We start from the raw sequence: 57671 nt of genomic DNA on the forward strand, positions 1-57671 counted from the left end.
CTGGCCCAGCAGTACTTTCACCGGCTGGTCCGACTGCATCACATCTTCGTCGGGCAGCAGCAGCAGGTATTCGGTTTCTAGGTGCAGGGCTTGGCTCTGGCCGGAAGCGGGGCGATCGATTTGCACTTTCTTGTGCAGATGCACCTTGCTGTTATCGTCTTCGATGATTGCGCTTTCGGCGCGCATCGTCATCGGTGCGCGTGCCTGGCCCGGGTTGATGATGACCGGTTGCACGATTTGGTAAGAGTCATGCAGTGGCTCGTGGGTGAGCCTGTCGCCGGACATCTTGTAGTGCAGCTGTCCGTTTTTGGCGAGTTGAATGAATTTAAAATTATCGACATAGAAATCGGGTTCGCTGCGGGCAATATCCGGTGCGTTATCGATACCGCTTTTGCGCATCACTTCCAGCACCCAGAAACTGCCCAGCGTCATGACTACACCCAACGCAATGATCACGATCAGGCGCAGGCGATAGGTCGCGCCGGCGGTTTTCATGTCAGGTACGGCGCCAGCGCCGCCTCGTAATTGCCTTGCGCGCGCAGGATGAAGTCGCAAATCTCGCGCGCCGCGCCACGCCCGCCGCCGGCTTGCGTCACGTAATGGACCCGACACTGCACTTCGGGGTGTGCGTTCGGCACACTGGCGGCAAAACCTACCCGCGTCAGGATCGGCAGATCGATCACATCGTCGCCGATAAAGCCGCAGGATTGCATCGGGATTCCGGTCTGCGCCAGCAATTGCTCGAAGGCGTGCCGCTTGTCGTGCATCCCCTGCTGCACATGCACAATGCCCAGATCGGTTGCGCGCCGGGCCACGATGGCCGACTGGCGCGCGCTGATGATGGCGGTGGCTACACCCGATTGCTGCAACAGCTTGATGCCGTGGCCGTCGAGCACGTTGAAGCTCTTGATGACTTCGCCTTCCGGGCCGAAGTGCAGGCTGCCGTCGGTCAGGACGCCGTCGACGTCGAAAATCATCAACTTGACCTGGGTTGCGCGCTGCCGGGCACGTTCGATACGGTCATTGTCCTGCGTCATCAGATGACCTTGGCGCGGGTCAGGTCGTGGATATGCAGCGCCCCGATCAGAACCCCATCAGTGTCGGCCACCAGCAACTGGTTGATGCGGAATTGTTCCATGATTTCAACCGCTTCCACCGCCAACTGGTCGGGGCCGATGGTGCGCGGGTTGGCGTGCATCACGTCGGCGATCAGCAGTTTGCTGAAATCCTGGACATGCTCAATCAGGCGCCGCAAATCGCCGTCGGTAAACACGCCGACGGCGTGAAACCCATCGTCCACCACGGCGGTCATGCCGATGCTTTTGCGGGAAACTTCCAGCAGGGCGGCGCTCAGCGTGGCGTCGACCGCTATGGCCGGAACCGCGTCGCCGCTGCGCATCACGTCGCGCACACGGGTCAGCAGGCGGCGGCCGAGTGCGCCGCCGGGGTGCGAGCGGGCAAAATCTTCGGCCTGGAAGCCGCGCGCATCCAGCAGCGCCACCGCCACCGCATCGCCCAGCGCCAGAGCGGCGGTGGTGCTGGCAGTCGGCGCCAGATTCAGCGGACAGGCTTCGCGGTCGACCCGGACGTTGAGGTGCACATCGGACAGCAGCGCCAGGCTGGAAGCATCATTGCCTGTCATGGCGATGTGTTTGGCGCCCATGCGCTTGATGATCGGCACGATAGCCACCAGTTCCGCCGCTTCGCCTGAGTTGGAAATCGAAATAAAAACATCCTGCGCGGTCACCATGCCGAGATCGCCGTGCGCCGCTTCCCCCGGATGCAGGAACAAAGCCGGGGTGCCGGTTGAGGCCAGGGTCGAGGCGATTTTGCGGCCGATGTGGCCGGATTTGCCCATCCCGGACACCACTACACGACCGCGGCAAGCGAACAAGATGGCAACTGCCCGGCCAATGCGGTTGTCATCGGCGCACAGCCGCCCCTTTAGCGCCAGTATCGCGTCAGCTTCGATTTGCAGCGTTTCACGCGCCAAATCGAGCGCACGCAGCGCTTGGGGTGCGCCGAACGTCGTTGGCAAGTTTTTTGCAATGGATTGATTCATACTGAAAGTATAATCGAATTAGCAAAGCAAAAAACCTGCCAGTGGTAACAAAACTGTCTGCCCTGCGCCAACTTATTAAAAATCATGTTCTCAGCACTGGAAATTACCCTCATTTTGTTAAGCGCCGCGGTGTTGGGCGTGGTCGCTTTTCGCATGCTGCAAATGCCGCCGATGCTGGGGTATCTGGTGGTAGGCATGCTGATCGGACCGCACGCACTCGGTTTGGTGGAAGATAGTAAAAATACCCACCAGCTGGCGGAATTCGGCGTGGTTTTCCTGATGTTTTCGATTGGCTTGGAATTCTCGCTGCCGAAGCTTTTTGCCATGCGCAAAACCGTGTTTGGGCTGGGCATGGCGCAAGTGCTGTTTACGATTGCCGCCGCCATGGCATTTGGCTTGATGATGGCGACTTTGTTGCCGCAGCTGATGTCGATCAGCTGGCAGGCCTCGTTTGCATTGGGCGGCGCGCTGGCGATGTCGTCGACCGCGATTGTGTCGAAGATGCTGACCGAACGCATGGAGCTGGAAAGCGAACACGGGCGGCGCATTATCGCCATCCTGCTATTCCAGGATCTGGCGCTGGTGCCGTTGCTCATTATGGTGCCGGCGCTGGCCGGGGATCAGGGACATTTGCTTGAAACGCTGGCCTGGGCCGGCTTCAAGGCGGTGATTGTGCTGGTCTTGCTATTGTTCATCGGCCAGAAACTGATGCGCTGGTGGTTCCAGGTGGTGGTCAAGCGGCGTTCGCAAGAGCTGTTCATGCTCAATCTGTTGCTGATCGTGCTGGGCGCGGCCTGGATTACCGAAATGGCCGGCTTGTCGCTGGCGCTGGGCTCGTTCATCGTCGGCATGCTGATTTCCGAGACCGAATACAAGCATCAGGTGGAAGAAGACATCAAGCCGTTTCGCGATGTCTTGCTCGGCCTGTTCTTCATTACCATCGGCATGCTGCTCAACGTTACGCTGGTGTTGCAGAACTGGTGGCTGGTGCTGTTATTGCTGCTGGTGCCGGTGCTGTTCAAATTCGTGCTGATAGCCGGCCTGGCCAAAGCCTTTGGCGCTTCCGCCGGAATTGCCTTGCGCACCGGATTGGGGTTGGCGCAGGCGGGTGAATTCGGTTTCGTTTTGCTGAATCAGGCCGGCGCCCTGCAGCTGGTCGATCCGTTCATCATTCAGCTGATTTTGGCCGCGATGGTGTTGTCGATGCTGTTGACGCCGTTCATCCTGGCCCAATCGGACGCCATCGTGCTGAAATTGTCGGCTAACGAATGGATGGTCCAGTCACTGGCGCTGACCCAGATTGCCTCGCGCACGATGTCGAACCAAAAGCACGTGATCATTGCCGGCTTCGGCCGTGGCGGACAGAGTCTGGCCAAGCTGCTCGAAGAAGAGGGCCGGGCCTATCACGCGCTGGACCTGGACCCGGAACTGGTGCGCGACGCACAGGCGTCAGGCTCGCATGTCTCGTATGGCGATGCGGCGCGCCGGGAAAGTCTGGTCGCGGCCGGCATCAATCGCGCCGCCGTGCTGGTGGTGACCTATGCCAGCACGCCGTCGGCGCTCAAGCTATTGCATTGCGTGCATGAGCTGGCGCCGAATCTGCCGGTCATCGTGCGCAGTTACGACGATGCCGATCTTGAAAAATTGCGCGCAGCGGGCGCCACGGAAGTGGTGCCGGAAGCGATAGAAGGCAGCATGATGCTGGCTTCGCATGCGCTGGTGCTGCTGGGCGTGCCCTTACGTCGCGTGGTACATCGGATCAAGGCCGCGCGGGGCGAGCGCTATGCATCGTTTCGCGGCTATTTTCACGGTATGGCGGTGGACGCCAATGATACTGATTACTTGCAGATACGCTTGCGTACCGTGACGTTAAGCGATAAAGCCAGGGCAATAGGTAAGTCGCTAGAGGCGCTGGAACTCGACACCATCGAGGTCGACATCATGACCGTGCGCCGCGGTCCGCGCAATCTTGAGTTGTCCGCCAACCTGATTCTGGCGTTGGGCGACATCGTCGTGCTGCGCGGCACCATCAGGGCAATAGCGCTGGCAGAAGCGCGTCTATTGAAGTGAAAATGGTGGGTGGGTACGGCTTCATCGCACCCGTGCGTGCCAGACGAACCGCCACCCAAGCAACGTGGATTTTCCAATATCGTTGTGCATGTCCGCGTGGGCACAAAAGCGTGCCCATCCACCGAAAATAAATAGCATCAGGAAATCAGATGGAAGTATTTGAACGCATCCTCGGCATTATCTTGCCGGTCTTTTTCATCATCGCAATTGGCTTTGCGTTTGCCCGGTTTCGGGGTTCGGCGGCCAAGTCCGATATGGCTGCGGTGAATCGGGTCAGCATGGATGTGCTGTGCCCTTTGCTGGTATTTACCGCGCTGGCGGCGAAAGATTTCAACCTGGCCCAAAACGCCACCCTGATTCTGGCCGGCGTGCTGATTTCGCTCGGCTCCGGATTGCTGGCATGGCCGGTGGCGCGCTTGTCTGGCTTTGACGCGCGCAGCTTCGTGCCGCCGATGATGTACAACAACTGCGGCAATATGGGGCTGCCGCTGGCGGTGCTGGCGTTTGGCGAGGCCGGCCTGTCGGCAGCGGTGGCGCTGTTCATGGCATGCAACCTGATTTACTTTACCGTTGGCGTCAAGGTGCTTGAATCCGGCCGTGCCAACAGCGGCGCATCCCACTGGGCTTTCCTGAAAGGCCCGATGATGCTGTCGATGATCATCGGCGTGATTTTCTCGGTGGCGAAAATCCCGATCCCGGCACCGTTGTTCCAGGGCATGAAAATGCTGGGAGAGGCGTGCATCCCGATCATGCTGTTCGCGCTCGGCGTGCGCATGCTCGACATTACCTTCAAGAGCTGGCATATCGGCCTGGTCGGCGCCATCGTCTGCCCGCTTGCCGGGCTGATCGTCGCATTCGGACTGGATCAAGTCCTGAGCATGGACCCGGCGCAGCGCGGTCAGATGTACCTGTTTGCAGCGCTGCCGCCTGCCGTGTTCTGTTTCATGATGGCGGAAAAATACCAGCAAGAGCCGGACAAGGTGGCCTCGATTGTGCTGCTAGGAAACCTGGCCGCGCTCGCTTTCGTGCCGCTCGGTTTATGGATGGGTTTGCGTTGAACAGGCTACGGGAAACTTGTTGTAAATATTATTACTGCATTCGAGTATGGCAAAAAACACGGTATTTCACGCACGTTTACATTTGTGTTTTAAAAATACCCCTATAAAACAGTAGGTAGGATGGGTGAAGCCCATCGCATTGGGCGGTCGATCATGATGGGTTTCACCCATCCTACGAAACTTCCGACAAGAAACTTCCGACAACCAAGGCGTTATGTCGGAAGGCGCTGCGCTTTTCCGACCTACTTATTCGGCAAGATGTGAAATTCGCCATCCGCGATTAACTCATCATCGACTTCAGTCACCGCCACGCATCGCACCTGCGCACCGGCCGGCCCGTGCTCGGCCCAGGCGATGATGTGCTTGAGTGCTTGCGTTTCGCCGGCAACGCTGGCTTCGACTGAGCCGTCGAGGCGGTTGCGGACCCAGCCGGAGAGCTTGAGCGTGCGGGCTTGCGTCGTGAAAGCGGCGCGATAGCCGACGCCTTGCACCAGACCGACGATGCGCATATTTTTTGCCATGGTTTGTTCTCCTGTCGGACTATTTCTTTTGCAATAACGGCGCTAAATATTGCCCGGTGACGCTGGCCGGATTGGCCGCCACTTGTTCCGGGGTGCCGGTTGCAATAATCTGGCCGCCGCCGGCGCCGCCTTCCGGGCCCAGATCGATCAGCCAATCGGCGGTTTTGATGACGTCCAGGTTGTGCTCGATGACGACGATGGTATTGCCCTGGTCGCGCAGGCGGTGGATCACTTTCAGCAGCAAGTCGATGTCGTGGAAGTGCAGGCCGGTGGTCGGCTCGTCCAGGATATACAGCGTGCGGCCGGTGTCGCGTTTCGACAGTTCCAGCGACAGTTTGACCCGTTGCGCTTCGCCGCCGGACAGCGTGGTCGCGCTCTGGCCGAGCCGGATGTAGCCGAGGCCGACATCGAGCAGCGTGTGCAGCTTGCGGGCGATGACCGGCACCGGCTTGAAGAATTCGTGCGCGGTTTCCACCGTCATGTCCAGCACTTCGGTGATGTTCTTGCCCTTGTATTGCACTTCCAGCGTTTCGCGGTTGTAGCGCTTGCCGTGGCAGACGTCGCACGGCACGTAGACGTCGGGTAAAAAGTGCATCTCGACTTTGATCACGCCGTCGCCCTGGCATGCTTCGCAGCGCCCGCCCTTGACGTTGAACGAAAACCGTCCGGCCGAATAGCCGCGTTCCTTGGCCATATTCACGGTCGAGAACAGGTCGCGGATCGGCGTAAACAGGCCGGTGTAAGTGGCCGGATTGGAGCGCGGCGTGCGTCCGATCGGGGCTTGATCGACCGAGATTACCTTGTCGAAATGTTCCAGCCCCGCAATTGATTCGTGCGCGGCCGGTTCCGCGTGCGCGCCGTACAAATGCCGTGCAGCAGCCAGATACAGCGTGTCGTTGACCAGTGTCGATTTGCCCGAGCCGGAGACGCCGGTAACGCAGGTCAGCAGGCCCACCGGCAAATTTAGTGTGACGTTTTTCAGGTTGTTGCCGGCCGCGCCCGAGATGATGAATTGCTTGTCCAGGTTGACGGCGGTGCGCTTGGCTGGGGTGGCGATTTCCAGCGTGCCGTTCAGATATTTTGCGGTCAGCGATGTTTCGCTTTTCAGAATGTCGGCCAGCGTGCCTTGGGCAATCACTTCGCCGCCGTGTACGCCGGCGCCGATGCCCATGTCGACCACCCAATCGGCGGTCCGAATCGCGTCTTCGTCGTGCTCGACCACCAGCACGCTGTTGCCGATGTCGCGCAGGTGGCGCAGGGTGTCGATCAGGCGGTCGTTGTCGCGCTGGTGCAAGCCAATCGACGGTTCATCCAGCACGTACATCACGCCGGTCAGGCCGGAGCCGATTTGCGAAGCCAACCGGATGCGCTGCGCTTCGCCGCCGGATAAAGTATCGGCGCTGCGGTCGAGCGACAGGTAATCGAGCCCGACGTTATTCAGGAAAGTCAGGCGTGAGATGATTTCCTTGACTACCCGGTCGGCGATTTCCTTTTTTGCGCCGTGCAATTCGAGTTGCTCGAAAAATGCCAGCGTGGTGCGCAATGGCATGCCGGCAACCTCATAGATCGCCCGTTCCTGCGCGCCGCTACCGACTTTGACGAAGCGCGCTTCGACCCGCAACCGCGCGCCGTGGCAAGACGGGCATTGCTTCTCATTGATGAATTTGGCTAACTCTTCCTTGACCGCCATCGAATCGGTTTCGCGGTAGCGCCGTTGCAAATTGGTGACCACGCCTTCGAAAGTGTGATCGCGGATCACAGTCTTGCCGCGTTCGTTCAGATAGGCGAACGGAATCTTGTCCTTGCCGGAGCCGTACAGCACCATCTGCTGCGCTTCGTGGGTCAATTGCTCGAACGGCGTATCGAGGTCGAAGCCGTAATAATCGGCCAAGCTGGTCAGCATCTGGAAGTAGAACTGATTGCGCCGGTCCCAGCCTTTGACCGCGCCGGAGGCCAGCGACAGATTCGGGAAGGCGACGATGCGTTTGGGATCGAAAAACTCGATATGGCCGAGGCCGTCGCACTCCGGGCAAGCGCCCATCGGATTGTTGAACGAAAACAGGCGCGGTTCCAGTTCTTGCAGCGAATAGCCGCAGTGCTGGCAGGCGAATTTGCTGGAAAATACTTGTTCGGCAGCGCTGTCCATTTCCATCGCGATGGCGCGGCCGTTGGCCAGTCGCAGCGAAGTCTCGAACGATTCCGCCAGCCGCTGCTTGATGTCTTCCTTGACCTTGACGCGGTCAACCACCACGTCGATCGTATGTTTTTCAGTTTTTTTCAGCTTCGGCAAATCGTCGATTTCATAGATTTTGGCCTCGCCGGTGCCGCTTTGGACCCGGAAACGCACAAAACCCTGGGCCTGCATTTGCTCGAACAAATCGAGATGCTCGCCCTTGCGGTTGGCCACCACCGGCGCCAGGATCATCAACTTGGTGTCTTCCGGCATCGCCAGCACCGCATCGACCATTTGCGACACCGATTGCGCGGCCAGCGCAGTTTCCGGATGATCCGGGCAGTAGGGCGTGCCGACGCGGGCGTACAACAGGCGCAGATAATCGTGGATTTCGGTGACGGTGCCGACCGTTGAGCGCGGGTTGTGCGACGTTGCTTTCTGCTCGATGGAAATTGCCGGCGACAAACCTTCGATCAAATCCACATCCGGCTTTTCCATCAATTGCAGGAACTGGCGCGCGTAGGACGACAGCGATTCGACATAACGGCGTTGTCCTTCCGCATACAGCGTGTCGAACGCCAGCGACGATTTGCCGGAGCCGGACAGGCCGGTAATGACGACCAATTTGTTGCGCGGCAAGTCCAGATTGATGTTTTTGAGGTTGTGCGTGCGCGCACCCCGAATGCGGATTTGGTCCATGTACAACTTTCTGCGGTGGTTTTTTGGTTCTTGGGCTTATGGTGAAGAATAAAACGAGGCGGATTCAAGCGCGAAGTGTAACCGGCGTCAGTTCTCGCAGGGTCATCTGCGGCTGAACTTGTATTGGGTACTGGATATCATGCGCTGCTGGCGCAACACACGCATTGTCCACGAAAGATACGAACCAGACTCACAATCCGACAATTTTCGTGAAAATAAGGAGTATCGTCATTTTTATGGCATTCTCCGCATAGTTTATATGCGTTAGTTAAATATACTACTAGCTAGTAGTAAAGTGGATGAAACCCACACAGTTTGATCGTACGAAAAGCGCGGGGTTCACCGCCCTGTCTTACTTTTCGTGCCTTTCGTGTTTTTCGTGGACATTGTTCTTCACCATGATGAAGATGCGTAACATCCGTTGGTATTTTTAAAGCGGCAAATTCGGCCTTCGCAAGCAGGCCGGACAATCAACCTGATACTATAGCTTCTTTTAAAATCCGCTGTAAAACCCGCTTCTTCTCCCATATCGTCACTACTGCACATGTCTGCAAATACCAGTCACACCTTGCCAGCCGCCATGACGCGCGCTGAAATCAAGTCCACTACTTCGCTGGCATCTATTTTCGCTTTGCGCATGTTGGGCCTGTTCCTGATTTTGCCGGTTTTTGCGATTCATGCCAAAACCTTGCCCGGCGGCGACAGCGCTTTCCTGATCGGTCTGGCGATGGGGATTTACGGCCTGACCCAGTCGTTCGGGCAAATTCCGTTCGGCGCTGCCTCCGACAAATACGGCCGCAAGCCCGTCATCATCATCGGCCTGATCCTGTTTGCGATCGGCTCCTTCATCGCCGCTGCCGCCGACAACATGCTATGGATGATTATTGGCCGGGCGATCCAGGGCGCCGGCGCGATTTCAGCCGCCGTGACTGCTTTCATCGCCGACTCGACCCGCGAAGAACACCGCACCAAGGCCATGGCGATGGTGGGCGGCTCGATCGGCCTGACCTTTGCCTTTTCGCTGGTGGCTGCGCCGCTGTTGTACAAGGTTGTCGGCATGGGCGGAATTTTTGCGTTGACCGGCATCTTGTCGGTGCTGGGAATTCTGGTGGTCTTGTATCTGGTGCCCGCCGCGCCAGCGCTGCCTGCTGCGCGCGTGCCGTTTTCGGCCGTGTTGCGCAACAGTGAACTGATGCGCCTCAATTACGGCGTGTTTGCATTGCATCTGATGCAGATGGCGATGTTCGTCGTGGTGCCGCCGGCGCTGGTGAAGTATGCCAACTTGCCGGTAGCCGAACACTGGAAAATCTATTTGCCGGTGGTGCTGGCCTCCTTCATCGTGATGCTGCCGCCGATCTTCATCGGTGAAAAACAGGGCAAGATGAAGCAAGTGTTTGTCGGCGCGATTGCGCTGCTGCTGTGCGTGCAACTCGGGATGTGGCAATTTCTGACCCAGCCGATGGCATTGATCGCGCTGTTATTCGCCTTCTTTGTCGCCTTTAACATCATGGAAGCCAGCCTGCCGTCGCTGGTGTCGCGCATTGCGCCGCCGGCTGCCAAAGGCGCGGCGCTGGGTGTGTACAACACCTTGCAGGCGCTCGGGCTGTTTTGCGGCGGGGCATTGGGCGGCTGGCTGAAACAGTATGCCGGGCCGAATTCGGTCTTCATCCTCGGTGCAGTGTTGACGGTAGGCTGGCTTATAATCGCATTCAATATGCAGAATTTACCGCGCCGCAGTAAACCTCAGGTTGCGGCCGTCTAGTACCAAACGTCCAGTACCAAACACCACAGAAAATCAGGAGAATCACATGGCCTCAGTCAATAAAGTCATCATCGTCGGCAATTTGGGCCGCGATCCGGAAATGCGCTACATGCCCAGCGGTGACGCCATCGCTACCATTGCCGTGGCCACCACCGACAGCTGGAAAGATAAAGCCACTGGTGAAAAGAAAGAAGCCACCGAATGGCATCGGATCACCGCTTTCGGCAAGTTGGCTGAAATCATGGGGCAATACCTGAAAAAGGGTTCGCAAGTGTATATAGAAGGCAGCCTGAAAACGCGAAAATATACCGACAAGGATGGCATTGAAAAATACGCGACCGACATCCGTGCCGACACCATGCAAATGCTGGGCAGCCGTCAGGGCAGTGGCAGCGCCGGCATGGATGACGGCGGCTACAACAGCGCACCGGCCCCGCAGCAACGTCAAAATAGCCCGCAACAACAGCAGTCGCGGCCACAGGCTCCAGCCGCGCGGCCGGCATCGAACTTCTCCGACATGGATGACGATATTCCGTTCTGAAAATACTTATTTTGGTTTGTAAAAAAATTCGACGCAGCCCCTGAAAAGGCTGCGTTTTTAATATCTGAATGGGTAGAGACCTGCGCTATTTCTGCCTGGAACAGAGCGCACTTTCGCTTAAAATGGTGCGCTGCGCTAAAGTAGCGTGTTGGGATCAAGGAGCATTACATGATATTAGTCACTGGTGGCGCCGGCTTCATCGGCGCAAATTTCGTACTCGACTGGCTGGCGCAAAGCGATGAGCCGGTCATCAATCTCGACAAGCTGACCTACGCCGGCAACCTGAACAACCTTGCCAGCCTGCGCGATGATCCGCGCCATGTGTTTGTCAAAGGCGACATCGGCGATACGGCGCTGGTGTCCAGCCTGCTTGCCACGCACCGGCCGCGCGCGGTGCTGCACTTTGCGGCGGAAAGCCATGTCGACCGCTCGATCCTCGGCCCGGCTGCCTTTATCGAAACCAACGTCAACGGTACTTTTAGCCTGCTAGAAGCGGTGCGCGCTTACTGGGGCGGCTTGCCGGAGGCGGACAAATCCGCGTTCCGCTTCCTGCACGTGTCCACCGACGAGGTGTACGGCACGCTCGGCCCGGACGATGCGCCATTTACCGAAACCACCGCTTACGCGCCCAACAGCCCGTATTCTGCTTCCAAAGCCGCATCCGACCATCTGGTGCGCGCTTATCACCATACTTACGGCTTGCCGACGCTGACCACCAATTGCTCCAACAACTACGGCCCGTATCATTTCCCGGAAAAACTGATCCCGCTGATCATCACCAATGCCAGAGCCGGCAAAGCGCTGCCGATTTATGGCGACGGCCAGCAAGTGCGCGACTGGCTCTATGTGAGCGACCACTGCGCCGCGATCCGCCGCGTGCTGGCAGCAGGCCGGCTGGGCGAAACCTATAATATCGGCGGCTGGAATGAAATGGCCAATCTCGATGTAGTGCACACTTTGTGCGACATCCTCGATGTGCTTGATCCGAAAGCCGATCGCAAGGATGGATCGAATACTTATCGCGACCAGATCACCACCGTCACGGATCGTCCCGGCCACGACCGCCGCTACGCCATCGACGCGGGCAAGATCGAGCGCGAACTGGGATGGAAACCGGCCGAAACCTTCGAGACCGGCATCCGCAAAACCGTACAGTGGTATCTGGACCATCAGGAATGGGTGCGCGACGTGCAATCCGGCGATTACCTGAAATGGGTGGAAAAACAATACGGCTGATGTAACTTGTCGGATGGGTGAAACCCATCATGATCGACCGCACAATGCGATGGGTTTCACCCATCCACCGTAGATAGTTCCCGCATATAAACAGTAGTAATTTTTAACATACTCATTAATATGAAACTTAAACGCAAAGGCATCATCCTGGCCGGCGGCTCCGGCACCCGTTTATATCCGGTCACGATGTCGGTTTCCAAGCAATTGCTGCCGGTGTACGACAAGCCGATGATTTATTACCCGCTGACCACACTGATGCTGGCAGGCATGCGCGAGATTCTGATCATCTCCACCCCGCAAGACACGCCGCGTTTTCAGGAGTTGCTGGGCGATGGCAGTCAGTGGGGCATCAACCTGAGTTACGCGGTGCAACCGACGCCGGACGGGCTGGCGCAAGCATTCATCATCGGGCGCGAATTCGTCGGCGACGGTCCTTCGGCGCTGATTCTGGGTGACAACATTTATTACGGCCATGAGCTTGATGCAAAGCTGTGCGCGGCTTCCGAGCAAACGGCTGGCGCAACCGTCTTTGCCTACCATGTGCAGGACCCGGAGCGTTATGGCGTGGTTGAATTCGATGCGCAACGCCGCGCCGTCAGCATTGAAGAAAAGCCGATCACGCCGAAGTCCAATTACGCGGTGACCGGTTTGTATTTCTACGACAGCCAGGTGTGCGACATCGCCGCCAACATCCAGCCATCGGCCCGGGGCGAACTGGAAATCACCGACGTCAACCGCGTCTATCTGGAGCGCAATCAGCTCAATGTCGAATTGATGGGGCGCGGCATGGCCTGGCTCGATACCGGCACCCATGAATCCTTGCTGGAAGCAGGCCAATTCATCGCCACCATCGAAAATCGCCAGGGACTGAAAGTCGCCTGCCCGGAAGAAATCGCTTACCGCAAAGGTTATATCGACGCCGCGCAACTCGAAAGTCTGGCGCAACCGCTCAAAAAGAACGGCTACGGTCAGTACCTGCTGCGCCTGTTGAACGACAAGATATTTTGAGTATGCAGATGTTGTGTATAAGTGGGGGAGTATCATATTAAAATGGCACTTTCCCGCACATAAATAAAGCGACATAAAAAATACATATTGCTGTATCTAAACTATATACAGAAACGCAGCTTGCTCACAAAAACACCCACCGAATAAACACCATGCAAATTCAGACCACCGCCATCCCGGACCTGCTCATCATCGAACCCAAAGTTTTTGGCGACGACCGCGGCTTTTTTTATGAAAGCTTCAATGAACGTCGCTTTACTGAATTGACTGGCGTCAAGACCAATTTCGTGCAGGACAACCACTCCAAATCCGCCAAAAATGTGCTGCGCGGGCTGCATTACCAGATCCAGCAGCCGCAAGGCAAACTGGTGCGCGTAATTGCCGGTGCAGTGTTCGATGTCGCTGTAGATATCCGCAAAAGCTCGCCCACCTTCGGCCAATGGGTCGGCGTCACGCTCACCGCCGACAACCAGCGCCAGTTATGGATACCGGAAGGCTTCGCCCACGGCTTCGTCGTCACCAGCGCATCGGCAGAATTCCTGTACAAAACCACCGATTACTGGGCCCCGGAATTCGAACGCAGCATCCTCTGGGCTGACCCAGCCATCGGCATTCAATGGCCGATAGATGCGGAACCGTTGCTGTCCGGCAAAGACAAAGTAGGTAAATTGCTTGCCGAGGCCGATGTCTTCGCATGAGAAGCCCGCGCACCGCCTAAATCCCCACGCGCCCGGTAGGAGCGCACCCGGGCGCGAAAGCAGTCGCCAGACTGCAGCCATTGGACGCGCCCAAGCACGCTCCAAAAAATGTGCCATTTCGACAGTATTGGCACAAATCGCTTAGTTCAGGCAGGTATAATCACCTCCCTCGTATGCCTCGCCACACAACTAAAATACACTTTATGACCCGCATCCTATTAACAGGTAAAACCGGCCAAGTCGGCTACGAACTGGAGCGCAGCCTGCAAGGTCTAGGCGAAATCATCGCGCTCGACCGCAGCCAGATGGACCTCGCCAACCTGGCCCAGGTGCGCGACGTCATCCGCCAAATCAAGCCCAACCTGATCATCAACCCCGCCGCCTACACCGCAGTGGACAAGGCCGAAAGCGAGCCCGACTTAGCGATGCGCATCAACGGCGAAGCGCCCGGGGTGATGGCAGAAGAAGCCAAAAAGCTCGGCGCAGCGATAATTCACTACAGCACCGACTACGTCTTCGACGGCACCAAAACCACGCCTTACACTGAAGATGATCCAACCTGTCCAATCAACGTCTATGGCGCCACCAAACTGGCAGGCGAGCAAGCGATCCAGGCCGCAGGCATCCCGCACCTGATCCTGCGCACCAGTTGGGTATACGGCATGCGCGGCAACAACTTCCTGCGCACCATTCTGCGACTAGCCCAAGAGCGCGAAGAACTGCGCATCGTCGCCGACCAGCACGGCGCACCCACATGGTGCCGCACCATCGCCGACACTACTGCCCACATCGTAGCCCTTGCCAAAAGTGCGCAAGATGCTCGGGAATGGTGGCAACAACGCTCAGGCATTTATAATCTGACCGCGCAAGGGCAAACGACTTGGTACGGATTCACACAGGCCATACTGGAAAATGCAGCAATTGCCAAGAAACCGCTTCTTACGCCGATTGCGACCCAGGAATATCCATTGCCGGCTAGACGGCCGACATATTCAAGCCTGTCATGCGAACGGCTGATGAATACGTTCTGTGGATTGCCAGCTTGGGAAAATGCTTTAAGGCTATGCCAGAACTGAAATGATAAAAATGGGGCCAAACGCAAAGCATCAATGAACGTATAAATTGTAGGTGTGTCCGATAAGCACGAACAGTTCCCAGGACGCTATCGCGAACCGTTCTTCTTCTTCTTCTTCTTCTTCTTCTACAAAATAAACTGTGACGGCTTGTGTTATTCAGAATACTGGCAGGATGTATTTATTTCAGAGCCAATAAAATTGTGTGGAAAATATTATGTTTTTGGCTATACTAAGGCCTAGCAGACAGCTTAATCTGTTATGTCGATTAATAGATTGATTAGCACATTTTGCGCTTTGCCGGCCTGGCAAAGTGCATTGATGTTATTCCAAGATAAAATGCCGTAATTAGCTGTCATTAATACACATTATGTTTGGAGTTAAGCGTGACGCTAAACGCGAAAAATATTATATACATCCATTAAAAATACATAAATTAATGCGGTCCTATGATATTTTTTCATGGGAATAGCTCTTAACCAATAAAATAAATGTAAATGAATTATTTTATACGATACTTCTAAAAAACGAAAATAGGATGTGAATACATAATATGTATTATGAAAAAATTTCGGCAAATAGAATTCAATTAGTTGAATACGATGCGAATTTTTTAGACTACTCATGGCATTGGTTGTGTGATGAGGAATTAAAAGAATTAACGATGACACCGGATTTTGACAAAAAGACTCAACATGAGTGGTTCGCATCACTTTCGAAGAAAAAAGATTATTTGATTTGGGGGATTAATGTCGATGGTAGGCCAATAGGTGTATGTGGTCTGAAAAATATTACATTGGACGGTGGTGAATATTGGGGTTATATTGGAGAGAAATTATTTTGGGGAAGAGGGATTGGCAGTGAGATACTACAGCGTTTAATTAATATTGCAAAAGAGCGAGACTTGAAGTGGCTATCATTGCAAGTTTGGATAGGGAATTCCAGAGCAATTTCATTATATAAGAAATTTGGTTTTTTGGAGCGCCAAGAAGCTACGAATACTGTTCATATGATATTGGAACTTTAGTCAGATTATGCAAATAATTACGTACAGCACATTAGATGAAAAACGGTGGGATGATGTCTGTGAAAAATCATTAACCGGGACATTTCTACACACTAGAAAATTTTTGTCCTATCACGGAACTCGCTTTCAAGATGTCTCGTTGATACTCCTTGATGAAAAAGGAGATGTGCTTGGACTATTTCCCGCTGCAGTTGATCCTGCAAATAATCGACGCGTAATTAGCCATCCCGGCATAACTTATGGCGGACTTTTATACCGTGGTAGAAAAGGAGTTGCACAGGTGGCTGAAATGCTATGTGCAATTGCTAAGTGGTATCGAGAGCAGGGTTTTACTGAGTTGATATATAAGACAACACCTACACATTTTCATAATGATCTTTCATGTATTGATCAATACGTGTTGTGGAGGTTAAAGGCTGTACTATGTCGGCGTGATCTTTGGAATGTTATTGCGCTAACTGGCAAAAGATCTTTAAGCAAGGGGCGCAAGTGGTCTGTTAATAAAGCAGCTAAGAGTGAGGGTATAGTTAAGCTTGAAACTAGCGAAGAAGCGTATCTTCTTTTCCATTCTATGCTGGCACAAAATTTAAAAGAGCGATACGGGACAGACCCTGTTCATTCTTATGATGAAATGATTAAACTTAGTCAAATGTTCCACGATCACATATCACTCTGGTTGGTATATGACAGAGAAGGAATGATTTGCGCCGGAACATGGATATTTGATTATGATAAACGAGGTCTTCATACTCAATATATTGCTTCAACAAAACATGGGCGTGATATCTTCGCTGTAGATATGTTATTGGAGTATTTGTTGAGGAAAGCTGAAGTTGAAGGAAGAAGATATTTTTCGTTTGGTGCTAGTACGGAAAATAATGGCTTAGTGGCGAATGAGGGATTGTTTGATTTTAAAGCTGGATTTGGGTTAGGTGCAATCATTCATGACTACTATCAGGTGAATCTTGCGGAAATGGAAGGATGATATATTGTGAGTATAAATGATTGCAAAATTATTGATTTGCCGAAATACACTGACCCGCGAGGAAACCTATCGGTGATTGAAGGCGGTATACACATTCCATTCGACATCAAGCGTGTTTATTATCTATATGACGTGCCGGGTGGTTCATCGCGAGCTGGTCATGGTCATAAGGAGCTTCAGCAAGTCATTATCGCAATGTCGGGCAGCTTCGATGTGATCATTGATGACGGATTTGAGAGAAAAAAAATTCATTTAAACCGCTCTTATCATGGCTTATATATTCCAAAAATGATGTGGCGTGAAGTGGAGAACTTTTCGTCTGGCGGTGTATGCCTTGTCTTGGCTTCAACTGTATATGATCAAGCAGACTACTATCATGATTATGATGAATTTGTAGCCATTGCTCATGCCAAAAATAGCAGAACTTATTAAATTAATTTATATGCATATTCCATTTCTTGATTTAAAAGCGTCTAATTTAGAACAAGCCGCCGAACTTGAAAATGCATTTCATCGCGTTTTAAACTCTGGCTGGTATGTTTTAGGAAAAGAGGTAGAAGCATTCGAGCAGGAATTTTCGAGTTATTGCGAAGCTGAACATACTATCGGTGTTGCGAATGGCCTCGACGCTATTTTCCTGATTCTGAAGGCATACGGTATCGGACCAGACGATGAAGTAATAGTACCTAGCAATACTTATATCGCGACGTGGCTTGCTGCCTCGCATTGTGGCGCCGTTCCTGTTCCGGTTGAGCCAGATGAGCGGACCTACAATATCGATCCGTTGAAGATCGAAGCAGCTATTACGCCCAGAACCAAGGCGATTATCGCGGTGCACCTTTATGGTCAACCGGCTGATATGGACACGATCAATGAAGTCGCGCACCGCCATGGTTTGAAAGTGATTGAAGATGCGGCTCAAGCACACGGTGCGCTCTACAAGGGGCGACGCGTGGGCAGTCTGGGAGATGCAGCAGCGTTCAGCTTTTATCCTGGCAAGAATCTCGGTGCTGTAGGTGATGGAGGGGCCGTTACCACGAGCGATGCTAAGTTGGCCAATGCGATTCGCGTTTTCCGAAACTATGGTTCCAGCGTCAAGTACCACAACGAAGTTATCGGGTTCAATTCACGCCTGGATGAGCTGCAAGCTGCGTTGCTGCGTGTCAAACTTCCTGCGCTGGATGGTGGCAACGCAAAGCGTGCAAAAATTGCGGATATGTATTCGGAAAAGCTTGCCGACATAAGCGGGATCACTTTGCCACAAGTGCCTGCTTGGGCCAATCCGGTCTGGCACCTATATGTGATACGCACCGATAAGCGCGATATATTGCAAAAATCATTGGCAGAGCTTGGCATTGGTACGATGATCCATTATCCGGTCCCGCCGCATCTTCAACCGGCTTACGTCGCGTTAGGGTACAAGCTGGGCGATTTCCCGATTGCTGAACGCATTCATCAGCAAGTATTGAGCCTCCCGATGGGGCCCACGATGTTGGAGCGTGACGCGCAGCAGGTGATTGAAGCGGTAAAAGCCAGCCTCGTATGAATAAGCTGGCGTGAGGAAACTATTAACTGTCACGCTATTTAGCGCGCTGCTCACCTTATTGCGGATGGCAAGCGGCTTCGTCATCGCCAAGGTAGTCGCCATTTATACCGGCCCGAGTGGAATCGCGATGCTGGGGCAAGTTCAAAGTCTGGTCAGTGCGCTCAATGGCATAGTTGCCGCGCCGGCGGGCAGCGGCGTAGTGCGTTACACCGCCGAATACCAGGCCGCCGGATTGGATGGTTGTGCCCCATGGTGGAAGGCTGCGCTCAAATGGATCGTAGTGCTCTTGGCTGTAGTCATTCCGGCCGCATGTATTTTTGCCAAATCTTTGGCGCACTGGGTATTTGGCGACGTTGGTTATTTCTGGTTGGTCGTGATGACTGCGCTAACGTTGCCCTTATCCGCAGCCAACACCTTGGTCGCATCGGTAATCAATGGTCAGCATCAGTACCGCCGCTATATCGGGCTAGGAATGGTATCGATTATTGTCGCCACCATAGTAATGGTGTTGCTGGTGATGGAGGAGAACCTCAACGGTGCAATGATCGCTGCGGCGCTGTTTTCGAGCATTTCTGGCTTGGTGATGCTAGTCGGATCAATGCGACAGCCGTGGTTCCGTCTGAAATATTGGTGGGGTAAAACCGATAAAGCGCAGCTGAACGGCATCGGTGGTTACGTCGCAATGGCCATGACCACTGCGTTGACCGTGCCGGTATCGTTGCTGATGGTGCGAAATATTTTGATCGACCAGGTCGGTTTGGAGCAGGCCGGCCACTGGCAAGCAGTATGGAAGATATCCGAGGTTTATCTTGGTGTGATCACCATGGCCTTAAGCACCTACTTCTTGCCCAAACTGGCTTCGTTGGCAGGGACAGACGCGATTTTGAAGGAGATTAAAGCTACCGCAAAGATAGTGATGCCAATTGTGCTGTTATTGGCAATCGTGGTCTATCTACTGCGCGATGTAGCAATTAGCTTGATATTTACCGAAGCGTTCCGCCCAGCGCGGGATTTGTTCGCGATTCAACTGATGGGCGATGTAGTAAAAATTCTGTCCTGGCTGTATGCATACCCAATGCTGTCTCGTGGTGCGACGAAATGGTTTATGGGAACCGAAATGACTTTCTCTATCAGCTTTGTCTTGCTCGCGTATTTTTTTGTGGCGGAATACGGCGTTCATGGGGCTAATATTGCCTACACACTTAATTATTCTTTATATCTACTTTTTATATACAAAAATGTAAAACGTTTTTCTCGATAATTATTATTCAATACCGCACGCTATGCTTTAGGGTATAAAAGTTCTGCATTTGCATAATATGAATATTGCTAAAGGCATTAAAATTGTTCAGCGCATTGCCGCTCAAGAACTGAATTGGGCAAGAGAACGCAGCTCGGCGTTTAACCATCGCCAGAATCTCTTTTGCGTAATAGTAATTCCCATGCGCTCGATTCTACACAGAGGTTGATTTGAAAATGCCGACCACCTTCGCTTCAGACTACCCACTTATTAGTGTCTTAATCCCTGCCTATAACCATGCACGGTACATCCGTTCCTGCCTTGATAGCATCTTGTGCGATGGCTACCAGAATTTAGAAATCATTGTTCTTGATGACGGTTCAACCGATGAGACGTATCAGTTGGCGGACGAGTGGTTCGGCACCCATGAACGTCGTCTAAGCCATTATCTTCTGATGCGCCAAGATAACCAGGGCGTTACTAAAACGCTGAATACTTTACTCCGATCGTTTACGGGTGAATATTTCGTGTTGCTGGGGAGTGATGACATGCTACTGAAAGGGGGTATTGAGGCGCGGCTTGCTGTTCTTAAGGATACTCCAAAGGCATTGGCCGTTTTCGCCGACGCCATCGGCATCGACGAAACGGACAAGAAAATCTACAACTCGGTTTTGGTAGATAAATTCCGTGCTAGCTTGCGGGCGCTTTCGAATTGCCGTACCAGACCATACGAACTTATACTCAACTGGTGTATTCCCGGTACGGTATTTCTGGCGAAACGTGAAGTAATAGAAAGAATCGGATACTTCAACGAGACCTTTCGAATAGAAGATCGTGATTATTACCTAAAGCTCATCGCAAACGATGCACTCGCTTTTACCGCTAGCAAGGTTGCAGCGTACCGCCTCCATGGCGCATCGAGCACTGGGACACAGGAAAAACAGATCCAGGTGGGACTGGAAGTTATGCGAATAGAAATGCACAATCTTGACAGTTTCCGCGGGCTTAAACGAACCGCGCTTTGGCTGACATTGCGAGGGAATGCCGTGAATTTCCACTTGGCCACCGGTATCAAAGTAATGATCCCGTTCCTGCAAACCGCCATCGCCCGTTCCGGTGCCATAGCACTTAAATATACGGCTCGCTTAGTGGCTCATGTCGATGGGAAGAACCACTAGTGATTCCATTGGATTTTCTTGACCTAGTGTCACAGCATATAGAGGTGTCGCTGTTTTTTTGTGCAGTCCTGATTCTGGCCTACTTTATGATATATCGATCTGGTATTTCTTCAGTGGCCGACCCTCTTTTTCTCGGAATCGTTGCATCTGCTTTTTCCACCTCGGTCATTGCGATTCTGGTGTATCTTGAAAAGATTGAAACGGTTTATCTTGTATCGTTTTTAACCACCGAAATAGCGTTTATCGCGGCCACTCTATGGGGGGGGGCGAAACACCTACGGCTACGAAGGCTAGTCCCGGATACTGCCGAGAGCTCTTGGTACCTTATCTTCCATTACATATTAGTCACTACATTCCTGGCATCAACTTCCATATACCTTTGGAATGTTGGGTTGCCTGTGCTCCAGACGACTTCCCGCCTTATTACATTCCAAGAACTGGGCATGCTCACTTGGATACTTGATGCGACATGGGTCGGTGTGCCACTATCCGTGCTTTTGAAACGCCATTTTTTAAGCAGAAAAAGTGCGTTTGATTACTTTCTTTTGGGCCTTTCATTCTTCCTCTTTGCAACTAAAGGAGGTAAATCGGACATTGTCTATATACTTTTTGTTTTGCATACATTCTCACAAGTTACTGGTGTGACATCGGCTAAACGAGTTGAGTCGGCGCTGCTCATAGCGCTTCCTGTCTTGCTTGTAGTAATTACTAGTGTCGTCCTTGCAACATGGGATGTAGAGACGTCAGCGTTGCAAGTCGTTCTCGAAAGATTTTTATTGTTTGGAGACGCGTTCTTCATGGGCTATAACGATTCGTTTTTAGCTACTGTTCCAAATATAGGCTTCTTCGACTATTTTTTCGGCGGAACCAAGTCAAGCATAGATACATTTCTAGGAAACGCTACAAGCGAACGTTTTATTCTGGGTTACGCAATTTCCGAGTTCTACTATGGTTCAGGGGAAGGTTATGGCCCCAACGCACGACATAACATTCTTGGTTTGATTCTTTGGGGGCCCATATTTGCGGTGGTGTTTTCAGCATTCTGCGGCGCAGCCTTTCGAATATGTCGTAGATATGTATTCGGGAATGGTAAAAGTATTTTTTCTATTTTTCTGTATTGTATTATTAATGTTTACTCATGGTTTTTTTTCATTGATCCATCACTCGTGTTTGGATACTTGCTTAAAATAGCTCTCGTCGTATCACCTTTGGCTGCGTGCGCTTATTTGCTTAGTTCTCTTTCCATTTTTGGTAGACCACCAGTTGTAAATGTCATTAAATAATGACAAATATTTCAATGGCATTTGTGGTAACCGTATATTTATTCAGACGCACCTAACCTAGAAGGGTTCTTGCTGGAATCTAACGCAAAATTCAAGATGATGGTGGATGTCGACAATGACGAATACCTGAAAATGATTTTCTAGATCAACTATACTAGCCAAATCTATGATTACATTTTCTTGTTAAAAAAATATGTTATTCCGTCATGAAATTTGAATTACATTAATGAAAGAAATTTCTTTCATATTTAATTTCTTATATTGGTAATCTACTTATGCTTTTACAGCCAGTTATATTGTCGGGTGGATCTGGGACGCGTCTATGGCCATTGTCCCGCAGTAATTACCCAAAGCAGTTTTTAGGATTGTTTCAAGAACAGACTATGCTGCAAGCAACTATTTTACGCTTACAGGGATTTTGCAATCCAATTTTGGAGTCTGTGCTGTCCCCTATTGTCGTAGTTAATGAAGAACACCGTTTTATTACAGCAGAACAAATCCATGCAGTGGGAATTTCGAAGCCGCAACTAATATTGGAACCTGCCGGACGTAATACTGCGCCTGCACTGACCTTGGCGGCGTTAGCGGCCCAACAAAATAGTAATGATGATCCAGTTTTGTTAGTAATGCCTGCTGACCACATTATTACGAATCTGAATGCCTTTAAGGATGCAGTTGGGGCAAGCTTGCGTGCAGCATACGAAGAAGATGTAATTATAACTTTTGGAATTACGCCTACGGGGCCTGAAACTGGCTACGGTTATATTTGCGCCCAATCTACACCCTCGGCTACGGACACAGTAGCCATTGCCGCCTTCGTTGAAAAACCTGACCGCGAGACTGCGCAAAGATATGTAGAGATGGGTAATTATCTTTGGAATAGTGGGATTTTTTTAATGCGCTCAAGTGTGTGGTTGAAAGCCATCGCGCACTTTAATTCCGCTATTGATCAAGCATGTCAAAAGTCTTATATCGAAGCTACACACGATGAAGATTTCATTCGTGCAGGACGTGAAGCTTTTTTGGCTTGCCCTGCAGACTCTATTGATTATGCAGTCATGGAAAATTTGTCATCAACGCATGGCTTTGATGTGCGCGGTCGCGTTATCGCTTTAGATGCCGGATGGTCAGACGTCGGTGCCTGGAATTCAGTGTGGAAAATAGCTCCTAAAGACACTAGTGGGAACGCCGTCTTGGGGGATGTATTGTATGAGCAAAGTAAAAACTGTCTTGCTATAGCGGAATCGCGTCTTGTGGTTTGTCTAGGGTTAGAAAATATTGTAGTTATCGAAACACCTGATGCAATCTTAGTAGCGGATCAAAGCAAGGTGCAAGAAATAAAGAAAATAATTGATAAGTTAAGTAATGTCAATCGCGATGAGTGTGTAGCCCATCGAAAAGTTTATCGACCTTGGGGTTGGTACGATAGTGTAGATAGCGGAAATAGATTCAAAGTTAAGCGTATTGTTGTAAATCCTGGTGCCAGCCTTAGTCTTCAAATGCATCATCACCGGGCTGAGCATTGGATTGTTGTGAGTGGTACTGCAAGAATCACGCGGAATGACGAGACGATTTTACTAGGCGAAAATCAATCGACATACATCCCTCTTGGTGCGACACACCGTCTTGTAAATCCTGGAGTCATTCCATTGGAAATGATTGAAGTTCAGTCAGGAAGTTATTTGGGAGAAGATGATATTGTTCGATTGGAAGATATGTATGGTCGCACTACTAAATAATTGTAATTGTTAAAATTAAAATTTTAAGATACATCGTGAAGATTAAAAATTTATTAATTAAAACATATTTAGTTGCCTTATCTCATGGTGAGTGGAGGCATAAATCTAAAATTCAAACTTTTCTTAAAAATATTAATTGTGATAATTCTGATGTGGTTTACGTTGATACGTCAAAAAAAATAAATGGCAATCAAGAAATTAATGAGGCGTATGAGTTTTCTGGTTACCAATATGGGTTAGCTAAAATTATTAAAAATTTTTCATGTTCTGAAAATGTAAAAATTAAAATTATTTTTATTAATGATACGTTATTTGAATCGCATATTTCACTTATATCAATATTTTTATCATATGCAATTGGTTGCATTAATCAAAATTCGTTTAGTATCATTGGACTAAAGCAATGCACCGTCAGTCCTTATGCCGTGGATAAAGAAAAATATTTCTATATGCCAACATTTTGTTTTGCAATATGTGGTGAGAAAAAAGACTTAATAAAAGTAAAATTTTATGATGTGGAAATATGTAACTCAGTCGGTTTTAAGTTTTTTTGGGATAAACTGGCAATTGAATATAAAAATACAATCAAGAATTGGCTTAATCCGAAACATTTTTTATCTGGTTGGTATAAGTCTGTTCCTTGGCGGCCGTTAGATAGTGGCACATATTTCAGGAAATGCATTTGTATATATTTCGAACATTATCTACCATCTCGTTTAAATGGTGTTGGATGTAAATGTATTTTTATTAATGACATTAAGAAATTTAAGATTCAGGTTTTAATGCTAATGTTTTTTGATCGTTTATTTGTAAATTATAAAAAAATTATATTTAGATTTAAAGAAAAATTATGCGTATGAGCAAACCTAAAATATTAATAATTTCAACTCGTTTCCCGCTCCCAGTAATGCGCGGTGGTGATTTGAGAATTGTTGAGTTGGCGAAAGAGCTTTCTATTTTTGCAGATGTTGATTTAATTTGCTTTTCAAAAAAAATTATTGATTCTAAATCGCTTGATACGATTCCTTTTAGAAATGTTTTTTTTGTAAAGTTTAATTTGTTCTCTGCATTATTTCGATTGATTTGTGCTATTCCGAGCAAATTACCTTTTCAAGTTAGACTATATGCTTCGTCTGCAATGTCGAGACAGGTTGAAACTTTGTTGCCTTCCTATAGCATAGTGATTGGGCATATGATCCGCTGTACGCAATTTATTCCAAAAATTAAAACTATAGCTAGAATTGCTGAGCTTACAGATGCAATCTCTTTAAATTACTCTAGAACAGCTGATGTACATAAAAATATATTGATGCGTATTATTTATCGGATTGAATCAAAGCGCGTTAAAGCGTTTGAGTTGATGACAATTGAGAATTTTGATAAGAGCTATGTAGTTTCACCAGTTGACTTGAGGTATTTTTACAATAACTTACAAATGGATTTTTTTAATCGGATTGAGCTGGCAACCGTTGGCCTTGATCTTAAAAAATATAAGCAAGTATCTTTGTGTTCAAAACCTAATGTCGGTTTTGTCGGATCGATGGGCTACTTACCGAACATAGATGCTTGCCAATTCTTTATTGATGATATTTTTCCATTGCTTAAAAAAAACATACCTAATTTGCGTTTTGTAATTATTGGAAGAGGTCCACGTAGAATTTTGAAGAAATTCTCACTGTACGAAGGTGTAGATGTTCTTGGGGAGGTGAGTTCCATTGCAGAAGAAATTAAAAATTGTTTTGCGGCAATAGCTCCATTAAGAATTGGTGCGGGGATTCAAACAAAAGTTTTGGAATATATGGCGCTGGGTGTACCTGCTGTTGTTACAGATATTTGTAGTGCTCCAATTGGCGGGTCGAATAACGTACACTATCTTGTGGGAAATACTTCTGCTGAGATAGCGGCGTGCTTGCTTGACTTATATACTAACCCTAATCTTAGCGCGGATATTGTTAAAAATGCTAGAGAACTTATTGTTAATCGGTTCTCATCTGATGTTTGTTTAAAACCATATAAAGAATATATTAATTCAATAATATTCTCTAATTTAAATGGATAAATCTATTTTACTCACTGGGGCAAACGGATTTGTCGGGCGGGCACTTGCTGCCAACCTAGTCCAGCAAGGTGCCTCCTTGACGTGTGCTGTCAGAAGACCTTTCGAGCTCGAAGGTGCATGTATGAGGTCGATTTCAAATATCGATGGATTGATGGATTGGTCGGATTGCCTCTCTGGGATTGATACCATCATTCATGCAGCTGCTCGGGCTCACATTGTGAATGGATCTGCTACAGGCTCATTCACAGAATTTCGACGGGTAAATGTTGACGGCGCTTTGAATTTTGCTCGTCAAGCTGCGGATGCTGGTGTAAAGCGCTTTGTGTTCATAAGCTCGATTGGTGTCAATGGTGCTGAAACCTTTGGTACACCCTTTTCTGAATTGTCATTTCCGCAGCCGCATGCCGATTACGCATTGTCGAAGTTGGAAGCAGAAGAAGGCTTAAAATTAATCTGTGCTGAGACCGGAATGAAGTTTGTCATCATTCGTCCGACCTTGGTTTATGGTAGTAATGCTCCTGGTAATTTTGGCCGTTTACTTAAATTGGTTCATAAAGGTTGGTTATTCCCCTTGGGTTTGGTGAGAAATCAGCGTTCAATGCTGGCACTCGACAATTTGGTGGATTTCATTAAGGTTTGCATTGAGCACCCACAGGCTGCGAATCACACTTTCTTGGTGGCTGATGGTGAAAGTGTTTCTACGCCACAACTGATTCGTCTATTGAGTAAGGGTATGGGTAAGCCAGAAAGATTATTTCCATTGCCAATCCAAGTCCTTAAATTGGGTGCTTCTTTGTTGGGTAAGCAAAGCATGTATCAACAACTTTGTGGTTCACTTCAAGTGGATATTTCTAAAGCGCAAAGTATGCTGGGCTGGGTGCCGCCAGTGCGTGTGGATGACGGATTGCGTCTTGCAGCCAAAGGGTATTTGAATGAAAAGATTATTTGATTTTGGTTTGGCCTTATTCGCATTGCTGATTTTATTGATACCACTTGGTTTGGTGGCGGTACTCGTTAAATTGACCTCTGCTGGTCCTATCGTCTATTGGTCCGATCGCGTCGGGCGGCTTAACAAGATTTTCAAAATGCCGAAATTTCGGACCATGCGGGTCGATACGCAGGCCGTGGCTACGCATCTTTTATCGGACCCGAAGCAGTTTTTGACGCCCGTGGGTTCTCTTTTGCGTAAATCGAGTCTGGATGAATTGCCGCAGCTTTGGAGTATTTTCAAGGGCGTTCATATCCGGTTGAGCAGTAACCAATTTTTTAAAATAAGCGGAGGCAATAATCCGTGTTATTTTAAAAAAAGTTTAAATTATAAAACAGCGATGAATTTAAAGGCTTCGTGTTATGCAAGCTATTAACTCAAGAGCAGGTAAAACGTTTTTACAAAGAACTGGATACTTGGCCTATGTGCCGGCCCCACTTCCGCCAAATCCACCGATATCATTTGACGCTGACATGATCCGCTTGTTGTCTGAAGCTGATTTGGCTCTTGGGCGGCTGTCAGGGATTTCGTCTCTGCTTCCGAACCCCGATCTATTTGTTGCTATGTATGTCAAAAAGGAAGCCGTTCTTAGCTCGCAGATTGAAGGAATTCAATGCACGCTGGATGATGTATTACAGCAGGAAGCTGACCAGGAAGGGGTGCGCACAAAAGATATTGGCGAGGTTGTCAACTATGTGAATGCCATGAATTATGGAATCGAGCGCCTTGAGACGCTACCGCTATCGTTGCGGTTGATTCGTGAAATTCACGGACATCTGCTGCATGGAGTGCGAGGCGAACATAAAGACCCTGGCGAGTTCCGGCGCACTCAAAACTGGATTGGGCCGCAGGGCTGCACACTCACCACGGCGTCTTTCGTCCCGCCACCTGTGCCGGATATGAATGAGGCGCTATCCAATCTTGAGGCATTCATTCACGAGCGCCACTACCTGCCAATTACCATTCAGTGCGCGATAATGCATGCGCAATTCGAGACTATCCATCCATTTTTAGATGGAAATGGTCGGGTTGGACGACTACTGGTCTCGCTATTGCTTCATGAGCGTGGCGTACTTAAGCAACCGTTGCTTTATATAAGTCTTTTTCTAAAGCAAAACAGACTCGATTATTACGACCGCCTTATGGCCGTTCGACAAAAAGGCGATTGGGAGGGATGGATAAAGTTCTTTCTTGAAGGAATCGCTCAAGTAAGTCGTGAGGCGTCTTTGACGGCGCAACGCATTGTCGCGTTTCGTGAGAACGTAATGACTAGTGCTCGTGCTTTTGGGAAGAACGAACTTGCCCTGATCGACCATTTGTTCGCGCATCCAATTATGGATATCCGTACAGCAGAGAGGCTTCTTGGTTGCTCCTATGTAACAGCGGCAAATACACTTCAAAGCTTTGTTAAAGACGGATGTGTAATTGAAACTACAGGTCAAAAACGGAATAAACTTTTCAGGTTTTCCGGATACTTGAACTTATTCGAGCATGGCGCACCCTCCGATGTAAGCGACGGAATTGGAGATGGAGGCTGAGAGAGCTGGTGCATGGGCACTCCATAGCAGGCTGACTAGTTACGAAAAAACTTAATGCAAAAATCGTTTGATAAAACCGTTGCACATTTTCTTGCACATCGTTGATCGGCCTGGGTATGAAAAGATTATTTGATTTTGGTTTGGCTTTATTCGCATTGCTGATTTTATTGATACCACTTTGTTTGGTGGCGGTACTCGTTAAATTGACCTCTGCTGGTCCTATCGTCTATTGGTCCGATCGCGTCGGGCGGCTTAACAAGATTTTCAAAATGCCGAAATTTCGGACCATGCGGGTCGATACGCCGGCTGTGGCTACGCATCTTTTATCGGACCCGAAACAGTTTTTGACGCCTGTGGGTTCTTTTTTGCGTAAATCGAGCCTGGATGAATTGCCGCAGCTTTGGAGTATTTTCAAGGGCGATATGAGCTTTGTTGGCCCGAGACCGGCTTTGTTTAATCAGGATGATTTGGTGGCATTGCGTACGCAATATGGCGTTGATAAGGTGTTGCCGGGGTTGACCGGCTGGGCGCAGATTAATGGTCGGGATGAGTTGCCTATTCCGGATAAGGTCAAGCTGGATGTCGATTATGTGCGCCGCCAATCGTTTTGGCTGGATTTGAAGATCATATTTTTGACCTTTTTGAAGGTGGTGCGGCGGGATGGGGTTACGCATTGAGGATGGTTTTGTGTTGACGTTGGGCGCGTTGTTTTTTGTAGGAGCGCACCTGGGCGCGATCAACGGCTGCAGTCTGGCGACTGCTTCGCGCCCGGGTGCGCTCCTTGTATGCTGATTTATAGGATGTTTGGTGTCTACAAGGTGCGGTTGATCGAAATGGTGGCCTGGAATGCGCGTTCTTAGTGGAGCGAAGTGTGATTGAGTGCAATGGCGGCTTTAATCGGATAGCCGATTGAAAAGACCTTATTTGAGTGCTAATATTGGTGCTATTAAACGAACAGGAGAAAGAGATGGCACATTTAATATTGGCAGAAACGACAGCCAGCGTTTCTGAATTGAAGAAGAACCCTATGGGCACTGTTGCCGCTGGAGATGGCTTTCCGGTAGCAATACTTAATCGTAACGAACCAGCTTTCTACTGCATACCTGCGAAAGCCTATGAGGCGCTATTGGACAAGCTGGAAGATATGGAACTAAATGCACTTGCGGATGCCCGTTCGGGACAGTCTGAAACCAAGGTTAGCCTGAATGATCTATAGCCTTGCCTTCAAAGAGGAAGCTTTGAAGGAGTGGGGCAAACTCGATAATAACGTGGTTAACCAGTTTAAGAAAAAACTGGAAGAACGACTGTTAAATCCGCGCGTTCCTACCTCAAAGCTCTCCGGTCACAAAGACAGATACAAAATTAAGCTTAGAGATGTCGGTTATCGCCTGGTTTATGAAGTGCGCGATGGTGAGCTTATTGTTGTAGTTATCGCCATCGGCAAGCGAGAACGCAATGCGGTGTATAAGGCTGCTGCAAAACGATAAGAAAATAATTCTTCCTTGTGCATTATTTTTCCTGTCCCGGCCGCAGGCGGTGCCGATGCAAACTTTTGACCTTTTTGAAGATGGTGCGGCGGGATGGTGTTACGCATTGAGGTTGATTTTATAGGAATGCCTTTAGGACGCGATGGGTTGGGCACAGTCACAGTTTATGCTTCCTAAGACTGAATTTTAAAGGATGGTTTCATGAGTGCAACTTATGACAAAGATGTTGTCGCTTGGGCTCATGAGCAAGCCCAGTTATTGCGTTCAGGCCAGCTTACTGATTTGGATATTGAGCATATTGCAGAGGAGATCGAGGACGTGGGCAAAAGCGAACAGCGCGAATTGGCGAGTCGGATGGCTGTTCTACTCGCTCATTTGCTCAAATGGGAATTCCAGCCAGATCATCGCGGTTCAAGTTGGGAGGCAACGATCCATACGCAACGAAATAGTATCGAGCGCCGTATCCGTACGCCCAGCCTAAAGGCGTCTTTGTCTGATGCTGATTGGTGGGCAGATGCTTGGGATGATGCAGTTAATGCAGCATCGACGGAAACAGGTATGGCGTACACGGATTTCCCGGATGTTTGTTCGTGGTCTCAAGAGCAGGTTATGGATCACCATTTTCTACCCGATCAGAGCAACCCTTCGCGCCCTTGACTGCTTGGGGATGGCAGACAAAGAGGGACGCTGAAAAGAAGAGGTTGCAAAAAATGGGAGGCTAAGTCTTGCATGAAAAACAAGCTAGCAGGAAGCTGGGGCCCGGCCTCACATTCCTACGCGGGATGGGATGACGTATTGATGCTCTTGATTTTGTAGGAACGCACCCGGGCGCGACCAGCCTCAACTCTCCCACCTCCATCGCCCGGGTACGCTCCTACAGGGGAGTTAATGTTCGTCGCTTCTGAAGGCTCTAATGGGTTTGTCGAAGGGGCGCTTTTACGGTGTGCATATTATTTGGATTGGTCATCAATGTTGAAGTCATTAATGGATTCTTCCCGTTTTCATAAACAGATCATCGCTGCGATGGTGGATCTGTTTTGTTTGCCGCTGACGTTTTGCGTGGCAGTCTGGCTGCGTTATGACGGTTTCAATATTGCATCTCTGCAGCCGTACGTTTGGCTCATTCTTGCTGCGCCGCTGGTTTCTATTCCGATTTTCATCAAGCTGGGCTTGTATCGTGCGGTTATTCGATTTATCGATCACAAGATTGTGTATGTGGTGGTGATTGGGGTAACGCTTTCGGTGGTGGTGCTGCTGTCTTTGGCGGCATTTGCAACCCATATGATGGGGTTGTCGCGCGGCGTATTCGGTATTTACTGGGTGAGTGCGATCCTGTATGTGGCTGCCAGCCGGTTTGCGGCGCGCAGTTATTTTGTGCATGCCAGCGGTATTTCCGGCGGCACTCAGGTGGCGATTTATGGTGCGGGAGGCACTGGCAATCAACTGGCCAATGCCTTGAAGCATACAAGCGATTACCGGCCCGTGGCTTTTATTGATGACAATAAAGAGCTGCGGGGCGCAATGATAGCCGGTATCAAAGTGTATGCGTTCGATGCTTTGCCGCAGTTGTGTATTGATCGGGAAATCAAGGAGGTTCTGCTGGCGATGCCGTCGCTGAAAGGGGTGCAGCTGAAGCGTATTCTCGAACGGCTGGCGCCGCTGAAGGTGAAGATCAAGGTGACGCCGCCGCTTCGGGACATGCTCAATGGCAAGGGTGTGTTGCGCCTGCAGGATGTGCGCGAGATCGAGATCGAGGATTTGCTCGGGCGCGACCAGGTCGAGCCGAATCCGCGGCTGATTACAGCGTGCATCACTGGCAAGTCGGTAATGGTGAGCGGTGCCGGTGGTTCAATCGGGTCGGAGTTGTGCCGGCAGATACTGCGCCACCAGCCTGCCAGGCTGATTTTGCTGGAGATGTCGGAGTTCGCGCTGTATTCCATCGAGCAAGAGTTGCGTTTGTTGCAAAAGATGCTGGGCAGTGCGGTGGAGTTGATGCCTTTTCTCGGCTCGGTGCTGGAGAGTGAGAAGTGCCAGCGCATCATGCGCACTTTTGCAGTGGAGACGGTTTATCATGCGGCCGCTTACAAGCATGTGCCGCTGGTCGAACATAATCCGATCGAGGGTATTCGCAATAACGTCTTTGGCACGCTCAGCATTGCGCAAGCGGCGATGGTCGTCGGGGTGAAGAATTTTGTGCTGATTTCAACCGATAAGGCGGTGCGCCCGACCAATGTGATGGGTGCCACCAAACGCCTGTCGGAACTGATTTTGCAGGCGTTTGCCCGGCAGCAATGTGCGAAGCTGCTCCACGGACAAGCGCATACGCGTTTTTGTATGGTGCGCTTTGGCAATGTGTTGGGCTCGTCGGGCTCGGTGGTGCCGCTGTTTCGCAAGCAGATCATGGCGGGCGGCCCGATTACGCTGACGCATCCGGAGATTACGCGCTATTTCATGACGATTCCGGAAGCGGCGCAACTGGTGTTGCAGGCCGGTTCGATGGGCGAGGGCGGCGATGTCTTTGTGCTGGATATGGGAGAGCCGGTCAAGATCATGGATCTGGCCAAGCAGATGGTGCGTTTGAGCGGGCTGGAGGTCAAGAGCGAAGCGACACCCGAAGGTACGATCGAGCTGCTTCACGTCGGCCTGCGCCCAGGCGAAAAATTGTATGAAGAATTACTGATCGGCGATAACGTCGAAGGCACCGATCACCCACTGATCATGCGTGCGCAAGAAGCAGAAATTCTCTGGCCAGAGCTGCAGGGCCTGTTGCAGGAGTTGGGAAATGCCTGCGAGCGCTTTGATTTTGAAGAGCTCAGGGCGGTATTGCAGCGCGCAGTGGGTGAATATGCGCCGCAGTGCGGGATCGAGGATCTGGTATGGCGCGAGAAGAATAAGTCAACGACAGTGCCTGTGGCTGCGATGTTGCATCAAGATAGGATTGTGGCTTTGTAGATATTCTGTTCAAAATCAGGCCTTTTCACGTTGAAACAACAGCGGCGTAGGTGCGAATTTATTCGCACTTTTAACGATTCCATGCGAATTGATGCGAATAAATTCGCACCTACAAGAAAATGGCATCCCAATGTGGATAATCGCCGATATTTTTTACTTGTCACAGTGTGCGCCGCACAGCGGATCTATCGGAAGACAGTAAGTCGTATAGCGTAGGGCATCATCAGCATACAAGAGCGCAATGTGGTTTTTTGTAAGGGTGTGGTTGATCGCAATAGTGGTCAAGCTTGGATGATCCAGTTGGCAACGTAATAAATACCGCCTTCACTCCCGCATACTCGGGAATCTATAAGCGGCTTATGCCGCGATATATTCAGACAAATCGTCAGACAGATCGCGCACGCAAGGTTTCTTGCTGAATCAATTTTATCTTCCACGCACAAATAAATAAGCGATAAATAAGCGATAAATAAATATAGTTATAACTATTCGTCTTTCGAAATATTTAATCTGTGGCGAAGGGTTTTTAAATATACAATCGGAACATTGCCAAGTGAAATGGTGTCGGCTATCCAATTGGCTATAGCTTTAATTATTGTAAAAATAAAATGTCATACAGAAAGATTCATTTAGTGCCCGGAACTTACGATTTAAATGTGATTAAAATTTCTCTGCCGGACCACAAGGGATTTTTTGCAGTATATATAATCGGTCAACGGTTTGCCAAATATGTACAGGACAAAAAACTGGATTTGGCCAATGGTATTCATTATTTGCGTAAAATCTTTGTTTCGTGTGCAGAAATTGTAAAATCGATTAAACGGTTTATCTGCTTATTTAAGAATCTGGATGATGAAATCGTAAAGAAATTTACAACACCATCACGATGGATAACCAGATTGCGATCAGCGGGTATTTCGAAAAATTTCGTTTTATTGCCGGCCCTACCTTGTCCGCCGGATCATCTACACCCGCGACAATGGTATTGGTTGGCAGCTTGATGTGTGGGTTATTTTTGTCGATGGTATTTGTGTTTGATCGCAATTGATGGTGCGAAAATCGAAGCAAAATACACGATTGAGAATTGCTCATAGAGAATAATTGTCCATATCGTCTGAACCCAGATGAATGGGATTGGTGGAACACAGTTGTGAATGTGGTTGCAGTATTTTTCAAGGAGACATAATGGATTTATCAAAGCTGTCAATAGCTGAATTGCATGCGCTGCAAGATCAGATCGCCAAGGCGTTGAAGGATCGCGAGCAGGTCGAACGCGCAAAGGCACGCGAACAAATCATGGCGATTGCGCAAGGCGTGGGCATTCCACTCAAGGAATTGATGGGCGCTCAGGTGCGCGTAGCCAAGACTGCTTCAGTGACGAAGGTTGCGGTCCGTTATCGGCATCCTGCCGATGCTTCCTTGCAATGGACCGGCCGAGGACGTCAGCCGAAGTGGGTGCATGAGTGGCTTGCATCGGGCCAATCGTTGGATGCGTTGAAGGTATAAGGATTAGTTGAATATGCTGCCACTCTCAAAGACCATTTTCAAAGCCTACGACATTCGTGGCATCGTCGGCAAGACGCTGGATGCCGGTATTGCACACCAGATCGGCCATGCTTTCGGTTCTGCGGCGCGGGCCAGGGGCGAGCGCACCGTGATTATCGGTCGTGATGGCCGGCTGTCGGGGCCGGAACTGGCAGCAGCACTGGCCGCCGGTCTGCAAGCGTCCGGCGTGGATGTGATTGATCTCGGCGTGGTCGCAACGCCCATGCTGTATTTCGGCACCCATGTGCTGGATGCGCAATCCGGCGTGATGGTCACCGGCAGCCATAATCCACCTGATTACAACGGCTTCAAGATGGTGCTGACTGGCGAAGCGATTTACGGCGAAGCTATTTTGGCGCTGCATCAAGCCATTGTGGATGACAATTTCACGCATGGAGCCGGCGGCTACGGCACCCACGATATCCGGGACGCGTATTTGCAGCGCATCGTGGGCGACGTGAAACCAGCGCGACCGATCAAGATTGCGATCGATTGCGGCAATGGCGTGGCCGGCGCATTCGCCGGGGATTTATACCGCGCCATGGGTTGCGAGGTGATCGAACTGTTTTGCGAAGTCGATGGCAATTTCCCGAATCATCATCCCGACCCGGCGCATCCTGAAAATCTGCAGGATTTGATTAAATGCTTGCGGGAAACCGATGCCGAAATCGGCCTGGCTTTCGATGGCGACGGCGACCGTTTGGGGGTGGTAACCAAGGATGGCCAGATCATTTATCCGGATCGTCAATTGATGCTGTTTGCCGCCGATGTGCTAACGCGCAACCCGGGGCGCGAGATTTTGTACGACGTCAAATGCACCCGCCATATTGCACCGTGGGTCAAGGAGCATGGCGGCATTGCGCTGATGTGGAAGACCGGGCATTCGCTGGTCAAGGCCAAGATGCGCGAGACTGGCGCGCCGCTGGGCGGTGAAATGAGCGGCCATCTGTTCTTCAAGGATCGCTGGTACGGTTTTGACGACGGCATGTACGCCGGTGCGCGCATGCTGGAATTGCTCACGCGGGTGATTGACCCTTCTGCGGTACTGAACGCCTTGCCGCAATCGATCAGTACGCCGGAGTTGCAACTGGAGCTGACAGAAGGCGAGAATTTCAGTCTGATCGACAGCTTGCAGCGCGATGCGCGCTTTCCGGATGCAGAACAGATCATTACGATCGACGGCTTGCGGGTTGAATATGCGGACGGTTTCGGCCTGGCACGCGCGTCCAATACCACGCCGGTAGTGGTGATGCGCTTCGAAGCGGAATCGCAAACGGCGCTGGAACGGATTCAAGCCGATTTCAAACGCGTGATTCTGGTGGCGAAAGCGGATGCGGTGTTGCCGTTTTAATGGGTTGCATGGGTTAGTGACCGGTAATGTCGCGCCCGGGTGCGCTCCTACAAGTACCCGGTTCTTTGTAGGAGCGCACCCGAGCGCGACCAGATCGTGATCCACCGAAGTGCTCGCCATGACGCAAACATCTGATCAGCCGGAAATAATCACGACTAGAAAGTACGCTGGCGAAGGACATACAGCCTTACGGCACGGCAGAGTGTTACTGACAGGCCAGATATATCATGTCTCAACGACAACGATTAGCCGATCCAGATTATTTGCTGATTTTAGGATGGGCTGCGCCGCTGCCCGTTGTTTTGAAAGCCGCGCCACATTAGGAGATGCGCAAATGCTGGCGTGGGTACTGATGCCGGATCATGTGCATTGGTTGATTCGATTGGGTGAAAAAATTACACTTGATACCCTTGTCAGTCGTCTTAAAGCGACAAGTGCCCGTAATGTTAATCAAGTGTTAAATCGAACCGGTGCGGTATGGGCGCGGGCATACCACGACCACGCGCTGCGCAGTGATGAGGATTTGGCGTCGGTCGCACGTTATATCGTCGCTAATCCATTGCGCGCCGGATTGGTAAAGTCGGTGGCACACTACCCATTTTGGAACGCAGTGTTTTTGTAGGAGCGCACCTGGGCGCGACAGGTGTGCGATGAAGTGCGCAAGTCGATAATAGATGGGCCGTATTTGATGCAGGCGAGCCGCTTGCGACAGACGGCTGCAGTCTGGCGACTGCTTTCGCGCCCGGGTGCGCTCCTACCAGGCTTTTGATTAAATTGGATTTGCATTGAATATTCTGATAGTCCGGGTCTCTTCCCTCGGTGATGTGGTGCATAACATGCCGATGGTGGCGGATATTTTGCGTCAATATCCCGCTGCGAAAATCGATTGGGTGGTTGAAGAAGGGTACGCCAGCCTGGTGCGCCTGAATCGCGGCGTGCGCAATGTAATCCCGTTCGCATTGCGGCGCTGGCGCAAGAGTTTGTCTGCACCGCAGACGCGGGCCGAAATCGCGGCTTTTTATCGCACCTTGCGCCGCGAATCGTATGACTTTGTGTTCGATACCCAGGGCTTGCTCAAGACTGGGGTGGTGATGCGTATGGCGCGCCTGAATTCTGGCGGCAAGCGCTTCGGCCTGGCCAACGGAACCGAGGGCTCCGGCTACGAAGGTCTTTCCCGCATATTTCACTCCGATAGCGTGGCGGTCGGTCGTTTTACCCATGCGGTGGCGCGCTCGCGGCTGGTGACGGCGGCGGCGTTCGACACCTCGGTGGACAGTCCGGCCGATTTTAACTTGCAGGCACCGGAGTTGCAGCCGCAGCCAACCTGGCTGCCGCCAATTCCGTATGCGGTTTTCTTCCATGCGACTGCACGCGCTGCCAAGCAGTGGGCGCCGGCCCACTGGGTACAACTGGCCCATAGCTTGGGGCAGCGCGGCTTGCCGATTCTGCTGCCGTGGGGCAGCGCTGACGAGAAGCGCGCCGCCGATACTCTGGCTGAAAATATCCCGAATGCGCAAGTGTTGCCCAAGCTGTCGATGATGGAGGCGGTGGTATTGGCGCAACGCGCGGCGCTGGTGGTCGGCGTCGATACCGGCTTGACCCATATCGCCGCCGCATTCGAGCGTCCGACCATCGAGTTGTACTGCGATTCGCCGCGCTGGAAGACCGAGGGTAACTGGTCGCCGAATATCATCAATCTGGGCGACCGCGGCACTCCGCCTGCGGTGGCCGAGGTCGAGGCGGCCGTGACGCAATTGCTGGGCGCATGAGGTCGATGAGGTCGACTCTGGCGCGACGCTTATATTCGCTGGCGTGGTGGCTTGCCATGCCTGGTGTGCTGGCGCGGCTATGGTGGCGCGGTCGCAAGGAAGCCGGCTATCGGCAGCATTTGGCGGAACGGTTTGGCTGGTATAACGGTGCGGCGTTAAACCTACACGGCCGCAAGATTCTGTGGCTGCACGCAGTGTCGGTCGGCGAGACACGCGCCGCCGAGCCGCTGATCGAAGCGTTGCTCACCACTTATCCCGAACACACGATTCTGCTCACCCACATGACGCCCACCGGGCGCGCTACCGGCCACGCGCTGTTTGCCAAACATGCGCCGCGTGTGCTGCAGAGCTACTTGCCCTACGATACCGGCTGGATGGCAGCGCGCTTCCTGCACCATTTTTCGCCGCAGATTTGCATGTTGATGGAAACCGAGGTCTGGCCGAATCTGATTGCAGCATGTGTGGCGCAGCGGGTGCCGGTGGCGCTGCTCAATGCCCGGTTGTCGGCGCGTTCATTGCGCCGGGCCCAGCGCTTTTCCGGCTTGATGCGCGAGGCGGCGCAGGGCTTGTCGTGCGTGGCCGCGCAAACGCCGGCAGATGCGGCGCGCCTGCAGCAAATCGGCGCGCACGACGTGCAGGTTACCGGCAGTATCAAATTCGATGTGTTGCCGCCGGCCGCGGCGCTGGCGCTGGGGGAAGCTTTGCGCGGCCGGATTGGTGCGCGTCCGGTGCTGCTGTGCGCCAGCACGCGCGAAGGGGAAGAAGCATTGATCCTCGACGCGCTGCAAGCTGCAGGCGCGGGTCCGATGTTGCTGCTGCTGGTGCCGCGCCACCCGCAGCGTTTCGATGCGGTGGAACAGCTGGTCAAGGCGCGCGGCCTGATCCTGCAGCGCCGCTCGTCGCTCGACGCTGCAATGGCGGGAGAGCCGATAGCGCCGACTGTGCAGGTGTTGCTGGGCGATTCGATGGGAGAGATGTTTGCCTATTACGCGGCTTGCGATGTCGCCTTCATCGGCGGTAGCTTGCTGCCGCTGGGCGGGCAAAATCTGATCGAAGCCTGTGCGCTGGGCAAGCCGGTGCTGACCGGGCCGCATACTTTCAATTTTGCCGCAGTGACCGAAGAAGCAATCGCCGCCGGTGCCGCACGGCGCGTTGCCGACGCTGCCGCATTGCTGCGCGAGGCAGCGGTTTTATTGTCCGAAACTGGGCAGCGGGAGTCTGCCGGATGCGCCGCACACGCCTTTGCGCAGCGCCATCGCGGCGCCACCAAGCGCACCTTGGTTTTGCTGCAGGCGCTGATTCCGGATTAATACCGCAGGACAAGTCGAAGTCAGCATCGTAGGATGGGTGAAACCCATCATTTGCGTTGATAGCAATGGAAAAGTGATGGGTTTCACCCATCCTACGCACCCCATCAAAACATCATTTTTGCGCTTAGAACGGCAAAACTTACGCCGCCGTTCGGCTGCTTGATCCCGCCGTTGGAGAAATGCTGGATTTTCAGGCCGAGATCGAGCTTGTTGGCAAATACATAGCCTATTCCTATGTGATCTCCGAACTGGAAGGCGGTCGAGAAAGTGCGGCCATTATTGTCATATACATGGGAGAGCAGGTGGGCGCCAATGCCTGCTTCTGCATAAGGACCGGTTTTGCTATCGCGCTGGAAGCGAAACACCGGCGTAATGCCGATGTCGGTAATATTTTGCGTGGCATCCGGCCGGTTCTGATATCGCGTGCCGCGCCATTGCGCCAGTGTCAAATCCCAATAGCCGCCGAGATGGGTATTGTTCGATTGCCACCATGTATTAGCCCAGTTCCATTGGGCGCCGAGACGAATCATCTGCGTCTTGTTGCCGGTGGCTGCCTCGATGGAGGCGGAATCAACCGCATAACTGCTGGTCTGTATGCCGATGATTGCGATGTTTGCGCACAGAATCTTGATGGCGATTTGCTTCAGATATGGAGTCATGGCAACTTTCTATTGTCAATAAAAAGCGTTTCGTTACTGGGTTAGTCGGTGCAACATTGTGCCACTGTTATCAAGGCTACAGCTTCGCTGCAATCATGTTTTTGTAGCAGCGGAGCCGGCCGCGATTGGCCGTTTTCTATTTTGCTATTCGGTTGCGTTATCAGTCCTTGCAGGACTGTTCGCGGCCGGGTCCGCTCCTACAAAAGCTTGCCCGTTCTTCTATATTCCATGCAATACAATATTAAAAATGACGGGGTATATTGATTTTATGGTACGTTATCGCATATAAACAAAGCGATGTAAAATATACCGTAGTTAGTATAACTTTACGCCTAAAAATCCTTCCGGGCAAGTAATGCTTGCGCCAGCCTGACCCAATACGTGGCGCCGATTGGCAGCAGCGCATCGTTGAAGTCGTAGCTCGGGTTGTGCAGATTGCACGGCCCCAGCCCGTGTCCGCTGCTGCGGTGATCGCCGTCGCCATTGCCGATGAACACATAGCAGCCCGGCTTTTCCTGCAGCATGAAGGCGAAATCTTCGGCGCCCATGGTCGGTTCGACCTGCGCGTTGACCCGCTGCGCGCCCACGATGGATTGCATCACGGCCACCGCGTCGGCGGTTTGCTGCGGGTGGTTGATCAGCGGCGGGTAATTGCGCTTGAATTCGAACTTTATCTCGGCGTCGAAGGCGCTGGCGGTGTGCTGGGCAATCTCGCGCATGCGTTGCTCGATCAGGTCCAGCACTTCGATGTTGAAGGTGCGCACGGTGCCGATCAACGCGGCGTCATCCGGAATCACGTTGGTGGCGCTGCCGGCGTGGATTTGCGTAATCGACAGCACAGCAGCATCGTTCGGATTCTTGTTGCGGCTGATGATGGTTTGCCAGCTTTGCGCAATCTGCACCGCCACCATGACCGGATCGATGCCTTTGTGCGGTTGCGCCGCATGGCCGCCTTTGCCGCTGACGATCACTTCGAACTCATTGCTGGACGCCATCATCGGCCCCGGCGTGACGCCGAAACTGCCGACTGCAATGCCGGGCCAGTTGTGCATGCCGTACACCGCATCCATCGGACATTCTGTAAACAAACCGTCGTCCATCATCTGGCGCGCGCCGCCGCCGCCTTCCTCGGCCGGCTGAAAAATCAGGTAAACGGTGCCGTCGAAATCCCGATGTTGTGACAAATAATAAGCGGCTCCCAGCAGCATCGCGGTATGGCCGTCATGGCCGCAGGCGTGCATCTTGCCGTCATGGCGGGACGCGTGTGGGAAGGTATTGATTTCCTGCATTGGCAGCGCATCCATGTCGGCCCGCAAGCCGATTGCGCGTTTGCTGCTGCCGTTCCGGATGATGCCGACCACGCCGGTGCCGCCCATGCCGCGCAGGATCGGAATGCCCCATTCGGTGAGTTTGGCCGCCACCACATCGGCGGTGCGCTGCTCTTCATAGCAGAGTTCGGGGTGGGCGTGGATGTCGCGCCGGATCTGCTGCAGCTCGGCCTGGAACTGCAGGATCGGATCAAGTAATTGCATGGTGTTCTCCACATTCTTTTGTTGCCGGCAAGGCTGGCAATACGAATGGTCATGGTAACTCCATCGGTAATGCGCGTGTGAATGCGGCGCGTCCAGTTTTCGATGGCGGCGGGGCTGCTTCGGCCCATTTGGATTACAGTGCAGGATACAAATCTACCAAAGCAAAGCGAAAATCCGATGACAACTTCGATCGTCCGTGCGGTCTGCCCGCACGATTGCCCCGATACCTGCGCGCTGCTGGTGGCCGTTCAGGATGGCGTCGCCACTGAGGTGCGCGGCGATCCGGACCATCCGACTACGGCCGGCGTACTTTGCACCAAGGTGGCGCGGTATACCGAGCGCACGTATCACAAGGACCGGCTGCTGTCGCCGCTGAAACGCATAGGCAAAAAAGGCGAGGGCAAGTTCGCGCCGATCAGTTGGGATGAAGCAATAACAACCATCGCGGCGCGCCTGCACAGCATTACCGCGCGCGGCGGCGATGCCGCCCAAGCGATCTTGCCCTACAGCTACGCCGGCACCATGGGTTTGGTGCAGGGCGAATCGATGGCGATGCGGTTTTTTCACAAGCTCGGCGCGTCCCGGCTGGAGCGCACCATTTGCTCCACCGCCGGCGGCGAGGGCTACAAATACACAATCGGCGCAAAGATCGGCACCGATGTCGAGCAGACCGAACATGCCAAATTGATCCTGATCTGGGGCGGCAATCCGATTGCTTCCAACCTGCATTTCTGGATGCGGGCGCAACAGGCCAAGCGCAACGGCGCCAAGCTGATCGCGATTGATCCGTACCGCTCGCTGACGGCGGAGAAATGTCATCAACATATTGCGTTGCTGCCCGGCACCGATGCCGCACTGGCGCTCGGCCTGATGCATGTATTGATTGCCGAGAATCTGGTGGATCAGGATTATTTGGATCGCTACACCGAAGGCTTCGAACAACTCCGTGCGCGGGTGGCCGAGTGGCCGCCGCAACGGGTGGCTGCAACTTGCGGCATCAGCGTCGATGAAGTGCTGCAACTTGCGCGTGATTACGGCACCACCGCGCAACGCAGCGAAGCGACTTTGATTCGGATTAATTACGGCGTGCAGCGCACCCACGGCGGCGGCATGGCGGTGCGGAATGTTGCGTGTCTGCCGGCGTTGGTGGGTGCCTGGCGGCATGCTGCGGGTGGGATTTTGCTATCGTCATCGGATGCATTCCCGAAGGATCGTGCGGCGCTGGAGCGGCCTGATTTGCTGGCCGGGCGCACGCCGCGCAGCATCAATATGGTGACTATTGGCGACGATTTGCTGCGCGCTGCGAGCCCGGAATTCGGCCCTAAAATTGAAGCGTTGATCGTGTACAACTCGAATCCGGTGGCGGTAGCACCGGAGTCCGACAAAGTGGCGCAGGGCTTTGCGCGCGAAGATTTGTTTACCGTGGTGCTGGAACATTTTCAGACCGACACTGCCGATTACGCCGACATCCTGTTGCCTGCCACCACGCAGCTGGAGCATGTCGATATCCATTCGACGTACGGCCATTTGTACATGATGGCGAACAATCCGGCGATTGCCCCGCTGGGTCAGGCGAAACCGAATACCGCAATTTTTCGTATGCTGGCGGCGCGCATGGGATTTTCCGAGCCCTGTTTCCAGGACAGTGACGACGCCATCGCAGCGCAGGCATTCCGCACTGACGATGCGCGTGTCGCCGGCCCTTACTGGGATCAACTCAAGCAGCGAGGCTGGCAAAAAATGGTGGTGCCGAATGCGCCGTTCGCGCACGGCGGCTTTCCGACCGCATCCGGCAAATGCGCGTTGTATTCGCAGCCGATGGCCGACGCCGGCCTCGACCCGCTGCCGGCGTATACCGCGCCGCATGAATCGGTGACCAGCAACCCGGAACTGGCGGCGCGTTATCCGCTGGCGATGATCTCGCCGCCGGCCCGCAATTTCCTCAATTCCAGCTTCGTCAATGTGCAAAGCCTGCGCGATACCGAAGGCGAACCGCATCTGGATATGCATCCGGCCGATGCCGCCGCACGCGGCATTGTGCAAGACGACAGAGTGCGCATCTTCAACGACCGTGGCAGCTTCGTGTGCCGGGGGCGGATCACCGACAAGGCGCGCCCCGGGTTGGTGGTGGGGCTGTCGGTCTGGTGGAAAAAATACGCCGCCGACGGTAAAAATGCGAATCAGCTTACCAGTCAGCGTTTGACCGACATGGGGCGTGGACCGACTTTTTATGACGTGCTGGTCGAGGTAGAGAAGGTGTGAAATCTGTGTGAAAACCCGCGCAAAAAACAGTATGGAAATGCCTTGGCGCATGGCTGCTATGGCTAGCCTGTGCGGGCTGTTGTGTAGCTGTGCCGAATTGGGCTATATGGTGCAAGCCGCACATGGACAATCCGCGCTGCTGTCGGCGGCCCGGCCGATCGACGATTGGCTGGCCGATCCGCAAGCCGACCTGAGTTTGAAAAGCAAACTCGTCACCACCCAGGCCATCCGCGCCTTTGCCGTGCGCGAACTGGGGCTGCCGGATAACGCCAGCTACACCACTTATGCTGCGCTGCGGCGGCCGTTCGTGTTGTGGAACGTGATCGCCACCCCCTCCTTGTCGCTGACGCCGAAAGAATGGTGCTTTCCGGTGGCTGGCTGCGTCAGTTATCGCGGCTATTATGCACAGGATCAAGCCGAGGCCGAGGCGCTGGAATTGCGCGCCGACGGCTATGACGTGCAGGTTGCAGGGGTGCCTGCTTACTCGACGCTGGGCTGGTTCAAGGACCCGGTGATTTCCACTTTCATCCACTATCCGGATGCCGAACTGGCGCGGCTGATTTTTCACGAACTGGCGCATCAGGTGGTGTATGCGCCGGGCGACTCGGCGTTCAATGAATCCTTTGCGACCACGGTTGAGCAGGCTGGCTTGCAGCGCTGGCTTGAAGTGCATGGCGACGCCAAGATGCGTCAAGCGTACCTGGTGTATGCAGCGCGCAAGCGGGATTTTCTGGCGCTGCTGCTGCGGCATCGGCAGGCCTTGGAAGCCAACTATGCAGGCAAAGTTTTTGATGCGGAAAAATTGCTGCACAAGGCCGAAATCTTCCAGGCGTTGCAGCAGGAATACCAAACCCTGAAACAATCGTGGGGCGGTTATGCCGGCTACGACCGCTGGTTTGCCGAGCCGCTGTCGAACGCCCATCTGGCGGCGCTGGCGACCTATCATGATTTGGTGCCGGGGTTCCGTGCTTTGCTGCAAAAAGACCAGCGTTTCGAGCGTTTTTATGCGGACGTCAAGGCCTTGGCCCATCTCGACCGGCGGGAGCGCCACCGGCGCTTGCTGGAATTTGCCGGGGCCCAGAGCGTGGCCTGTGTTGGTGATCCATTGTTGTCAGGAAGTAATGTTAAGTCGGATCTGTCACCGGCGTGTTGAAGGCCGGCGCGCAACGGCGATTTTCAACTTTACATGTTGCATCGCAACGCATTCTGCGGGTAGAGAAGTTACTCTGTAATTGTGCAAAGGGCTTGCGCTGGCACGCGGCGACCGATAGGATTGCAAAATAAAAAGAAACAACCGTGCTTTTTGTGGCATCTGACAACAACAATCGAGACAAGGGATTTACCATGGATAAAATCTGGCTGAAACACTACCCGGCAGGCGTACCTAGCGAAATCGACTTCACCCAATATCGCTCGCTGGCGCAGTTGTTCGACGAGGCATTTCATAAATATGCAGCGCGCAACGCTTTCGTCTGCATGGATAAATTCCTCACTTACGGCGAAGTGGATGTGCTTTCCAGAAAATTCGGCGCCTGGTTGCAAGGCCTCGGCCTGGCAAAAGGCGCGCGGGTCGCCATCATGATGCCAAATGTGCTGCAGTATCCGGTGGCGGTTGCAGCCATCCTGCGGGCCGGCTACACGGCGGTCAACGTCAACCCGCTATACACCCCGCGTGAACTGGAGCATCAACTCAAGGATAGCGGCGCCGAAGCCATCATCATCCTGGAAAATTTCGCCACCACGCTAGAACAAGTGATCGCCAAAACCAGCATCAAGCATGTGGTGGTGGCCAGCATGGGCGATCTGCTGGGCGGCATGAAAGGCACCGTCGTCAATTTCGTGGTGCGCAATGTAAAGAAAATGGTGCCGGCGTACAGTTTGCCGAACGCGATCCGCTTCAACCGGATGCTGTCGGATGCCGCCAGCCTGAGCTTGCGCCCGGTCGAGCTTAATCACGACGATATCGCATTTCTGCAGTACACCGGCGGCACCACCGGCCTGTCCAAAGGTGCGATGCTGTCGCATCGCAATGTGATCGCCAATGTGCTGCAAAATGAGGCATGGCTGCAGCCGGCTCTCACTAAAGAGCCGCGCGTTGATCAATTGACGATGGTCTGCGCGCTGCCGCTGTACCACATCTTTGCGCTGACGATTTGCGGTCTGCTGGGTACCCGCATCGGCGCACTCAATATCCTGGTGCCGAATCCGCGTGACTTTGCCGGCTTCGTCAAGGAATTGTCGAAATACAAGTTCAATGTTTTCCCGGCCGTCAATACGCTATTCAATGCGCTGCTAAATACCCCCGGCTTTGACAAGCTCGATTTTTCCGGCCTCAAGATATCCAATGGCGGCGGCATGGCGGTGCAAAAAGTGGTCGCCGATAAATGGTTCAAGATAACCGGCTGCCCGATTACCGAAGGTTACGGTTTGTCCGAAACCTCGCCGGTAGCCACCGCCAACCCGGCCGACAGCACCGAATTTTCCGGCACCATCGGGTTGCCGATCCCGTCCACCGAAATCGCCATTCTCGATGACGACGGCCAGTCGGTGCCGCTAGGTCAGAGCGGCGAAATCGCGATCCGCGGTCCGCAAGTGATGGTCGGCTATTGGCAGCGTCCTGACGAAACCGCGCAAGTGATGACGCCGGACGGATTTTTCAAGTCGGGCGATATCGGCGTCATGGACGCGCGCGGCTATACCTGCATCGTCGATCGCAAAAAAGACATGATCCTGGTGTCCGGTTTTAATGTCTATCCGACCGAGATCGAAGGCGTGGTGGCCGAGCACCCGGGCGTGATGGAGTGCGCTTGCATCGGGGTGCCGGATGAACATTCGGGCGAAGCGGTGAAGCTGTTTGTGGTGCGCAAAGACCCCGCACTCACGGTCGAAGAGTTGCAGCGCTTTTGCAAGGAAGAGTTGACCGGTTACAAGCGGCCAAAATACATCGAGTTCCGCACCGAACTGCCAAAGACCAACGTCGGCAAAATCCTGCGACGCGAATTGCGCGACGAGAAAAAAGCCGCATGAGTTATCCACTTATGCACTGATGTTACGTATTTTCAAGCAAAACGAGCCTGAATCAGTAGCTTGGGTTAGCGATAGCGTAACCCGATGTTCCCAGCCGAAAATGTCGGGTTACGCGATGAAGCCGCTAACCCGATCTACAAAAGCTGTCGCACTACTGGCTAGTAGCAATATTTTGCGTAAGTCCTAGTTTGACTTATTTTGGTCTTGGTCGATCCAAATCAGCGTCCGGCGTCGACAGACTTCCTGCTCTTATTTCGGCCACCGCATTCACCACGGCGCTGGCAACATTGCGCACCTCCTGCTGCATCGCCAAGTCGCGATCCAGGGCTTCGTGGCTTTCTGCATACGATTCGTAATAGCCGACAAACCGGTCCAGCCGCGATAATGCGCCGGCATCGATCAAGCCCATCCAGTCCAGCCAATCCGACAATCCCCGGCGCACGCCTTCTATGCCGGCGACATCGCCATGTACTACCAGGCCATAGGCGCGGCCAGCCAGATGCTTGGGGTACGGCCAACCCTTGAGTTCCAATTCCTTGGCTTGCTTCGGGTTCTTGCCTGAGGTAGTGGTCGGGTCCGGATTGCCGCCGTCGGCACACACCAGCCTGTCTATCATCTGCTTCAAGACCCCGGGCGTCTGGTACCAGTAGACCGGCGTCATGATGATGACCGCGTGCGCAGCGACCCATTTTTCATAGATCTCGGCCATCCAGTCATTGGTCTGGCGCTGGCCGTGATTGGGGTAGCAACTGCAAGGCCAATGACAGAGCGGCATCGCGGTCGAGACACAGCCTTTGCAAGGATAGATATGCTTGTCGTAGGATGAAATGAGCTGGCTGAGGTCCAGCAGATCGACTTCTACATCGCTGGCTTCCAGCGTTTCAGCGGCGAATTTAATCATCCGGAAAGTCTTGGAAATCTCGCCAGGGCAACTGCCGTCATTGCGTGCGGAGCCGCAGATCAACAACACCCTGGATTGGGTGGCGGGGTCTTTTTGCCGGGCTTGCGCCGCGATCAATCTGTCGCGGGTAGCTTTCCATTCCACCGACAGATCATAATCAGGGTCGGCAAATTCCGGTCCCGCCTTTACAGTGATGGGGGCCTTGTTGCCGTTGATGTAATTTTCCCAGGCCACCTGCTCAATTTTAGCGATTTCCGGCTGCACCGCATCAAACGTGGGGTCTACAAAAGAGCGTCGGAATTCGAGGTGAAATTCATCTCTTTTAAGTACTGCAGGGGCTTGGCCTTTACGCGGTTCCGTCACGGTAATCTCCTGTTGCGATTTGAGGAGCGGCTATTTTTGATTATTAAAGACTGCGTTTTTTTCGGCGCAGAGTGGGTGACCGCTCAAGACAGCGCCGGCGTGCCGCCGATTGCGCCTGGTTTGCCTGTTGCTTCGACCATTGATGCGCCGATGACCTGCTGCGCGTAAGAGGTTTCCTCCTCGGTGGCGGTATGGGCGACCAGGACCACATGGCCGGAGGCCAGCGCATCCTTGACCAAATCGGCGACGTCGCCCTTGCTTCTTTTGGCGCCGGTTGCCACGCCGACGATGCCGCCGAGGCCCGCTCCCCAGCCGAGCATGGCCAGCACGCCGACCACCGGGCTCGCCATGAACAGGCTGATGTTCGCCGCCGCCAGCGCGATGGTGCCGGCCGCGCCGGCGAGCGTACCGACCGCGGTTCCAATCGCACCTTCCCGCAGCATTTCCTTCAACACGTCGTCACTGTCGGCCTTGGCCTCCTGGCCCGCTTCGTCGTTGCCGCTGCCGGGCTCCAGTATCCTCACATTTTCCGGCGGCATGCCGTGTTCAGCGAGTTGGGCCGCTGCTGCTTCGGCCGCCGCCCGTGTGGCGTAAATGCCCAATACCCGGTGCAGGTAGTTTTCCATTGCGTTGCTCCTGTTCGCCTGACGGCGCCATTAACAAGCTGTTTTTTTGAGGGGGGATTCGATCCATATCGGGTAAAAATTGTTGATTTTTACATACGATATTTGGGACAGTTATAGTGCATTGACATGCTGTAGTCAATCTTTGAATTTTAGTATCTATTCAGCCTACTGTAAGAGGCTTTCAGGTTGAAGTTGTTGTAGGAGCGGACCTGGCCGCGACCAACGGCTGCAGTCTGGCGACTGCTTTCGCGCCCGGGTGCGCTCCTACAAAATCCTGCCACTGCATTTTTGCTTGATATGGATCTGAATAAATACGTGACAACGTAATATTTGCGGGGTATAGCAAAAAAACCATGCTTTACCGCATGTATTTAATAAAACTTGAAAAATACAATAACAAGTATGCTTTTAATATGCGGTATCTTCGGCAGTCGTCGTGAGCGATTTCAGGGGGGGGATCTGGCGCGGTTTGCGGTCTTCGCTGGTGGCGACGTAGGTCAGGGTGGCTTCGGTGACTTTGACCGTTTCGGCTTCCAGTCGGTTGCGCTCCGCATACACCTCGACGTTGACGGTGATCGAGGTGTTGCCGACCCGCACCACTTCGGCATAGAACGACAGCAAATCGCCGACGAATACCGGATGCTTGAACAGGAAGGAATTCACCGCGATGGTCGCGACCCGGCCATTGGCGCGCCGGGTGGCGGGAATCGCGCCGGCGATATCGACCTGGGACATGATCCAGCCGCCGAAAACGTCGCCGTGGATATTCGCATCCGACGGCATTGGCATCACGCGCAGTGTTGGCATGAGGCCTGGAGGCAAGCCTTGGTGGATGGCGGTTGTGGTTTTTTTTGCTGGTGTCGGCATAATGGATTTTCTCGGAAGGGCTACAATTCAGGGCTATTATCCTAGGAACCTCAGTTGACCGCTAATCAGCTTCGATAAGTGTTTGAATATATTTAGGATTGTGCCATTTAAGTCGTTCACCATTCGGGTGAAAGCGCTACGGAACCGATTGCACATTTTTCCGGCTCTCTGGCGTCGTTGCTTCTCCTAGCAACATGAAGGTTGCCTCGTCGTCGCGCCTAGCCAGAGAGCCGGAAAAACGCACACTCGGCCCCGTCCAACTAAGGTTTCTAGGATTATTTTTATAGGATTTTTGCGCAACAGTCGCGCAAAATCATCCCTGATTGAATCATAAAAGAGCCATTCGTGCCATGCGTCGTCACTCCAGTTCACCGCCACCTCCCGCCTCGCAAGGCCATCGCAACGATTGGGCCACGCTAAAAACCCTGTTTCCCTATTTGTGGGTATACAAATGGCGGGTGATTTTTGCGCTGCTGTTTCTGGTCGGCGCGAAACTGGCTAATGTCGGCGTGCCGCTGGTGCTGAAAGCGCTGATCGACCGCATGACGCTCAGTGCAACCGATCCGCACGCGTTGCTGGTGTTGCCGCTCGGGATTCTGGTGGCGTATGGTGTGCTGCGGATGGCGACCACGCTGTTTACGGAATTGCGCGAATTCATTTTCGCCAAGGTCACGCAGCGGGCGGTGCGCACCATCGCGTTGCGGGTGTTCCGGCATTTGCATGCGTTGTCGCTGCGGTTCCACCTGAACCGGCAGACCGGTGGCATGACCCGCGATATCGAACGCGGCACGCGCGGCATTTCGACGCTGGTGTCGTTTACGCTGTTCAATATCCTGCCGACTTTGATCGAGATCGCGCTGGTGCTCGGTTATCTGGCGCTGCATTACGACCTCTGGTTTTCGGTCATTACGGTCGTGGCGCTGGTTTCCTATATCGGCTTTACCGTGCTGGTGACCGAGTGGCGCACGCATTTTCGCCGCACCATGAACGATCTGGAGTCGAAAGCCAGCACCAAGGCCATCGATTCGCTGATCAATTACGAGACGGTCAAATATTTCGGCAACGAAGCTTACGAAGCCAAGCGCTACGACGAGGGCTTGCAGGGTTATGAAGCTGCTGCGGTAAAGTCGCAGACCTCGTTATCGCTGCTTAACACCGGCCAGTCGATCATCATCGCCACTGCGGTCACGCTGATTCTGTGGCGCGCGACCCAGGGCGTGATCGATGGCACGATGACGCTGGGCGATCTGGTGCTGGTCAATGCTTTCATGATCCAGTTGTATATTCCGCTGAATTTCCTGGGCGTGATTTATCGCGAAATCAAGCAAAGCCTGGCTGACATGGAACGGCTGTTCGCGCTGCTCGACCAGAACCGCGAAGTGGCCGACAGTGCCGACGCCAAGCCGCTGCAGGTCAAGGGCGCCGAGCTGCGCTTTTCGCATATCGATTTCAGTTACGAGCCGAACCGGCAGATTTTGTTCGATGTCGATTTCACGATTCCCGCCGGCACCACGACGGCGGTGGTCGGCCATAGCGGCTCGGGCAAATCGACGCTGGCGCGGCTGCTGTTCCGTTTTTATGATCTGAACGCCGGTAGCATCACGATCGATGGCCAGAATCTGCGCGACGTCACGCAAGGTTCCTTGCGCGGCGCGATTGGCATCGTGCCGCAGGATACCGTGCTGTTCAATGACACGATCGAATACAACATCGCCTATGGCAAGCCGGGCGCCAGCAAGGATGAGATCGTCAGCGCGGCCAGAGCGGCGTATATCCACGACTTCATAGAAAGCTTGCCGGACGGTTACGCCACCAAGGTCGGCGAGCGCGGCCTGAAATTATCCGGCGGCGAAAAACAGCGGGTAGCGATTGCCCGCACCGTGCTGAAAGACCCGGCGATTCTGGTCTTCGATGAAGCCACCTCGGCGCTGGATTCCAAATCCGAGCAAGCGATTCAGGCGCAACTCAAAGAGATCGCCAAAAACCGCACCACGCTGGTGATTGCGCACCGCTTGTCGACCATCGCCGACGCGCAGCAGATTTTGGTGCTCGATCACGGCCGCATCATCGAGCGCGGCACGCATACTGCCTTGCTGGCGGCGGATGGCGCTTATGCGCAAATGTGGCAGCGTCAGCAGGCGCGCCAGGATGAATTGCTGGATTCGCCGTCGGCGGGTGCGTCCGATCCCGAGCAGATGGCAATCATCTAGGAAATTATGGATACCAAATGGCTTGAAGATTTTATTTCTCTGGCGGAAACCGGCAGTTTTAGCCGTTCCGCTGCGCTGCGCCATGTCACGCAGCCGGCATTTTCGCGCCGCATTCAATCGCTCGAATCGTGGCTCGGCACCGATCTGATCGACCGCACTTCGTACCCGACCCGGCTGACGTCAGCCGGCGACGTGTTTTACGAGCAATCGCTGGAAGTGCTGGGACAGATCAATAATGCCCGGGCGCTGTTGCGCGGCAAGCACAAGACGGCTTTGACCACGATCGATTTCGCGGTGCCGCACACCTTGTCGCTGACTTATATGCCGAAGTGGATGACCGCGCTGGAAGCCGGTTTCGGCCACATCAGCACCCGTCTGATCGCACTCAATGTGCATGATGCGGTGATGACGTTAGTCGAAGGCGGCTGCGATTTGCTGCTCTGCTACCACCATCCGCTGCAGCCGCTGCAGCTCGATCCCAGCCGCTACGACATGCTCACGCTGGGGCGCGAATCGCTGCGCGCGTATTCCCGTTGCGACAAAACGGCGGTGCCGAAATTTCTGCTGCCGGGTAGCAGTGCGGCGCCGTTGCCATTTCTGTCGTATACCAATAATGCCTATTTCGGCCGCATGGTGGAGTTGATTCTGGCCAATACCAAAACCGTCCTGCATCTGGACAAATGCTATGAAACCGATATGGCCGAAGGCTTGAAAATGATGGCGCTGGAAGGGCGCGGCGTGGCATTTCTGCCGGAATCCGCGGTGACGCGCGAGCTGAAGGACAAGCGCCTGGCGCGGGCCGACGGCGGCAGCGGTAGCGACAGTAGCGCTTGGGAGGTCGAAATGGAGATCCGTTTATATCGCGAGCGACCTTCTGTGCTGCATCCGGGTAAGCCGCTGGTCGCGCGCATGTGGGAGTATTTGCTGCGCCGCAGTCAGACCGAAATGCCGCTGAAATCGAAGCGCAAACCGGCCTGATTCTTTGCTAATCCAGAGGTTCCCGGGAGCTTATCGCGGCAGGAGTTAGGCAGGAGTTAATACGCGCATATTTTTTACCTATAACTATGTGCATATTGCATAGTTACATGCATACAAAGCATTTGCCTTGGCAGGGAGCGCCCCTTTACGATGCTGTGTCGACTTGGTTACAGCAAGTCGTTTGCTTAAGTTGTCAGCTTAAAAACCAGCGTAAAAACTTTTCGGCGTAAAAACTTTCAAGGAGCGGTTCCCATCATGTCCAGCAAGCACATTATTCCCTCGTATCTTGATCCCAGCAATTTAGGTCCATGGGGTGTGTATCTCGAGCAAATCGATCGCGTCACGCCTTATCTCGGCTCTCTGGCGCGCTGGGTGGAAACGCTCAAGCGTCCCAAGCGCATCCTGATCGTCGATGTGCCGATCGAGCGCGATGACGGCAGCGTCGCGCACTTCGAGGGATACCGGGTCCAGCACAATCTGTCGCGCGGTCCCGGCAAAGGCGGCGTGCGTTTCCATCAGGATGTGACGTTGTCGGAAGTGATGGCCCTGTCGGCCTGGATGACGGTCAAAAATGCTGCGGTGAACGTTCCTTACGGCGGCGCCAAAGGCGGCATTCGGGTTGATCCCAAGACGCTTTCGAAAGGCGAGTTGCAGCGCATGACGCGCCGCTACACCAGCGAAATCGGCATCATTATCGGCCCCACCAAGGACATTCCGGCACCCGACGTCAACACCAACGAGCAAACCATGGCGTGGATGATGGACACATACTCGATGAACGTGGGCGGCACCGCAACCGGGGTTGTTACCGGCAAGCCGATTTCCCTGGGCGGCAGCCTGGGACGGCGCGAAGCGACTGGACGCGGCGTATATGTGGTCGGTTGCGAGGCGGCAGAAAAACGTGGCATGGAAATCAAGGGTGCACGCGTTGCGGTTCAGGGTTTTGGCAACGTCGGCGGGATCGCGGCACGATTATTCGCCGAAGCGGGCGCCAGGGTGGTGGCGGTGCAAGATCATGTCAGCACCATATATGACGAGCGAGGCCTGGATGTGCCGGCATTGCTGGCGCATGTGGCCGAAAACGGTAGCGTCGAAGGTTTTGCTGCTGAAGCGGTGCTCAAGAGCGAACAGTTCTGGGGCGTCGATTGCGACATCCTGATCCCTGCCGCGCTGGAGCAGCAGATCAACGCTTCGAATGCGCACCTGATTCGTGCAAAAATCATCCTGGAAGGCGCGAATGGCCCGACTACTCCGGAAGCCGACGATATTTTGCACGAGAAAGGTGTGCTGATCGTGCCGGACGTGATTGCCAACGCGGGCGGCGTAACCGTCAGCTACTTCGAGTGGGTGCAGGATTTTTCCAGCTTCTTCTGGAGCGAGGATGAAATCAACCAGCGGCTGACACGCATCATGCGCGAAGCGTTTAATTCGATATGGGAAGTGGCGCAACAACACAAGACCTCGTTTCGCACCGCAGCTTTCATCGTCGCATGTACGCGCGTGCTGCAGGCGCGTGAAGTGCGCGGTTTGTATCCGTAAGCAGGGATAAACGACGCCGGGTATTCAGGGAAATTATCCTGCGTTGTACGCGGGATAATTTTTCTACGTGTTAACCCTTATATACAGCGTTTTTGATTCAGCTTAAGTTTTCTTCGCGGGCTGGCAGCATGAAAAATGCATGTTGCACATCGGGCAGCAGACATCTATCATGCCACTGGTTTCATCTCTGCCAGTGGCTGAAATAATTCTTTCTCCACGAGCAAATAAGCTCCCGCGAGTGTTATTCAATAAAGCCATCAGCGCACAGATGCTGAGAAACCAGGTGTTATCCATATCACTGAAGTATTTTCAAGGAGTCAGATTCATGCAAATCCATACAATGACAAAATGTGTTGTTGCTCTCATCGGCGCCGGCCTGTTTGCAGCTGCGGTTCAGGCTGCAGAGCTGACCGGTACGCTCAAAAAAATCAAGGATACCGGGACCATCACGTTGGGCGTGCGCGACTCTTCGATTCCGTTTTCTTACCTCGATGACAAACAGTCCTATCAGGGCTATTCGATTGACCTGTGCCTGAAGGCAGCCACCGCGATCCAGAAACAGCTTGGAATGACCGCGCTCAATGTCAAGATGGTTCCGGTCACTTCTGCCACCCGTATCCCTTTGATCTCGAATGGCACCATTGATCTGTCCTGCGGCTCGGCTACCAATAATGCCGAACGCCAGCGCGTCGTGGCTTTCGCGCCGACCATGTTCATCACTGCCAACCGTCTGCTGGCCAAAAAATCAGCCAACATCAAAACGCTGGCCGACATGAAGGGCAAGACCATCGTCTCGACTTCCGGCACTGCGAACCTGAAGCAGATCACGGTATTGAATGGCGAACGCAATCTGGGCATGAATATCCTGGCTGCCAAGGATCACGCCGAGGCATTTTTGATGGTGGAAACCGGCCGCGCAGTGGCGTTTGCGATGGATGACATCCTGTTGTCTTCGCTGGCTGCCAGTTCCAAGGCGCCAGCCGATTACGCGGTCACCAATGAAGCGTTGTCGGTCGAGCCATACGGTATTATCGAACGCCGCAACGACCCTGAATTCAAGAAAGCGGTCGATACAGCATTGTCGAACGTCTACAAATCGGGCGAAATCAACGCAATCTACAAAAAATGGTTCCAGTCTCCAATCCCACCAAAAGGCATCAATCTGAATGTGCCAATGAGTGCGGAATTGAAGGCGGCATTTGCCAAGCCGACCGATTCTCCTGATCCTTCTGTTTACGCTGTCGTACCGGAAGCGCAAAAGGGTTCTTCCAAGAAAAAATAAATTCGGTATTTCCATCAGTAAAATAGGGGGGCGCAAGCCTCCCGTTTTTGTTTTAACCGCTGTGGCACGCGCCCTGAAACCCGGATGACACTGCAATAATTCTGGCCCCACTCCCATCAAAGAGGAGATATAAAATGCATTACCCCTGGAACTGGAACATTTACTGGCAAGAATCTCCTGACGGCGTACATACCTATATGGATACGCTGCTGGCCGGTCTGCAATGGACACTTGCCACCGCTGTCAGCGCCTGGATCATGGCGCTCATCATCGGCACCGTAATTGGCACCGTGCGCACCATGCCCAACAAGTGGCTGGTGCGCTTGTCGAACGCCTATATCGAATTATTTCGTAATATCCCGCTGATCGTGCAAATGTTCCTGTGGTATTTCGTGATGCCGGAACTGGTGCCGGCAAGCGTCGGCAATGCGCTCAAATCGATGCCGAACGCGTCCTTCATCACGGCCTTTCTGGCGCTGGGATTTTTTACCTCGGCGCGGGTCGCGATCCAGGTTTCAACCGGAATCGAGGCCTTGCCGCGTGGCCAGAGAATGGCGGGAACCGCGCTCGGATTGACGCTGCCGCAAACCTATCGCTATGTATTGTTGCCAATGTCGTTTCGCATCATCATCCCGGCGCTGACCAATGAATTTGCGGCGATCATCAAGAACAGTTCGGTAGCGCTGACCATCGGCCTGGTGGAACTGACTGCCGCTGCTTACTCGATGCGCGAATTCACGTTCCAGACTTTCGAATCGCTTACCGCAGCGACCATCATTTACATCATTGTGTCGGCGTTTGCGCTGTTTTTGGCGCACTGGCTGGAACGCAGAACAGCGGTTCCGGGATTTATTGTCGCCAGTAGCAACGCAGGAGGACACTGATCATGTTTGCAAATTTCGATTTCGACGTTATTCAGCGTTCCTGGTTGTACTTGTTTACCACCGGCATGAAGTTCACGCTGACGCTGACCTTCTTTGCGATGCTGGGCGGCATCATATTTGGCACACTGCTGGCGATGATGCGCTTGTCCCACAACAAAGCGCTTGGGTTTGTCGCCGGCAGTTACGTCAATCTGATCCGCTCGATTCCATTGATCCTGGTGATCTTCTGGTTTTACTTTCTGGTGCCGTACATCGGCGCCTGGATTACCGGTGCTTCCCAACCGATTCCGGTCGGCGCATTTTCATCGGCGCTGATTACCTTCGTCTTGTTTGAGGCCGCCTATTATTGCGAGATCATGCGCTCCGGAATTCAGTCGATTCCACGCGGCCAGGTTGCAGCCGGCTACGCGGTTGGCATGAATTATTGGCAAATGATGGGCAACGTGGTTTTGCCGCAGGCGTTCCGCAACATGATTCCGATTCTGCTCACGCAAACCATCATCCTGTTCCAGGACGTATCGCTGGTGTATGTATTGGGCTCGGTGCCCGACTTTGTCAGTGTGGCGTCGAAGATCGCGCAGCGCGACGGCCGTCTGGTAGAGATGTATTTGTTTGTCGCCGTGGTGTATTTCGTGATGAGTTTCGGCTTGTCCATGCTGGTCAAAAAACTGCAGGCAAAGGTCGCGATCATTCGTTGACAGGTTTACGCACGACCGGCACGACCGATCCAGACACTTGAAACCGCATTCAGAAATTAGGAGAAACAAGATGATTGAACTTAAGAACGTCAGCAAGTGGTATGGCGATTTCCAGGTCTTGGCCGACTGCACAACCTCGGTTGAAAAAGGCGATGTAGTCGTGGTGTGCGGCCCGTCCGGCTCGGGTAAATCGACCCTGATCAAGACCGTCAACGGACTGGAGCCGTTTCAGAAAGGCGAAATCATCGTCAACGGCGTCTCGGTTGGCGCGCCCAAGACCAACTTGTCCAAACTGCGTTCGCAGATCGGCATGGTATTCCAGAGTTTCGAATTGTTTCCGCATATGTCGATTACCGAAAATCTGACCATCGGTCAGATCAAGGTGCTCGGGCGCAGCGTCGAGGAAGCGCGCGAGCGCGGCTTCAAATATCTTGAGCGGGTCGGCCTGATCTCGCAAAAGGATAAATTTCCCGGCCAACTCTCGGGCGGTCAGCAACAACGGGTAGCGATTGCGCGTGCGCTATCGATGGACCCGATAGCGATGCTGTTCGACGAACCGACTTCGGCGCTCGATCCCGAGATGATCAACGAAGTGCTGGACGTGATGGTCGGCCTGGCGGAGGAAGGCATGACCATGATGGTCGTCACGCACGAGATGGGATTCGCCAAAAGAGTCGCGAACCGCGTCATCTTCATGGATCAGGGTCGCATCGTCGAAGACTGCACCAAGGATGAATTCTTCGACACCGAGCGTTCTGAGCGCGCCAAGGATTTCCTGTCGAAAATCATTCATTGATAAATTTTGCTGCGCTGCTGTTCTGCAGGCCTCTTGCGCCTGCAGAATTTAATAGGAGTATAGGCAAAAACAATGCCTTTCCCGCATATAAGATATGCGGGTATAAAAAATACAATATCGGGTATGTTTGCATAGTATGACCCGCATAT

The 57671-nt window shown here is 52.8% G+C and carries 50 protein-coding genes and 1 pseudogene (1 of these 51 only partly in view); 41 read left to right on the forward strand and 10 right to left on the reverse strand.

Going from position 1 to position 57671, the window contains the following annotated elements; translation table 11 throughout:
• The 3 genes in view from lptC to KGFNPO_RS01400 are tightly spaced (each overlapping or abutting the next) and all read right to left on the reverse strand, a layout consistent with a single transcriptional unit that may run on beyond the window.
• Positions 1–495, reverse strand: partial view of an LPS export ABC transporter periplasmic protein LptC gene (gene lptC, locus KGFNPO_RS01390; RefSeq protein WP_472632750.1) — the 5' portion only. Its footprint begins 102 nt before the window's first position; only the first 495 of its 597 coding nucleotides appear in the window; it begins with the start codon at positions 493–495; its stop codon lies off the left edge, out of view.
• Positions 492–1037 carry a KdsC family phosphatase gene (locus KGFNPO_RS01395; protein WP_472632751.1) on the reverse strand — a complete coding sequence of 182 codons (546 nt, stop codon included), beginning with the start codon at positions 1035–1037 and terminating at the stop codon, positions 492–494. The genes lptC and KGFNPO_RS01395 overlap by 4 nt, the downstream gene beginning before the upstream one ends.
• Positions 1037–2062: a KpsF/GutQ family sugar-phosphate isomerase gene (locus KGFNPO_RS01400; RefSeq protein ID WP_472632752.1), complete on the reverse strand. Its 1026-nt coding sequence runs from the start codon at positions 2060–2062 to the stop codon at positions 1037–1039. The genes KGFNPO_RS01395 and KGFNPO_RS01400 overlap by 1 nt, the downstream gene beginning before the upstream one ends.
• Before the next feature lie 84 nt (positions 2063–2146).
• Between KGFNPO_RS01400 and KGFNPO_RS01405 the strand changes: the two genes are divergently transcribed.
• Both KGFNPO_RS01405 and KGFNPO_RS01410 read left to right on the forward strand, forming a co-directional pair.
• Positions 2147–4132: a cation:proton antiporter domain-containing protein gene (locus KGFNPO_RS01405; protein WP_472632753.1), complete on the forward strand. Its 1986-nt coding sequence runs from the start codon at positions 2147–2149 to the stop codon at positions 4130–4132.
• Positions 4133–4281: 149 nt separating this feature from the next.
• The gene (locus KGFNPO_RS01410; RefSeq protein ID WP_472632754.1) at positions 4282–5190 is read left to right on the forward strand and encodes an AEC family transporter; all 909 of its coding nucleotides are present in this window, start codon (positions 4282–4284) and stop codon (positions 5188–5190) included.
• A gap of 242 nt (positions 5191–5432) precedes the next feature.
• On the opposite strand, the gene KGFNPO_RS01415 is transcribed toward KGFNPO_RS01410, so the two are convergent.
• A complete protein-coding gene (locus KGFNPO_RS01415; protein ID WP_472632755.1) occupies positions 5433–5711 on the reverse strand; it encodes an acylphosphatase in 279 nt (92 codons plus the stop codon).
• A gap of 19 nt (positions 5712–5730) precedes the next feature.
• On the reverse strand, positions 5731–8583 hold the full coding sequence (gene uvrA / locus KGFNPO_RS01420; protein ID WP_472632756.1) for an excinuclease ABC subunit UvrA: 2853 nt from the start codon (positions 8581–8583) through the stop codon (positions 5731–5733).
• A gap of 544 nt (positions 8584–9127) precedes the next feature.
• Between uvrA and KGFNPO_RS01425 the strand changes: the two genes are divergently transcribed.
• From KGFNPO_RS01425 to waaA, 29 genes and pseudogenes are all read left to right on the forward strand, one after another.
• Complete coding sequence (locus KGFNPO_RS01425) at positions 9128–10345, forward strand: MFS transporter (RefSeq protein WP_472632757.1); 1218 nt, start codon at positions 9128–9130, stop codon at positions 10343–10345.
• A 46-nt stretch (positions 10346–10391) separates the two neighbouring features.
• Positions 10392–10886, forward strand: a complete 495-nt coding sequence (ssb, locus tag KGFNPO_RS01430) for a single-stranded DNA-binding protein (protein WP_472632758.1) — start codon at positions 10392–10394, stop codon at positions 10884–10886.
• Positions 10887–11054: 168 nt separating this feature from the next.
• Positions 11055–12122: a dTDP-glucose 4,6-dehydratase gene (rfbB, locus tag KGFNPO_RS01435; RefSeq protein WP_472632759.1), complete on the forward strand. Its 1068-nt coding sequence runs from the start codon at positions 11055–11057 to the stop codon at positions 12120–12122.
• Between the two features lie 120 nt (positions 12123–12242).
• Positions 12243–13130 (forward strand): glucose-1-phosphate thymidylyltransferase RfbA, encoded by an 888-nt coding sequence (rfbA, locus tag KGFNPO_RS01440; RefSeq protein WP_472632760.1) that lies wholly within the window; start codon positions 12243–12245, stop codon positions 13128–13130.
• A 152-nt stretch (positions 13131–13282) separates the two neighbouring features.
• Positions 13283–13828: a dTDP-4-dehydrorhamnose 3,5-epimerase gene (gene rfbC, locus KGFNPO_RS01445; protein ID WP_472632761.1), complete on the forward strand. Its 546-nt coding sequence runs from the start codon at positions 13283–13285 to the stop codon at positions 13826–13828.
• Between the two features lie 203 nt (positions 13829–14031).
• Positions 14032–14904 carry a dTDP-4-dehydrorhamnose reductase gene (rfbD, locus tag KGFNPO_RS01450; protein ID WP_472632762.1) on the forward strand — a complete coding sequence of 291 codons (873 nt, stop codon included), beginning with the start codon at positions 14032–14034 and terminating at the stop codon, positions 14902–14904.
• A 550-nt stretch (positions 14905–15454) separates the two neighbouring features.
• On the forward strand, positions 15455–15928 hold the full coding sequence (locus tag KGFNPO_RS01455) for a GNAT family N-acetyltransferase (protein WP_472632763.1): 474 nt from the start codon (positions 15455–15457) through the stop codon (positions 15926–15928).
• Positions 15929–15935: 7 nt separating this feature from the next.
• Entirely contained in the window at positions 15936–16913 is a 978-nt protein-coding gene (locus KGFNPO_RS01460) for a hypothetical protein (RefSeq protein WP_472632764.1), read from the forward strand.
• A gap of 6 nt (positions 16914–16919) precedes the next feature.
• Entirely contained in the window at positions 16920–17345 is a 426-nt protein-coding gene (locus KGFNPO_RS01465; RefSeq protein WP_472632765.1) for a sugar 3,4-ketoisomerase, read from the forward strand.
• Between the two features lie 10 nt (positions 17346–17355).
• A complete protein-coding gene (locus KGFNPO_RS01470; protein ID WP_472634538.1) occupies positions 17356–18459 on the forward strand; it encodes a DegT/DnrJ/EryC1/StrS family aminotransferase in 1104 nt (367 codons plus the stop codon).
• A 64-nt stretch (positions 18460–18523) separates the two neighbouring features.
• Positions 18524–19720, forward strand: a complete 1197-nt coding sequence (locus tag KGFNPO_RS01475; RefSeq protein WP_472632766.1) for an O-antigen translocase — start codon at positions 18524–18526, stop codon at positions 19718–19720.
• A 215-nt stretch (positions 19721–19935) separates the two neighbouring features.
• On the forward strand, positions 19936–20877 hold the full coding sequence (locus KGFNPO_RS01480) for a glycosyltransferase (RefSeq protein WP_472634539.1): 942 nt from the start codon (positions 19936–19938) through the stop codon (positions 20875–20877).
• A complete protein-coding gene (locus KGFNPO_RS01485; protein ID WP_472632767.1) occupies positions 20877–22160 on the forward strand; it encodes a hypothetical protein in 1284 nt (427 codons plus the stop codon). The genes KGFNPO_RS01480 and KGFNPO_RS01485 overlap by 1 nt, the downstream gene beginning before the upstream one ends.
• A 275-nt stretch (positions 22161–22435) precedes the next feature.
• Complete coding sequence (locus KGFNPO_RS01490; RefSeq protein ID WP_472632768.1) at positions 22436–23899, forward strand: mannose-1-phosphate guanylyltransferase/mannose-6-phosphate isomerase; 1464 nt, start codon at positions 22436–22438, stop codon at positions 23897–23899.
• A 35-nt stretch (positions 23900–23934) separates the two neighbouring features.
• On the forward strand, positions 23935–24759 hold the full coding sequence (locus KGFNPO_RS01495) for a hypothetical protein (protein ID WP_472632769.1): 825 nt from the start codon (positions 23935–23937) through the stop codon (positions 24757–24759).
• Positions 24756–25958: a glycosyltransferase gene (locus KGFNPO_RS01500; RefSeq protein WP_472632770.1), complete on the forward strand. Its 1203-nt coding sequence runs from the start codon at positions 24756–24758 to the stop codon at positions 25956–25958. The genes KGFNPO_RS01495 and KGFNPO_RS01500 overlap by 4 nt, the downstream gene beginning before the upstream one ends.
• Positions 25951–26907: an NAD-dependent epimerase/dehydratase family protein gene (locus tag KGFNPO_RS01505; protein WP_472632771.1), complete on the forward strand. Its 957-nt coding sequence runs from the start codon at positions 25951–25953 to the stop codon at positions 26905–26907. Before KGFNPO_RS01500 ends, KGFNPO_RS01505 begins: the two co-directional genes overlap by 8 nt.
• Positions 26891–27193 (forward strand): annotated as a pseudogene (locus tag KGFNPO_RS01510) (sugar transferase); the annotation flags it as partial. The gene KGFNPO_RS01505 and the pseudogene KGFNPO_RS01510, both read left to right, overlap by 17 nt.
• Positions 27194–27308: 115 nt before the next feature.
• On the forward strand, positions 27309–28484 hold the full coding sequence (locus KGFNPO_RS01515) for a Fic family protein (protein WP_472632772.1): 1176 nt from the start codon (positions 27309–27311) through the stop codon (positions 28482–28484).
• Positions 28485–28600: 116 nt separating this feature from the next.
• Complete coding sequence (locus tag KGFNPO_RS01520; RefSeq protein WP_472632773.1) at positions 28601–29161, forward strand: sugar transferase; 561 nt, start codon at positions 28601–28603, stop codon at positions 29159–29161.
• A 290-nt stretch (positions 29162–29451) separates the two neighbouring features.
• Positions 29452–29700 (forward strand): type II toxin-antitoxin system Phd/YefM family antitoxin, encoded by a 249-nt coding sequence (locus KGFNPO_RS01525; RefSeq protein ID WP_472632774.1) that lies wholly within the window; start codon positions 29452–29454, stop codon positions 29698–29700.
• The gene (locus tag KGFNPO_RS01530) at positions 29690–29971 is read left to right on the forward strand and encodes a type II toxin-antitoxin system RelE family toxin (RefSeq protein WP_472632775.1); all 282 of its coding nucleotides are present in this window, start codon (positions 29690–29692) and stop codon (positions 29969–29971) included. Before KGFNPO_RS01525 ends, KGFNPO_RS01530 begins: the two co-directional genes overlap by 11 nt.
• 201 nt (positions 29972–30172) lie before the next feature.
• Positions 30173–30628 (forward strand): DUF29 domain-containing protein, encoded by a 456-nt coding sequence (locus KGFNPO_RS01535; protein ID WP_472632776.1) that lies wholly within the window; start codon positions 30173–30175, stop codon positions 30626–30628.
• Positions 30629–30943: 315 nt separating this feature from the next.
• Positions 30944–32923 (forward strand): polysaccharide biosynthesis protein, encoded by a 1980-nt coding sequence (locus KGFNPO_RS01540; RefSeq protein ID WP_472634540.1) that lies wholly within the window; start codon positions 30944–30946, stop codon positions 32921–32923.
• A 1185-nt stretch (positions 32924–34108) separates the two neighbouring features.
• Complete coding sequence (locus KGFNPO_RS01545) at positions 34109–34429, forward strand: H-NS histone family protein (RefSeq protein WP_472632777.1); 321 nt, start codon at positions 34109–34111, stop codon at positions 34427–34429.
• A gap of 13 nt (positions 34430–34442) precedes the next feature.
• Positions 34443–35819, forward strand: coding sequence for a phosphomannomutase/phosphoglucomutase (locus KGFNPO_RS01550; RefSeq protein WP_472632778.1), 1377 nt, complete (start codon positions 34443–34445; stop codon positions 35817–35819).
• 118 nt (positions 35820–35937) lie between these two features.
• Positions 35938–36441: an REP-associated tyrosine transposase gene (locus tag KGFNPO_RS01555; protein ID WP_472632779.1), complete on the forward strand. Its 504-nt coding sequence runs from the start codon at positions 35938–35940 to the stop codon at positions 36439–36441.
• Between the two features lie 163 nt (positions 36442–36604).
• Complete coding sequence (gene waaC, locus KGFNPO_RS01560; protein ID WP_472632780.1) at positions 36605–37588, forward strand: lipopolysaccharide heptosyltransferase I; 984 nt, start codon at positions 36605–36607, stop codon at positions 37586–37588.
• A gap of 5 nt (positions 37589–37593) precedes the next feature.
• The gene (gene waaA / locus KGFNPO_RS01565; protein WP_472632781.1) at positions 37594–38898 is read left to right on the forward strand and encodes a lipid IV(A) 3-deoxy-D-manno-octulosonic acid transferase; all 1305 of its coding nucleotides are present in this window, start codon (positions 37594–37596) and stop codon (positions 38896–38898) included.
• Positions 38899–39002: 104 nt separating this feature from the next.
• Here the strand turns inward: waaA and KGFNPO_RS01570 are convergent, their stop codons facing one another.
• Positions 39003–39557, reverse strand: coding sequence for an acyloxyacyl hydrolase (locus KGFNPO_RS01570; protein WP_472632782.1), 555 nt, complete (start codon positions 39555–39557; stop codon positions 39003–39005).
• 332 nt (positions 39558–39889) lie between these two features.
• Entirely contained in the window at positions 39890–41089 is a 1200-nt protein-coding gene (locus tag KGFNPO_RS01575) for a M20 aminoacylase family protein (protein WP_472632783.1), read from the reverse strand.
• A gap of 177 nt (positions 41090–41266) precedes the next feature.
• On the opposite strand from KGFNPO_RS01575, the gene KGFNPO_RS01580 reads away from it, so the two are divergent.
• From KGFNPO_RS01580 to KGFNPO_RS01590, 3 genes are all read left to right on the forward strand, one after another.
• Positions 41267–43351, forward strand: coding sequence for a molybdopterin-containing oxidoreductase family protein (locus tag KGFNPO_RS01580; RefSeq protein WP_472632784.1), 2085 nt, complete (start codon positions 41267–41269; stop codon positions 43349–43351).
• Between the two features lie 49 nt (positions 43352–43400).
• Positions 43401–44504 (forward strand): aminopeptidase, encoded by a 1104-nt coding sequence (locus tag KGFNPO_RS01585; RefSeq protein WP_472632785.1) that lies wholly within the window; start codon positions 43401–43403, stop codon positions 44502–44504.
• Between the two features lie 191 nt (positions 44505–44695).
• Entirely contained in the window at positions 44696–46378 is a 1683-nt protein-coding gene (locus KGFNPO_RS01590) for a long-chain-fatty-acid--CoA ligase (protein ID WP_472632786.1), read from the forward strand.
• 193 nt (positions 46379–46571) lie between these two features.
• On the opposite strand, the gene KGFNPO_RS01595 is transcribed toward KGFNPO_RS01590, so the two are convergent.
• The 3 genes from KGFNPO_RS01595 to KGFNPO_RS01605 form a co-directional block, all read right to left on the reverse strand.
• Positions 46572–47642 (reverse strand): flavodoxin family protein, encoded by a 1071-nt coding sequence (locus tag KGFNPO_RS01595; protein WP_472632787.1) that lies wholly within the window; start codon positions 47640–47642, stop codon positions 46572–46574.
• Positions 47643–47725: 83 nt separating this feature from the next.
• On the reverse strand, positions 47726–48268 hold the full coding sequence (locus tag KGFNPO_RS01600) for a hypothetical protein (RefSeq protein ID WP_472632788.1): 543 nt from the start codon (positions 48266–48268) through the stop codon (positions 47726–47728).
• A 408-nt stretch (positions 48269–48676) separates the two neighbouring features.
• Positions 48677–49135 carry an acyl-CoA thioesterase gene (locus tag KGFNPO_RS01605; RefSeq protein ID WP_472632790.1) on the reverse strand — a complete coding sequence of 153 codons (459 nt, stop codon included), beginning with the start codon at positions 49133–49135 and terminating at the stop codon, positions 48677–48679.
• A gap of 350 nt (positions 49136–49485) precedes the next feature.
• On the opposite strand from KGFNPO_RS01605, the gene KGFNPO_RS01610 reads away from it, so the two are divergent.
• The 7 genes from KGFNPO_RS01610 (at position 49486) to KGFNPO_RS01640 (ending at position 57522) form a co-directional block, all read left to right on the forward strand.
• Positions 49486–51345 carry an ABCB family ABC transporter ATP-binding protein/permease gene (locus KGFNPO_RS01610; protein ID WP_472632791.1) on the forward strand — a complete coding sequence of 620 codons (1860 nt, stop codon included), beginning with the start codon at positions 49486–49488 and terminating at the stop codon, positions 51343–51345.
• Between the two features lie 6 nt (positions 51346–51351).
• Positions 51352–52323: a LysR family transcriptional regulator gene (locus KGFNPO_RS01615; RefSeq protein ID WP_472632793.1), complete on the forward strand. Its 972-nt coding sequence runs from the start codon at positions 51352–51354 to the stop codon at positions 52321–52323.
• 255 nt (positions 52324–52578) lie between these two features.
• Positions 52579–53862: a Glu/Leu/Phe/Val family dehydrogenase gene (locus KGFNPO_RS01620; protein WP_472614449.1), complete on the forward strand. Its 1284-nt coding sequence runs from the start codon at positions 52579–52581 to the stop codon at positions 53860–53862.
• A 340-nt stretch (positions 53863–54202) separates the two neighbouring features.
• The gene (locus KGFNPO_RS01625) at positions 54203–55144 is read left to right on the forward strand and encodes an amino acid ABC transporter substrate-binding protein (protein WP_472634541.1); all 942 of its coding nucleotides are present in this window, start codon (positions 54203–54205) and stop codon (positions 55142–55144) included.
• A gap of 134 nt (positions 55145–55278) precedes the next feature.
• Positions 55279–56028, forward strand: a complete 750-nt coding sequence (locus tag KGFNPO_RS01630; RefSeq protein ID WP_472632794.1) for an amino acid ABC transporter permease — start codon at positions 55279–55281, stop codon at positions 56026–56028.
• A 2-nt stretch (positions 56029–56030) separates the two neighbouring features.
• A complete protein-coding gene (locus KGFNPO_RS01635; protein WP_472632795.1) occupies positions 56031–56726 on the forward strand; it encodes an amino acid ABC transporter permease in 696 nt (231 codons plus the stop codon).
• 70 nt (positions 56727–56796) lie between these two features.
• Entirely contained in the window at positions 56797–57522 is a 726-nt protein-coding gene (locus tag KGFNPO_RS01640) for an amino acid ABC transporter ATP-binding protein (protein WP_472632796.1), read from the forward strand.
• Positions 57523–57671 lie beyond the last annotated feature (149 nt).

The sequence above is a fragment of the Gelidimonas diazotrophica genome (assembly GCF_055694025.1).

What these genes read in the sequence shown, in the direction of transcription:
- KGFNPO_RS01395 (WP_472632751.1), bottom strand. Translation starts at nt 1,037, where the DNA reads ATGACGCAGGACAATGACCGTATCGAACGTGCCCGGCAGCGCGCAACC.
- KGFNPO_RS01400 (WP_472632752.1), bottom strand. Translation starts at nt 2,062, where the DNA reads ATGAATCAATCCATTGCAAAAAACTTGCCAACGACGTTCGGCGCACCC.
- KGFNPO_RS01405 (WP_472632753.1), top strand. Translation starts at nt 2,147, where the DNA reads ATGTTCTCAGCACTGGAAATTACCCTCATTTTGTTAAGCGCCGCGGTG.
- KGFNPO_RS01410 (WP_472632754.1), top strand. Translation starts at nt 4,282, where the DNA reads ATGGAAGTATTTGAACGCATCCTCGGCATTATCTTGCCGGTCTTTTTC.
- KGFNPO_RS01415 (WP_472632755.1), bottom strand. Translation starts at nt 5,711, where the DNA reads ATGGCAAAAAATATGCGCATCGTCGGTCTGGTGCAAGGCGTCGGCTAT.
- uvrA (WP_472632756.1), bottom strand. Translation starts at nt 8,583, where the DNA reads ATGGACCAAATCCGCATTCGGGGTGCGCGCACGCACAACCTCAAAAAC.
- KGFNPO_RS01425 (WP_472632757.1), top strand. Translation starts at nt 9,128, where the DNA reads ATGTCTGCAAATACCAGTCACACCTTGCCAGCCGCCATGACGCGCGCT.
- ssb (WP_472632758.1), top strand. Translation starts at nt 10,392, where the DNA reads ATGGCCTCAGTCAATAAAGTCATCATCGTCGGCAATTTGGGCCGCGAT.
- rfbB (WP_472632759.1), top strand. Translation starts at nt 11,055, where the DNA reads ATGATATTAGTCACTGGTGGCGCCGGCTTCATCGGCGCAAATTTCGTA.
- rfbA (WP_472632760.1), top strand. Translation starts at nt 12,243, where the DNA reads ATGAAACTTAAACGCAAAGGCATCATCCTGGCCGGCGGCTCCGGCACC.
- rfbC (WP_472632761.1), top strand. Translation starts at nt 13,283, where the DNA reads ATGCAAATTCAGACCACCGCCATCCCGGACCTGCTCATCATCGAACCC.
- rfbD (WP_472632762.1), top strand. Translation starts at nt 14,032, where the DNA reads ATGACCCGCATCCTATTAACAGGTAAAACCGGCCAAGTCGGCTACGAA.
- KGFNPO_RS01455 (WP_472632763.1), top strand. Translation starts at nt 15,455, where the DNA reads ATGTATTATGAAAAAATTTCGGCAAATAGAATTCAATTAGTTGAATAC.
- KGFNPO_RS01460 (WP_472632764.1), top strand. Translation starts at nt 15,936, where the DNA reads ATGCAAATAATTACGTACAGCACATTAGATGAAAAACGGTGGGATGAT.
- KGFNPO_RS01470 (WP_472634538.1), top strand. Translation starts at nt 17,356, where the DNA reads ATGCATATTCCATTTCTTGATTTAAAAGCGTCTAATTTAGAACAAGCC.
- KGFNPO_RS01475 (WP_472632766.1), top strand. Translation starts at nt 18,524, where the DNA reads ATGGCAAGCGGCTTCGTCATCGCCAAGGTAGTCGCCATTTATACCGGC.
- KGFNPO_RS01480 (WP_472634539.1), top strand. Translation starts at nt 19,936, where the DNA reads ATGCCGACCACCTTCGCTTCAGACTACCCACTTATTAGTGTCTTAATC.
- KGFNPO_RS01490 (WP_472632768.1), top strand. Translation starts at nt 22,436, where the DNA reads ATGCTTTTACAGCCAGTTATATTGTCGGGTGGATCTGGGACGCGTCTA.
- KGFNPO_RS01500 (WP_472632770.1), top strand. Translation starts at nt 24,756, where the DNA reads ATGAGCAAACCTAAAATATTAATAATTTCAACTCGTTTCCCGCTCCCA.
- KGFNPO_RS01505 (WP_472632771.1), top strand. Translation starts at nt 25,951, where the DNA reads ATGGATAAATCTATTTTACTCACTGGGGCAAACGGATTTGTCGGGCGG.
- KGFNPO_RS01515 (WP_472632772.1), top strand. Translation starts at nt 27,309, where the DNA reads ATGCAAGCTATTAACTCAAGAGCAGGTAAAACGTTTTTACAAAGAACT.
- KGFNPO_RS01520 (WP_472632773.1), top strand. Translation starts at nt 28,601, where the DNA reads ATGAAAAGATTATTTGATTTTGGTTTGGCTTTATTCGCATTGCTGATT.
- KGFNPO_RS01525 (WP_472632774.1), top strand. Translation starts at nt 29,452, where the DNA reads ATGGCACATTTAATATTGGCAGAAACGACAGCCAGCGTTTCTGAATTG.
- KGFNPO_RS01530 (WP_472632775.1), top strand. Translation starts at nt 29,690, where the DNA reads ATGATCTATAGCCTTGCCTTCAAAGAGGAAGCTTTGAAGGAGTGGGGC.
- KGFNPO_RS01535 (WP_472632776.1), top strand. Translation starts at nt 30,173, where the DNA reads ATGAGTGCAACTTATGACAAAGATGTTGTCGCTTGGGCTCATGAGCAA.
- KGFNPO_RS01545 (WP_472632777.1), top strand. Translation starts at nt 34,109, where the DNA reads ATGGATTTATCAAAGCTGTCAATAGCTGAATTGCATGCGCTGCAAGAT.
- KGFNPO_RS01550 (WP_472632778.1), top strand. Translation starts at nt 34,443, where the DNA reads ATGCTGCCACTCTCAAAGACCATTTTCAAAGCCTACGACATTCGTGGC.
- KGFNPO_RS01555 (WP_472632779.1), top strand. Translation starts at nt 35,938, where the DNA reads ATGACGCAAACATCTGATCAGCCGGAAATAATCACGACTAGAAAGTAC.
- waaA (WP_472632781.1), top strand. Translation starts at nt 37,594, where the DNA reads ATGAGGTCGACTCTGGCGCGACGCTTATATTCGCTGGCGTGGTGGCTT.
- KGFNPO_RS01570 (WP_472632782.1), bottom strand. Translation starts at nt 39,557, where the DNA reads ATGACTCCATATCTGAAGCAAATCGCCATCAAGATTCTGTGCGCAAAC.
- KGFNPO_RS01575 (WP_472632783.1), bottom strand. Translation starts at nt 41,089, where the DNA reads ATGCAATTACTTGATCCGATCCTGCAGTTCCAGGCCGAGCTGCAGCAG.
- KGFNPO_RS01580 (WP_472632784.1), top strand. Translation starts at nt 41,267, where the DNA reads ATGACAACTTCGATCGTCCGTGCGGTCTGCCCGCACGATTGCCCCGAT.
- KGFNPO_RS01585 (WP_472632785.1), top strand. Translation starts at nt 43,401, where the DNA reads ATGGCTGCTATGGCTAGCCTGTGCGGGCTGTTGTGTAGCTGTGCCGAA.
- KGFNPO_RS01590 (WP_472632786.1), top strand. Translation starts at nt 44,696, where the DNA reads ATGGATAAAATCTGGCTGAAACACTACCCGGCAGGCGTACCTAGCGAA.
- KGFNPO_RS01600 (WP_472632788.1), bottom strand. Translation starts at nt 48,268, where the DNA reads ATGGAAAACTACCTGCACCGGGTATTGGGCATTTACGCCACACGGGCG.
- KGFNPO_RS01605 (WP_472632790.1), bottom strand. Translation starts at nt 49,135, where the DNA reads ATGCCGACACCAGCAAAAAAAACCACAACCGCCATCCACCAAGGCTTG.
- KGFNPO_RS01610 (WP_472632791.1), top strand. Translation starts at nt 49,486, where the DNA reads ATGCGTCGTCACTCCAGTTCACCGCCACCTCCCGCCTCGCAAGGCCAT.
- KGFNPO_RS01615 (WP_472632793.1), top strand. Translation starts at nt 51,352, where the DNA reads ATGGATACCAAATGGCTTGAAGATTTTATTTCTCTGGCGGAAACCGGC.
- KGFNPO_RS01620 (WP_472614449.1), top strand. Translation starts at nt 52,579, where the DNA reads ATGTCCAGCAAGCACATTATTCCCTCGTATCTTGATCCCAGCAATTTA.
- KGFNPO_RS01625 (WP_472634541.1), top strand. Translation starts at nt 54,203, where the DNA reads ATGACAAAATGTGTTGTTGCTCTCATCGGCGCCGGCCTGTTTGCAGCT.
- KGFNPO_RS01630 (WP_472632794.1), top strand. Translation starts at nt 55,279, where the DNA reads ATGCATTACCCCTGGAACTGGAACATTTACTGGCAAGAATCTCCTGAC.
- KGFNPO_RS01635 (WP_472632795.1), top strand. Translation starts at nt 56,031, where the DNA reads ATGTTTGCAAATTTCGATTTCGACGTTATTCAGCGTTCCTGGTTGTAC.
- KGFNPO_RS01640 (WP_472632796.1), top strand. Translation starts at nt 56,797, where the DNA reads ATGATTGAACTTAAGAACGTCAGCAAGTGGTATGGCGATTTCCAGGTC.